Here is a 55871-nt window from a genome sequence, read left to right on the forward strand (position 1 = left end):
CCCGGATGCTCCGCGCCGCGGACGCCGGCGCGGGCACGGACGAGCGCACCCGGATGCTACGGACGGTCGGTGCCACCGGCGCCCCGGACGAACGCACCCGGATGCTGCGGAAGGCCGAGGGCGACGATCCGGCGCAGCGCACCCAGCTGCTGCGGACCGTCGGCGGGGAGGAGAAGCTGCCCGGCGACGGCGAGTTCGGCGCCTCCACCACGCACGGCACCAAGTGGCGCGGCTGGAAGCGGACGCTGCTGCCCGCGCTCCTGGTCTTCGTGATCGCGGTCGGCGGCATCACCGTCTACGAGGTGATCTCCGGGCACAACGTCTCCGGCGGCAAGGGCACCTCGATCAGCGACGTCTTCCGCTCCGGCGGCGGCTCCTCGCAGGACGAGGGGCCCGACCGGGCGCCGGGGGAGTCCGGTACGCCGAGCCCCGGCTCGTCCGACGACGGGGGAGCCGGCGAGGACGGCTCCGGCAGCCCGTCCGCCGACCCGGACACCGGCAACGGGCAGCAGGGCGGCGAGAGCGGTTCCGGCGAGAAGGGCGGCGCCACGCAGAGCCCCGACCCGGGCACCTCGCAGCAGCCCGGCGGGGAGCAGGGTGGCACCGGCACCCACAGCCCGGACACCGGGAACGGCGACGGGAGCGACGGCTCCGGGGACGACGGCAGCGGGCAGGACGGCCCGGGCGACGCACCCACGAGCGGAAGCGACCAGGGCGGCGCCGGCAGCGGCCGGATGCCGCAGCAACAGCAGCCGGACACCACTCCGGCCGGATAGCGTCCCGGCGCGATGGCGCGATGGCGCGATACGGCGCAGCCGGGCACAAGGGGCCGGTACACCTCGCGGTGTGCCGGCCCCTCGTCGTGCGCCGCGTAGGCGTCGCCCCCCCCCGAGCGTTGGTGCCGTGCGCTGCCGGGCGGCGTGCGCTGCCGGGCGGGGTGTGCGCCGTGGGTCAGTCGCCGAGGACGCGGCGGAGATAGTCGTTGCCGAACACCCGGTCGGGATCCAGCCGGTCCCGCAGCGCCGTGAACTCGCCGAAGCGGGGGTAGACCTCGGCCAGATGTCCGGCGTCCCTGCTGTGCAGCTTGCCCCAGTGGGGACGGCCCTCGTGCGCGGTCATGATCCGCTCGACGGCGCTGAAGTAGCCCTCGTGCGGCGTCCCCCGGTACATGTGGACGGCCACGTAGGCGCTCTCGCGTCCGCTCGCCGTGGACAGCGGGATGTCGTCCGCCGGGGCGGTACGCACCTCCACCGGGAAGCTCACCTTGAAGCGGGACCGCTCGACCATCGCCTTGAGCTCGCGCAGGGCCGGTACGAGAGCGGCGCGCGGAATCGCGTATTCCATCTCCAGGAAGCGGACGCGGCGCGGGCTGGTGAAGACCTTGAACGGGATGTCGGTGTACGTACGGGCCGACAGGGCGCGGCTGGAGACGCGGGCGACGCCGGGCACGGTGGCGGGTACGGCCCTGCCCAGGGAGCACACGGCCTGGAAGACGCCGTTGGAGAGCAGTTCGTCGTCTATCCAGCCGCGCATCCTCGGCAGCGGACGGGCCGGGCCCGCGCTGCGGTTGTTGCGCTTGGTGTTGCAGCCGTCGGTGTGCGGGAACCAGTAGAACTCGAAGTGCTCGTTCTCGGCCACCAGTTGATCGAACCCGCCGGTGACCCGGTCGAAGGTCATCGGCTCCTCGCGGGCGGTGAGCAGGAACTCCGGCTCCACGGCGAAGGTGATCTCCGTGAGCACGCCGAGGGCGCCCAGGCCCAGCCGGGCGGCGGCGAACACCTCGGGGTTCTCGTCGGGGGAGCAGCGCAGGACGGAGCCGTCGGCGAGCACCAGCTCCAGCCCGCGGATCTGGGCGGCGATCGCGGCCGAGTCCCGGCCGGTGCCGTGCGTTCCGGTGCTGACGGCGCCGGAGACGGTCTGCTCCGTGATGTCGCCCATGTTGGTCAGGGAGAGCCCTTGCGCCGCCAGGGCCGTGTTCAGCTCCTTGAGCGGGGTGCCCGCCGCGACCGTCACGGTGCCGGCGGCGCGGTCGACGGAGCGTATGCCGGTGAGCCGGTCGGGGCGTATCAGCACGCCGTCGGTGACGGCCGCGGCCGTGAACGAATGACCGGTTCCGGCCGCCTTGACCCGCAGCCCGTCCGCCGCCGCCCGGCGTACGACCTCGGCGAGCCCCTCCGTCGTGGACGGGGCGACGGTCCGCACGGGGGAGGCCGTCACATTCCCCGCCCAGTTACGCCAGGTTGCGTTCGCGTTCCTCGTCGACCGGCTGCCCGTGGATTGCACGCTCATCTGCGACCGTCCCCTCTCGCCGTGGCGCCGGCCGGGAAGTCAGCCGGCGGTAGCCGAGGAACGCCACCAGGGCCGCGAGCGCGCCCGCGACCGCGGGCACGCCGTAGGCACGGCCGGCGCCGAAGGTGTCGACCGCCCAGCCGGCGGCCGAGGACCCCAGCGCCACCCCGACCGAGAGGCCCGTGCTGGTCCACGTCATGCCCTCGGTCAGCTTGGCGCGCGGGACCAGCTGTGCGACGAGGGCCATGGTGGTCGCCATCGTCGGGGCAATGGTCATGCCCGCGAGGAAGAGCGCCACGGCCAGGGACGGCAGGTTCCCCACCAGTTGGAGAGGGATCATACTCACGGCCATCGCACAGATGCCCAGAATCCAGCGGCGGGCAGGCGGCGAGGACGGCCGCAGCACGCCGTAGACGGCTCCGGCCAGCACCGAGCCCAGCGCGTAGACGGCCAGCGTCAGGCTCGCGGCGCCCTTGTGCCCCTGCTGTTCGGCGAAGCCGACCGTCACCACGTCGATGGCGCCGAAGATGGCGCCGGTGAACGCGAAGACGGCCACCAGCACCTGGAGCCCGGGGGTGCGCAGGGCGCTGCCGCCGGTGTGCTTCTCCCGCGGGTGCGCCGGCGGCTCCGTCGACCGCTGGGCGCCCAGCCACAGCACACCCACGGCCAGGAAGGTCGCGGCCAGCGCCGGGCCGGCCTCCGGGAACAGCGTCGTCGACAGGCCGATGGCCAGGATCGGGCCGACGACGAAGCAGGACTCGTCGACCACCGAGTCGAAGGCGAACGACGCGTGCAGCAGCCGCGGTTCGTCGCGGTGGAGGTGCGCCCAGCGTGCCCGCACCATCGAGCCGACGCTGGGCATGCACCCGGCGCCCACGGCGAACAGGAACAGCAGCGGCTCGGGAGCACCGGCGTGCACGGCGGCGATCAGGCCGAGCACGCTCGCCACACAGATGAGCATCGCCGGGCGGATCACCCGGCGCTGGCCGTGCCGGTCCACCAGCCGGGAGATCTGCGGGCTGAAGGCGGCGGAGGCGAGGGCCACGGTCGCCGAGAGCGCCCCGGCGACCCCGTAGTCCCCGCTGAGCTGGGACACCATCGTGACGATGCCGATGCCGGTCATCGACAGGGGCATCCGGCCGAAGAAGCCGGCGGCGGAGAAGGACCTGCTCCCGGGCGCGGTGAAGATCGCGCGGTACGGACTGGGCACGGGCGGACTCTTGCTGTTCGAGGGGTCGGCGGGGCGAGGGGTTCGCTGCCGCGGCGGTGGACGCCGCGGTGCGGGGCGCCGCACGCGCGCCCGTGCGCGCACCGGCGGGCGGGAGTCCACCGGGCGCACTGGGACAAACGTACGACCTCGACAGTTTACGGGCGGGAGGGTGCCCGTCGGCGCCGGTGGCCTGATGGCAGGATCGGAGCCATGTCCGATGAGCTCCCCACCACCCCGTCCGGCCCCGGCCCGGACTGTGATCACGCGCCCTACGACGCGCTGCTGCTGCTGTCCTTCGGCGGCCCCGAAGGCCCGGACGATGTCGTTCCGTTCCTGGAGAACGTCACCCGGGGGCGCGGTATCCCGCGCGAACGCCTGGAGGAGGTGGGGCAGCACTACTACCTCTTCGGCGGCGTCAGTCCGATCAACGCGCAGAACCGCGAACTGCTCCAGGCCCTGCGCAAGGACTTCGCGGAACACGGCCTCGACCTGCCCGTCTACTGGGGCAACCGCAACTGGGCCCCCTATCTGACGGACACCCTGCGCGAGATGACCCGGGACGGCCGCCGGCGGATCCTCGTCCTCGCCACCAGCGCCTACGCCTCCTACTCCGGCTGCCGCCAGTACCGCGAGAACCTCGCCGAGTCCCTGGCCACGCTGCGGGCGGAGGGCCTGCACCCGCCGCGGGTCGACAAGCTGCGGCACTACTTCAACCACCCGGGCTTCGTCGAGCCCGTCGTGGACGGCGTCCTCGCCTCGCTGGACGCGCTCCCCGCCGAGGTCCGCGAGCGCGCACACCTCGCCTTCACCACCCACTCGATCCCCGACGCGGCGGCCGACACCTCCGGGCCGGTGGAGGAGCACGGCGACGGCGGCGCCTATGTCGCCCAGCACCTCGACGTGGCCTCCGTCATCGTCGAGGCCGTCCGGGAGCGCACCGGCATCCGCCACCCCTGGAAGCTCGTCTACCAGTCGCGCAGCGGCCCGCCCTCGGTGCCCTGGCTGGAGCCGGACATCTGCGACCACCTGGAGGAGCTGCACGGCCAGGGCGTGCCCGGAGCCGTGATGGTCCCGGTCGGCTTCGTCTCCGACCACATGGAGGTCCTCTACGACCTGGACACCGAGGCCAAGGACAAGGCGGCCGAGCTGGGGCTGCCCGTGACGCGCTCCGCGACCGTCGGCGCCGACCCGCGGTTCGCCGCCGCCGTCCGCGAACTCGTCCTGGAGCGCGCCGAGGCCGAACGCGGCGGTCGGCCCGCGCGCTGCGCCCTGGGCGCGCTCGGTCCGAGCCACGACGTCTGCCCGGTCGGCTGCTGCCCGGCCCGCACCCCCAAGCCGGCCGCGGCCGGAGCCGACGCACCGAACCTGTGACGAGGAGCGACACGAACGTGAGCGACACGCACGACGCACCCGGCGCCGACCCGGCGCTGAAGGCCGAACTGCTCGCCCTCGCCCAGGAGGCCGCCGGGCGCGCCGGTGCCCTGCTGCGCGACGGCCGGCCGGCGGACCTGGGCGTCGCCGCGACCAAGACGAGCCCGATCGACGTGGTCACCGAGATGGATCTGGCCTCGGAGAAGCTGATCACCGACTACCTCACCGAGCACCGGCCGGACGACGGCTTCCTCGGCGAGGAGGGCGCCACCAGCGCGGGCACCTCGGGCGTGCGCTGGGTCATCGACCCGCTGGACGGCACGGTCAACTACCTCTACGGGCGCCCCGACTGGTCGGTCTCGCTGGCCGCCGAGTACCACGGCGAACGCGTCGTCGGCGTCGTCGCGGCGCCGGTGCGCGCGGAGACCTGCCACGCGGTGCTCGGCGAGGGCGCCTGGCGGGACGGGCAGCGGCTGAGCTGCCGCCCCTCGCCGCCGCTCGACCAGGCGCTGATCGGCACCGGCTTCGGCTACATCGCCGAGCGGAGGGTCGCGCAGGCGGCCGTCGCCCGCGAACTGGTGCCGCGGGTGCGGGACATCCGCCGCGGCGGCTCGGCCGCGATCGATCTGTGCGACGTGGCCGCCGGCCGGCTCGACGGCTTCTACGAGCGGGGCCTCAACCCCTGGGACCTGGCGGCCGGCGACCTGATCGCCCGGGAGGCCGGCGCGCGCACCGGCGGACGGCCCGGTCTGCCGGCCGACACGGAGCTGACGGTGGCCGCCTCACCGGGCGTCTTCGACGCCCTCCAGCCGCTCCTGGAGTCCCTGGGCGCCTGGCACGACTGAGGCGCCGGCCGGTGGATCCCCGGCCGGTGGCCACGCGACGGCCCCGGGAGCGCCGCTCCCGGGGCCGCTGCTGTGCCGGACGGTCACGCGGCGGAGGTTTCCACCTCCACACCGTGCTCGGCGGCCAGACGCCGGAGGTCTTCCAGTTCGGCCTGTTCGACGTCCACGAGGAAGTCGTCGCCCGACTCGCGCGCGCGGTGCAGGTCGGACTCCGTGGTCCGTATGCGCTGCAGGATGCCGGCGGTGAACGCGTCCATGGTGTGCCCCCTCGTCGTGGGTCGGCGGCACGGGGGTGTGCCGAGGGTGGATGGTGCGATCCCGGATCACGGCGTGGTCCCCGGTGAGGGCGTCGGCGGCTCGTCGTGGCACACCGCGCACGGGGCGTGATCGTGGATGGTGTCCTCGTCCTCCCCAACGACTCCCTCTGAGAAACCTCAACTCCCTTGAAAAATATGCCGCTGACGGTAGCGTGCGGGACTCCCCAGCGCCCCTTACAGCCGGTTTACCAGCTCACGGGGCAGGATGGAGGGGTGGCGGCGGACCGGCTGTCGCACGGGACACACACGGGCTGTCACGGCACGCGCACACGCTCGGGCCACCGGAGCCCCGTCGTAACCGCCGTGACCGTCGTTGCCGTCGTTCCCGTGCGTTCCCGTTCGCCACCGCCGGTGTCCGCCGTCCCCGCCGCCCCTGCCGTCGACCGATGCCGCGGCCGACCGACCGACCGACCGCTCGGTCACGCCGCACCACAGGAAGGAACAGCGCTGTGCGCGTACTCGTCGTCGAGGACGAGCAGTTGCTCGCCGATGCGGTGGCCACCGGCCTGCGCCGGGAGGCCATGGCCGTCGATGTGGTCTACGACGGCGCCGCCGCCCAGGAGCGTATCGACGTCAACGACTACGACGTCGTCGTGCTCGACCGCGACCTGCCCCTCGTCCACGGGGACGACGTGTGCCGCAGGATCGTCGAGCTGGGGCTGCCGACGCGGGTGCTGATGCTCACCGCCTCGGGAGACGTCAGCGACCGTGTGGAGGGCCTGGAACTCGGCGCCGACGACTACCTGCCCAAGCCCTTCGCCTTCTCCGAGCTGACGGCGCGCGTGCGCGCGCTCGGCCGGCGCACGACAGCGGCGCTGCCGCCCGTGCTGGAGCGGGCCGGCATCCGGCTGGACCCCAACCGCCGCGAGGTCTTCCGGGACGGCCACGAGGTGCAGCTCGCGCCCAAGGAGTTCGCCGTCCTGGAGGTGCTGATGCGGGCCGAGGGCACCGTCGTCTCCGCCGAACAGCTGCTGGAGAAGGCGTGGGACGAGAACACCGACCCCTTCACCAATGTGGTGCGTGTCACGGTGATGACGCTGCGCCGCAAGCTCGGTGAGCCGCCGGTGATCGTGACCGTGCCCGGAGCCGGGTACCGGATCTGAACCGATGGCCTCCTCCACCACACCGACCGGCGCGGGCGCCGCCCCGCAGCCGCCGCCCAAGCCCACCTGGGATCCGCGCGAGCCGCAGCGCCCGGCGTCCCCCTGGTTGCGCCCGACCATCCGGATAAGGCTCACGCTGCTGTACGGCGGCATGTTCCTCATCGCCGGGATGGTGCTGCTGACGATCATCTATCTGCTGGCGGCGCAGGCTCTGCACGACGGCAGTCAGCTGCCCTTCCGCATCCAGACCATCAAGGCGCAGCTGACCTCGGACCAGTGCCCGGGGCTGACCGGGAAGCTGCCCAGCGACGTCTTCATGGACCGTCTGTCGGCCTGCACGGACGAGCAGCGCAGGCTGGCGCTGGACGCCCTGCTGCGGCGCTCCCTGCTGGCGCTGCTGGGCCTCGCGGTGGCCGCCTTCGCGTTCGGCTACGTCATGGCCGGACGGGTGCTCTCGCCGCTCGGCCGGATCACCCGCACCGCGCGCCAGGTGGCCGGTTCGGATCTGCACAAGCGGATCGAGCTGGAGGGCCCGGACGACGAACTCAAGGAGCTGGCCGACACCTTCGACGAGATGCTCGACCGGCTGGACCGCGCCTTCGCCGCGCAGCAGAGATTCGTCGCCAACGCCTCGCACGAGCTGCGCACTCCGCTGGCGATCAACCGGACGTTGCTGGAGGTCCAGCTGTCCGATCCGGAGGCGTCCCCGGAGCTTCAACAGCTGGGCAAGACGCTGCTGGCGACCAACGAGCGCAGCGAACAGCTCGTGGAGGGCCTGCTGCTGCTGGCCCGGAGCGAGAACGAACTGGTGGACCGCAAGCCCGTGGATCTCGCCGAGGTCGCCTCCCAGGCGCTGGAACAGGCCAGAACGGAAGCGGAGAACAAGGGCATCGAGTTGCGCGGGGTGCGCCAGCCCACGTATGTACAGGGCAACGGAGTTCTGCTGGAGCGGGTCGCGCTGAATCTCGTGCAGAATGCCGTGCGCTACAACCTGCGTGAGGGGGGATGGGTCTCGGTCAGTACCCACGCCGGGCCGGGAGAAGCCCTTCTGGTGGTCGAGAACACCGGGCCGGCCGTTCCCGCCTACGAGGTGGACAACCTCTTCGAGCCGTTCCGGCGTCTGCGTTCGGAGAGGACGGGAAGCGACAAGGGAGTCGGTCTCGGATTGTCCATCGTGCGGTCCGTCGCGCGTGCGCACGGCGGCACGGTGACGGCTGTGCCGCGCGAGGACGGCGGCATGACGATGCGGGTTTCGCTTCCGCTGTGACAGGTGTTCCGAGGTGGTCCGGTGGGGACCCGGGCGGAACCACGGAAAATACCGGGAGGCCGTAACAGAAAGTGGCCCAACTGCCGCGCAGAGTGCGCAATTGGTGTTCGCTCTGTGCGGAATTCCGAGCTTCGTGAAGCTTCGGTGGAGACCTGTGATCGATCACACAGGCGAAATTTTCAGAGTGTACCGAGCGTGGTCAGGGAACGGGAAGAAATCCCGGAAAGTCCATGTTTCCGCAGGTGGAGATCGTGGGCAGTACCCGGGATGGCGTGTGCGAAGCGCTACCGGGGACGGTTTATGGTCCTCCACGGCATCCGCCGTGATCACCTCTTCAGGGGTGCGGTTGGGTGTCGATTGAGTAACAGACCTTGATGTGAGGCAAAATCTCCGCCTCGGGTCGGGCACAAGCCCGGCCTCTCACGCGTTACGTGCGCTGGAGACACCACAGACACCCAGAGGGGGAGAGCGACATGGCAACGGATTACGACACTCCACGCAAGACCGACGACGAGGTCAACGAAGACAGCATCGAGGAACTGAAGGCCCGGCGGAACGACAAGTCCGCGTCCAACGTCGACGTGGACGAGTTCGAGCAGGCCGAAGGGCTGGAGCTTCCCGGCGCGGACCTCTCCAACGAGGAGCTGTCCGTCCGCGTGCTGCCGCGCCAGGCCGACGAGTTCACGTGCATGAGCTGCTTCCTGGTGCACCACCGCTCGCAGCTCGCCGCGGAGAAGAACGGCCAGCCCATCTGCCGCGACTGCGCGGCCTGACCCCGGGCGGGCGTGCTCCGTGGCGGACGCCGACGCACGTGACGACGAGCGAGGCCCTCACGACCGGTCGGCCTCGCTCGCGCCGTACGAGAACGCCGACGCACCCGAGGCGGACGGCCGAGACAGCACGCGGGCGCGGGGCGTCCGCGTGCCCCGTGTACGGGCGTTCCTCCGCGTCGTGGCCGACCGCGTCATCGACACCGCGCCGCGCGTGCCGGTGCGGGATCTGGAAACCCTGCGCACGCAGTTCCCCGGGCTCGACACCGAGCAGCTCGCCGACAAGCTGGTCGCCGGGGCCGTGAAGGGCTCCGCCACCGTCGGTGCCGGGGTGGGGGCGGCGGCCATGCTGCCGGTGCCGCCCGCGATGCCCGCCGAACTGGCCGCCGAGATCGTCGGCGTGGCCGGGGTGGAGCTGAAACTGATCGCCGAACTGCACGAGGTCTACGGCCGCAGACCGCCGGGCAACGCCCGTGAGCGCACGGCCGCTTACCTCTCCGCGTGGTCCGGCGAGCGCGGTATCTCCCCCGCCGATCTGGTCCGGCCGGGAGCGTTGAACACCGTGATGGGCGGACAGCTGCGGCGTCAGCTGCGCCAGCGGATCATGAAGCGCACCGCGCGCAATCTTCCCAACCTCGCCCCGTTCCTCATCGGCGCTGCCGCCGGGGCCTGGATGAACCGCCGGGAGACCGCCCGGCTCGCCGCACGCGTCCGCAAGGACCTGCGCGCCGCGGGGGAGTTGCCGCCGCCCCGCGCCTGACGCCGGGGCGTCCTCGGTGCCGGCGGCCGACGGCTCAGGACGGTGACGTCTCGCGGGCCGCGCGCAGCGCCGCCGTCAGCTCCTCGGGGTGACGGGTCGAGACGAAGACGTACGGGGTGGGGTCCTGCGGATCGGTCACCTCGATACGCACAGCGGTCGGAATGTAGCTGCGCAGCACCATGTGGGCGCGGGTGTCGGCCTTGTAGGTGCGCCAGGCCCTGGCCTCCTCCGCGTCCAGGGGCAGGGCCTCGCCCAGCGCGGAGACGGGGATGCGGGCGTCCCCGGCGACGAGCGAGCCGGCGACGACGCGGACCCGCACACCGCCGTACGCGCTCACACACACCGAGGCGAGCGCGGCCGCCGCGACGAGCCCGCAGAGCATCGGCAGCAGACCGAAGGGGAACAGCAGCACCGCGCCGCCCACGCCGATCAGCGCGGCGATCAGCCACCAGGAGCGGGGTGCGGTCAGACGTTCGTCGTAGGGCCGGGCAGGAGGAACCATGGGTCCAAGCTTGGCACGCCGCGCCAGGCTGCCCGGCACGGCGGTAAGGTCTGCTGCCGTGAGTGCTGCCACGTCCCCCGAGACGCCCCCCGAGACCTCGTTGGTGCCGCCGGACGACGCCGTCGCGCCGGTGCGCCACCCGGAGGCGCCCGCGCCCGGAACGCCGCTCGGCGCCCACTACGACCACTGCTTCGGCTGTGGCCAGGCGCTGCCGCACGGACTGCATCTCCAGGCGCACGCGGGCGAAGGCGTCAGCGTCACGGCGGAGTTCACGGTCAAGCCCCAGCACCAGGGTGCGCCGGGGCTGGCGCACGGCGGGGTGCTCACCAGCGCGCTGGACGAGACGCTGGGCTCCCTGAACTGGCTGATGCACTCCATCGCCGTCACCGGGCGGCTGGAGACCGACTTCCTGTTGCCCGTGCCCGTGGACACCGTGCTGCACCTGGACGCTCGGTGCACGGCCGTGCACGGACGGAAGATCTACTCCGACGCCGTCGGCCGTATCGGCGGGCCGAAGGGGCCGATAGCCGTCCGGGCGAAGGCGGTGTTCATAGAGGTGAAGGTGGAGCACTTCATCGACAACGGGCGCAAGGAAGAGATCGAGGCGGCGATGGAGGACCCGGACCAGGTGCGGCGTGCCCGTGCCTTCGAGGTCAATCCGTGACGGCGGCGGAGAGCGGGGAACCCGTGGGCGGGACGGACCGGGTGAGCGGTGAGGCGACGCTGGAGGTGCTGCTCCGGCGGCTGGATCCGGAGGTTCCGGTACCGGCTTATGCCCACCCCGGTGACGCGGGATGTGATCTGGTGACCACCGAGAGTGCCGAACTGGAGCCGGGGGAGCGGACGGTGCTGCCGACGGGGGTGTCCCTCGCGCTGCCGGAGGGGTATGCCGCCTTCGTGCACCCGCGCTCCGGCCTCGCCGCGCGCTGCGGAGTGGCCCTCGTGAACGCGCCGGGAACGGTGGACGCCGGGTACCGTGGGGAGATCAAGGTGATTGTGGCGAACCTCGATCCGCGCGAGCCGGTGCGGTTCGAGCGGTTCGACCGCATCGCCCAACTCGTCGTCCAGCGGGTGGAGAAGGTGCGTTTCCGCGAGGTGGAGGAGCTGCCCGGCTCGGTCCGGGACACCGGGGGGTTCGGCTCCACGGGCGGCCACGCCGGGCGGGGCGCGCGGCAGACAGCCGCACAGCAGAAGGATTACGTTGCGGTCGGTGCCGACCGAGCTTCCGACCTGAGAGGACAGTGACGTGTTCGGACGTCGTCGTAAGAAGAGCGGAAAGCCTGAGACGGACGCCTCGGACGAGTTCGAGACGGAACAGGACGGCCAGGACGAGCCGCAGGGCGAGGAGTCCGCGGAGACGACCGGCGAGTCCGAGCGTGTGAAGCTCCCTCCGGCCCCCCGCCCCGACGGCCCCTGGGACGTCTCGGAGGTCGGCGACCCCTCGTCGGGCCGGGTCGACCTGGGCGGCATGTTCGTGCCCGGCGTGGAGGGCATGGAGCTGCGCGTGGAGGTCGCGGGCGACGCGATCGTGGCCGCCACCCTGGTGCTCCAGGACAGCGCCGTGCAGTTGCAGGCGTTCGCCGCCCCCAAGCGGGAGGGCATCTGGGACGAGGTCCGCGAGGAGATCGCCTCCGGCATCACCCAGCAGGGCGGGGTCATCGACGAGGTCGAGGGCCCGCTGGGCTGGGAGCTGCGGGCGCAGGTCCCGGTGCAGCTGCCGGACGGCACGAACGGGGTGCAGGTCGTGCGCTTCGTCGGGGTCGACGGGCCGCGCTGGTTCCTGCGCGGGGTGATCTCCGGGCAGGGCGCGGTGCAGCCGGAGGCCGCCGGGCTGCTGGAGCAGGTCTTCCGGGACACCGTGGTGGTCCGGGGCGACGGCCCGATGGCCCCCCGCGATCCGATCACCCTCAAGCTGCCGGACGACGCACAGATGGTTCCGGACGGTGTCCAGCAGGAGACCGTCGAGGAGGGCTCCCGGTTCGCCGGCGGGCTGGACAAGCTCCAGCGCGGGCCGGAGATCTCCGAGGTGCGCTGAGCCGCCGGGCGGCGGTGCACGAGGCGGCGGTGGCCGGGCTCCCGACGGAGTCCGGCCACCGCCGCTGCGTATGTCCGGGCGCGGGGTGGTGCGCGCGGGTGTGACCTGCGCCGCCGGGGGCGTATGGGGCCCATCAAGAGCCCGCCGCGGCTCGTATGGGGGGCGTCAACGGAGCGCTCCGTGCGCCCCGAACAGGGGTTCTCTGGTGGTGTCCAGATTCCGCACACCACTAGGAGCGCGCGATGGCCGATCTGGCCTTCGTCCTCATCACCCTCGCCGTCTTCGGCGCGGTCGCACTCGTCGCCAAGGGCATGTCCCAGGACGGTGACGCCCGATGAGCGCCGGGACCGTCGAAACCGTCGTAGGGATCGTCGTCGCCGTCTGTCTGCTGGGCTATCTCATCCTCGCCCTGATCTTTCCGGAGAGGTTCTGAGCGCCCGCCATGAGTCAGACATTCGCTGACGTGCTCCAGATCGTCGCGCTCGTCGGGGCGTTGGCGCTGGTGCACCGTCCCCTGGGCGACTACATGGCCCGGGTCTACACCTCCGACAAACATCTGCGCATCGAGCGGTGGATCCACCGCTGCGTGGGCACCGACCCGTCCGCCGCGATGCGCTGGCCGGTGTATCTGCGTGCCGTGCTCGCCTTCTCCGCGGCCGGCGTGCTGTTCCTGTACGCGATGCAGCGTCTCCAGGACAAGCTGCCGATGTCGCTCGGCTTCGCGCCGATCGACCCCGACCAGGCGTTCAACACGGCCGCCTCGTTCGTCTCCAACACCAACTGGCAGTCGTACGCGGGTGAATCGGCGATGGGGCATCTGACGCAGATGGCCGGGCTCGCCGTGCAGAACTTCGTCTCGGCGGCCGTGGGCATGGCCGTCGCCGTGGCGCTGGTGCGCGGCTTCGCACGCAGCCGTACGGGGGAGTTGGGCAACTTCTGGACGGACCTGGTGCGCGGCGTGGTGCGGATCCTGCTGCCGCTGGCCGCCGTCGCCGCCGTGCTGCTGGTCGCCGCCGGTGCCGTGCAGAACTTCTCCGGCATGCACGAGGTGCACACCCTCTCCGGCTCCGTCCAGCACCTTCCGGGCGGGCCCGTCGCCTCGCAGGAGGCCATCAAGGAGCTGGGCACCAACGGAGGCGGCTTCTACAACGCCAACTGCTCGCACCCCTTCGAGAATCCGAACGGGTTCAGCAATCTGCTGGAGATCTTCCTGATTCTGCTCATCCCGCTGTCGCTGCCGCGCACCTTCGGGCGGATGGTCGGCAGCCTGCGGCAGGGCTACGCCATCGTCGCGGCGATGGGTGTGATCTGGCTGGCCGGGGTCGTGGCCGTCACCGTCAGCGAGTACGCACACCCGGGCACGGCCGCGCAGTTGGCGGGCGGCGCCATGGAAGGCAAGGAACAGCGGTTCGGTGAGGGCGGCTCCTCGCTCTTCGCGGTGACGACGACCATGACGTCGACCGGGGCCGTCAACTCCTTCCACGACTCGTTCACCGCGTTCGGCGGCGGTGTGACGCTGCTGGGCATGGTGCTCGGCGAGATCGCGCCCGGCGGGGTCGGCTCCGGGCTGTACGGCATGCTCGTGATGGCCGTGATCGCGGTCTTCGTCTGCGGGCTGATGGTGGGGCGCACGCCCGAGTACCTCGGCAAGAAGATCGGGCCGCGCGAGATCAAGCTGGCGGCCTGCTACATCCTGATCACGCCCGCGCTGGTGCTGGGCGGCACCGGGCTGGCCATGGCCCTGCCGGACGGCAAGGAGGCCATGACCAACATCGGGGCGCACGGCTTCACCGAGGTGCTGTACGCCTACGCCTCCGGCTCCAACAACAACGGCAGCGCCTTCGCCGGATTCGGCGCCGACACCCCCTTCTTCAACACGACGATCGGCCTGTGCATGCTGCTGGGCCGGTTCCTGCCCATGGTGTTCGTGCTGGCGCTGGCCGGCTCGCTCGCCCGGCAGGCTCCGGTCCCCGTCACGGCGGGCACGCTGCGCACCGAGAAGCCCCTGTTCACCGGGGTGTTGGTGGGCGTCATCGCCATCGTCACCGGTCTCACGTTCTTCCCGGCCCTGGCGCTCGGGCCGCTCGCGGAAGGCATGTCCTCATGAGCATCCAGACCACCACCCCGACCCCCGTACGCCGTGCGGAACCCGCGCACGCGCCCGAGCAGGAGCCGCCGTCCGGCGGGCCCTCCCGCGGCGGCGGGGCGTTCGGTCCGCGGCAGTTGGCGGCCTCGCTGCCGGACGCCGTGCGCAAGCTCGACCCGCGCAGCATGGTCAAGTCCCCGGTGATGTTCGTCGTCGAGGTCGGCTCGGTCCTGACGACCGTCCTCGCGGTGCTGCACCCGGCCGACTGGTTCGGCTGGGTCATCGCGGCCTGGCTGTGGCTGACGGTGCTGTTCGCCAACCTCGCCGAGGCCGTCGCCGAGGGCCGCGGCAAGGCACAGGCCGACACGCTGCGCCGGGCCAGGACCGACAGCGTGGCCCGGCGGCTGGGCGCCGACGGTGCCGAGGAGCCGGTGCCGGGCGCCGAACTCCGCGTCGGCGACCGGGTGGTGTGCGAGGCGGGCGACGTCATCCCGGGCGACGGCGACGTCGTCGAGGGCGTGGCCAGCGTGGACGAGTCCGCGATCACGGGCGAGTCGGCCCCGGTCATCCGGGAGTCGGGCGGCGACCGCAGCGCGGTCACCGGCGGTACGAAGGTGCTCTCCGACCGGATCGTCGTGCGGATCACCACCCGGCCCGGCGAGACCTTCATCGACCGCATGATCGGCCTGGTGGAGGGCGCCGCGCGGCAGAAGACGCCGAACGAGATCGCGCTCAACATCCTGCTCGCCGCGCTCACCATCGTCTTCCTGCTCGCCGTCGTCACCCTCCAGCCGTTCGCGGTGTACGCGGGGGCCGAGCAGTCGCTGACGGTGCTCGCCGCGCTGCTCGTCTGTCTGATCCCGACGACCATCGGCGCCCTGCTGTCGGCCATCGGCATCGCGGGCATGGACCGGCTGGTGCAGCGGAACGTGCTGGCCACCTCCGGGCGCGCGGTCGAGGCGGCGGGCGATGTCTCCACGCTGCTGCTGGACAAGACCGGCACCATCACCCTCGGCAACCGGCAGGCCGCCGGGTTCGTCCCGGTGCACGGGGCGACGGCGGCCGAGGTCGCGGAGGCGGCGCAGCTGGGCTCGCTGGCGGACGAGACGCCGGAGGGCCGCTCGGTGGTCGCCCTGGCCGAGGACGAGCACGGGCTGCGCAGCCGCCCGGCGGACGAGCTGGAGGGCGCCGTGTGGGTGCCGTTCACCGCCCGCTCCCGGATGTCGGGCGTGGACCTCGACGGGGGCGCCGGCCGCAAGGTGCGCAAGGGCGCCGCCTCCTCGGTCCTCGCCTGGGTCGAGGAGCGCGGCGGGCGCTCCCGCGCGGAGGACGGCGCGGGCGACGGCGCTGGCGACGAGGTGCGGCGCGTCACCGAGGAGATCTCCGAGGCGGGCGGCACCCCGCTGGTGGTCGCGGTGGAGGACGAGGCGGGGCCGCGGGTGCTCGGCGTCATCCACCTCAAGGACGTCGTCAAGCCGGGGATGCGGGAACGCTTCGAGGAACTGCGCCGGATGGGCATCAGGACCGTCATGATCACCGGGGACAACCCGCTGACGGCCCGGGCCATCGCCGAGGAGGCCGGTGTGGACGACTTCCTCGCCGAGGCCACCCCGGAGGACAAGATGGCGCTCATCCGCCGGGAGCAGGCGGGCGGCCGGCTGGTCGCGATGACCGGCGACGGCACCAACGACGCGCCCGCGCTCGCCCAGGCCGATGTCGGCGTGGCCATGAACACCGGGACCTCCGCCGCCAAGGAGGCGGGGAACATGGTGGACCTGGACTCCGACCCGACCAAGCTCATCGAGATCGTCGAGATCGGGAAGCAACTGCTCATCACCCGTGGGGCGTTGACCACCTTCTCGATCGCCAACGACGTGGCGAAGTACTTCGCGATCATCCCGGCGATGTTCGCGGTGGCCTACCCCGGGCTGGACGCGCTCAACATCATGCGGCTGTCCTCGCCGGAGTCGGCCATCCTCTCGGCCGTCGTCTTCAACGCGCTGATCATCGTCGCGCTGGTGCCGCTCGCCCTGCGCGGGGTGCGGTACCGGCCGATGAGCGCGGAGGGGATGCTGCGCCGCAATCTCGGGCTGTACGGGCTGGGCGGCCTCGTCGCGCCGTTCGCCGGCATCAAAGTCATCGACCTGCTCATCACGCTGATTCCGGGAGTGGGCTGAACCATGCCGACCACACCGACCACGCCGTCCATGGATCCCATGGAGCCCACGGATCCGGCGCAGTCCACGCGGCAGTCGTCCGGGGGAGCGCGCTCCCCCCGCTTCCGGGTCCGGGGTACCGGCCGGCTGCTGTGGGCGGCCCTGCGGGCGCTGCTCGTCCTCACGCTGGTGTGCGGGGTGCTCTATCCGCTCGCCGTCACCGGCGTCGCCCAGGGGCTCACCCATCAGGCCAACGGTTCGCCGGTGCGCGTCGAGGGCAAGGAGGCGGGCTCGGAACTGATCGGGCAGTCGTGGAACACCCGGCAGGGCAAGGGCGGTTCGCGGCCCGACCCGAAGTGGTTCCAGGGCCGGCCGTCCGCGTCCGACTACGACCCGCGTGCGACCGGCTCCAGCCAGCTCGGCGCCTCCGATCCCCGGCTGGTGAAGGCGGTGCGCACGGCCCGGGAGCGGGTCGCCGCGTTCAACCACGTGCCGGTGGAGCGGGTGCCGAAGGACGCGGTCACCGGCTCGTCCTCGGCGCTCGACCCGCACATCTCGCCCGCGTACGCGGCCCTCCAGGTCGACCGGGTGGCCGAGGCCAACGGGCTGTCGGCCGAGGCCGTGCGCGCGCTCGTGGACCGGTGCACCGAGGGCCGCACCGCCGGTTTCCTCGGGCAGCCGCATGTGAACGTGCTGCGGCTGAACCTCGCGGTCCGCGAGGCGGCACGGCACGGCTGACCGCTGCCTCCCCCGATCCCGGCCCCTCCCCGCACCTCCCCGGCGTACGGCCCCGCACGCCCGCGGGGAGGGGCCGGCCCCGGCTCGATCCGCCGGGCTCCGACCGCGCCGGACCGGCGGAGCAGTCGCGGGCCCGGTGGAGCCGCACCGGATCAGCCGCGTCCGCGCAGCTTCAGCAGTTCCGTGCCGGCCAGCAGGAAGCCGCCGACGCCGAAGTCGGCGGTCGTCTCCGCGGTGACGGGCTGGCTCGACTCGGGGCGGTCGCCGACGCCCTGGACGTAGCCGAGGAAGCCGTCCGCGTGCAGTGCCGTGTCCGCCAGCGCGTGCCAGCCGCGCGCGGCGGCCGGCAGGAAGCCCCGGGCCGGGACGAGGCCCGTGCGTACCGCGTGGGCGAGGCCGTAGGTGAAGAAGGCCGTCCCGCTGGTCTCGGGGCCGGGCAGATGCGCGGCGTCGGCGAGGTTGACGTTCCAGAACCCGTCGGCGCGCTGGACGCCGCGCACCCGGGCCAGCAGCCGGACGAGCGTGCGCCGGTACCCGACGGTGTGCGGCGCGCCGGCCGGGAGCGCGTCGAGCGTCTTGACGAGGCCGGCCGCCACCCAGCCGTTGCCGCGCGACCACAGCACGGGACGCCCGTCGGGGGAGACGATGCCGCCGGGCAGGAAGCGGTCGTCGCGGTACCACAGGCCGGTGGCGTCGTCGAGCAGTCCGGGCCCGCCCTCGGCATCCCTGGTGTGGGTGTAGAGGGCGTGGAGCTTGGCCGCGTAGCCGGGCTCGCCGCGCACCACGCTCAGCCGCGCGAACGGCGGCATGGCCATGTGGAGCGCGTCGTCCCACCACCAGTCGTCGTTCTTCTCCGGCCGGTCGGTGAAGGCCATCCGGTGCAGGGACTCCTCGATGGCGGCGATCTTCGTCTCGTCGCGGCGGCCCTCGGCCTCGTACAGATCCAGGTACGCCTGGCCCGCATTGTGATCGTCGGCGTGCCGGGTGGTGACGCCGTTGTGCAGTGCGTAGCCGTGCTTCTCGGCCCAGGCGCGGGCGTACTCCAGGTGCCGTCGGCGGCCGGTGGCGCGGTGCAGGGCCAGCAGCCCGCTGAAGAAGGTGGCGCGGGCCCACTGGTTGTCGCCGGGGTCGGTGTGCGCGGATATCCAGTGGTCGGCGGCGCGGGTGAGGGCCTCGGTGATCTCCTCGCGTGCGGGCAGCCGGGCGGCCGGCCCGGGCGCGGAGCCGGGTCTCTGGTCGGCCCGGGCGGGCCCGGCGGTCAGGAGGGCGGGTGCGGCGGCGGTGCCCAACGCGGCGGCGCGCAGCAGCAGTTGACGTCGGTGCATGGAAGCCTCCGGGAAAGCTCGTTCCGTATGTTGAACGCTGTTCTCACATGTGACGAGCTGTGCGAGGCGACATCATGCAGCGGAATTCCGTCCCCGGGAACCCCTCCCGTTGCCCCCCGGCCGACGGCCACCGCATACTGGCCCACGGCCGGACAGGGCCGAAGAAGAGGACGGGGCTGGAGAGTTGGCGCACACGCCGGACATGGTCGAGGTCCAAGACGTGCACCGGACCTACGGGAGCGGTCCGCGCGCGGTGCACGCGCTGCGCGGCGTCTCGCTCACGGTCCGGCGCGGCGAACTCGTCGCCGTACGCGGCAGATCGGGTTCCGGCAAGACGACGCTGCTGAACCTCGTCGGCGGGCTCGACACCCCCGGCTCCGGACGGATCACCGTCGACGGCACCGACCTCGCCACCCTCGGTGACCGCGAGAACCTCGCCCTGCGCCGCGACCGCATCGGCTTCGTCTTCCAGTCCTTCGCGCTGCTGCCCCAGCTGACCGCCGCCGAGAACGTCGGTGTGCCCCTGCGGCTGCGCCGGACCCCGGCCCCCGAGCGGGACCGCCGCGTCGCGCTGCTGCTCGCCCTCGTCGGCCTCGACGAGCACGCCCGGCAGCGGCCCGGCGAGCTGTCCGGCGGCCAGCAGCAGCGGGTCGCCATCGCCCGGGCGCTGGCCAACCGCCCGGCGCTGCTCCTCGCCGACGAGCCCACGGGGCAGCTCGACGCGGAGACCGGGCGCGAGGTGATGGAGCTGCTGCGGGCCGTCGTCCGCGGCGAGGGCGGCGCCGACGGCGAGGACGGCGAGGAGCCCGTCACGGCCCTGGTCGCCACCCACGACGAGACGCTGCTGGGCCTCGCCGACCGCGTCGTCGAGCTGGCCGACGGCGAGCTGAGAGAGCGGGAGGCCCCGGCGGAGCCCGTCGCGGCCGGCTGAGCGCCGGCCCCGGCGGCGTCCCCTCCGGCGGCCCGGCCCCCGGGCTCCGGGCTCCGGCCGCGATCCTTACGGAACCCTGACGGTTCGCTCCCCGGTCCGGGAGGGGAACACCTGTGGGAACGGCGACAATGGAACGCATGGCGTCAGGAGTCCAGCCGCGGCGCGGACAGCTGCGGATCTACCTCGGTGCCGCGCCCGGCGTCGGCAAGACCTACGCCGTGCTCTCCGAGGCCCAGCGCCGCCTGGAGCGCGGCACCGATGTCGTCGTCGGCTTCGTCGAGCACCACGACCGGCCCCGTACCCAGGCCATGCTGCACGGGCTGGAGCAGGTGCCCCGGCGCGAGCTCACCCACCGTGGCGCCCGGCTCACCGAACTCGACCCGGACGCGGTGCTGGCCCGCCGTCCGGCCGTCGCCGTGGTCGACGAGCTGGCGCACACCAACGTGCCCGGCTCCCGCAACGAGAAGCGCTGGCAGGACGTCGAGGAGTTCCTCGACGCGGGCATCGACGTGATCTCCACCGTCAACATCCAGCACCTGGAGTCGCTCGGGGACGTCGTCGAGTCGATCACCGGGGTGCGGCAGCGCGAGACCGTCCCGGACGAGGTGGTGCGGCGTGCCGACCAGATCGAGCTGGTCGACATGTCGCCCCAGGCGCTGCGCCGCCGGATGGCGCACGGCAACATCTACGCCCCCGACCGGATAGACGCCGCCCTCTCCAGCTACTTCCGCCCCGGCAACCTCACGGCGCTGCGCGAGCTGGCCCTCCTGTGGACCGCCGACCGCGTCGACGAGTACCTCCAGAAGTACCGCAGCGAGCACCGCATACGCTCCACCTGGCAGGCCCGCGAGCGCATCGTTGTCGGCCTCACCGGCGGCCCCGAGGGGCGCACCCTCATACGCCGGGCCGCCCGGATCGCGGCCAAGGGCTCGGGCAGCGAGATCCTCGCCGTGCACATAGCCCAGGCCGACGGGCTCGCCGCCGCCTCCCCCAAGGAACTGGCCGTCCAGCGCACCCTCGTCGAGGACCTGGGCGGCACCTACCACCATGTGATCGGCGACGAGATCCCCGACGCGCTGCTCGACTTCGCCCGCGGCGTCAACGCCACCCAGATCGTGCTCGGCTCCTCGCGCCGCAAGGCGTGGCAGTACATGTTCGGGCCCGGCGTCGGCGCGACCGTGGCCCGGGACTCGGGACCCGATCTGGACGTGCACATCGTCACCCACGACGAGGTCGCCAAGGGGCGCGGGCTGCCCGGCTCCCGCGCCGCGCGGCTGGGCCGCTCCCGGGTGATCGCCGGCTGGGTCACCGCCTTCGCGGCCCCGGCGCTGCTCGCCTACGCGATGATCACCTTCGATCCGCACATCGGCTTCGCCAACGACGTCCTGCTCTTCCTGGTGCTGACCGTGGCCGCCGGGCTGGTGGGCGGACTGCTGCCGGCGCTGGCCTCGGCGACGGTCTGCTCGGTCCTGCTGAACTTCTTCTTCACCGAGCCCATCCACACCTGGACGATCAGCAGCGGGCGCAACGTCGTCTCGCTGGTGGTCTTCTTCGGCGTCGCGGTGGCCGTCGCCTCCGTCGTGGACCTCGCCGCCCGCCGCACCCAGCAGGCCGCCCGGCTGCGGGCCGAATCGGAGATCCTCGCCGTGCTCGCCGGCAGCGTGCTGCGCGGCGGAGGCGGCGCCGCCGCCGGGTCCGCGGGCCCGTCCAGCCTGGAGGCCATGCTGGAGCAGGTTCGGGAGACCTTCGGCATGGACTCCGTCGCGCTGCTGGAACGCTCCGACGAGCGCGGCCCGTGGACCTGCGCCGGCAGCGTCGGCCCGGACGACGACAGCGCCCGCCCGGCCACCCCGGAGGACGGGGACGTGGACATGCCGGTCGGCGACAACATGATGCTCGTGCTCTCCGGCCGCGTCCTGCCCGCCGAGGACCGCCGCGTCCTGGCCGCCTTCGCCGCCCAGGCGGTCGGGGTGCTCGACCGGCAGCGGCTGCTCGGCGAGGCCGAACGCGCCCGCGAACTCGCCGAGGGCAACCGCATCCGCACCGCCCTGCTCGCCGCCGTCTCGCACGACCTGCGCACCCCGCTGGCCGCCATCAAGGCGTCCGTCACCTCGCTGCGCAGCGCCGACGTCGAGTGGTCGCCGCAGGACGAGGCCGAGCTGCTCGGGGCCATCGAGGAAGGCGCCGACAAGCTGGACAACCTGGTCGGGAACCTGCTGGACATGTCCCGGCTCCAGACCGGCACCGTCGCGCCGCTCATCCGGGACATCAGCCTGGAGGAGGTCGTGCCCAAGGCGCTCTCCGGCGTGGCCGAGGGCAGCGTGCGGCTGGCCGTCGCCGAGGCGCTGCCGCTGGTCGCCGTCGACCCGGGGCTGCTGGAGCGCACGGTCGCCAACCTCGTGGAGAACGCCGTCAAGTACAGCCCCGCCGACAAGAAGGTGCTGATCAAGGCGAGCGCGCTCGCCGACCGCGTCGAGGTCCGCGTCACCGACCGCGGACCCGGCGTCCCCGACAGCGCCAAGGACCGCATCTTCGAACCGTTCCAGCGCTACGGCGACGCCCCGGCGGGCGCCGGAGTGGGCCTGGGGCTCGCCGTCGCCCGTGGCTTCGCCGAGGCCATGGGAGGCAGCCTGGAGGCCGAGGACACCCCCGGCGGCGGTATGACGATGGTGCTGACCCTGTGCGCGGCGCACGGGCGCCGGCCCGCGGGCGCGTGTGTGCCCCCGCAGGCTTCGGCCGCGCCCCTCGCACGGCAGCGTTCGGGGGCGTGAACGGCGCCCTCGCGCGCGGGCGGCACCGGGCGGACCCGCCCGGCGGGCGCCCCACAACGGAATCAGGAAGGCGAAAGGAAGCAGCATGCACCGGGTGCTTGTGGTCGACGACGAGCCGCAGATCGTCCGTGCCCTCGTGATCAACCTCAAGGCGCGGAAGTACGAGGTCGACGCCGCCCACGACGGCGCCACGGCCCTGCGGCTCGCCGCCGACCGCCACCCCGACGTCGTGGTCCTCGACCTGGGCCTGCCCGACATGGACGGCGTCGACGTCATCCGCGGCATCCGCGGCTGGACCCGGGTACCGATCCTGGTGCTCTCCGCCCGGCAGACCTCGGACGAGAAGGTCGAGGCGCTCGACGCCGGCGCCGACGACTACGTGACCAAGCCGTTCGGCATGGACGAACTGCTGGCCCGGCTGCGCGCCGCCGTCCGCCGCGCCGAGCCGCCCGTGGGGATGCCCGAGGACGCCGGGGTGATCGAGACCGAGGGCTTCAGCGTCGACCTGGCCGCCAAGAAGGTCCACCGCAGCGGCAAGGACGTCCGCCTCACGCCCACCGAGTGGCATCTGCTGGAGGTGCTCGTCCGCAACCCCGGCCGCCTGGTCAGCCAGAAGCAGCTGCTCAAGGAGGTCTGGGGCCCGTCCTACGGCACCGAGACCAACTATCTGCGGGTCTACATGGCCCAGCTCCGCCGCAAGCTGGAGGCCGACCCGTCCCATCCCCGGCACTTCGTCACCGAGGCGGGAATGGGCTACCGCTTCGAGAAGTGACCCTGGCGCCGCGCCCGGTCCGGCGCGGCTCACAGGCGGGCTCCGCGGCGCCGGTACCGCCTCGGTACCGACCCGGAACCGCCGGTCACGGCCGCCGGACGGGCGTGTCGTCCGGCCCCCTTCCGGCGGTACCCTGGCCGTTATGACTGGCGCCACCCGAGAGCAGCGGAGCCCCGGCCAGGGCCGCTTCCGCCGCTTCCTGGAACGGCTGTCCTCCTCGGAGGAGGACCTGCGCTCCGCGGAACTGCGCGAGGAGGCGGAGGGCACGGGGTGCACACGCATCTCCGACTGCGCGGACCGCGACCTCGTCCGCGTGACCGGTACGCTGCGGACGGTCACGCTACGGCCGCGCGCCGGAGTTCCCACCCTGGAAGCCGAGCTGTTCGACGGCTCGGCGGCCTTGGACGTCGTCTGGCTGGGCCGCCGCTCCATCGCGGGCATCGAGCCGGGCCGCAAGCTGATCGTCTGGGGGCGGATCACCGCGAGCCACGGCCGTCCCGTGATGTTCAACCCCAAGTACGAGCTGCGACCCCTCGGACAGGAGTAGTGGGTGACCCCTCTCGACAAGCAGACGGGAACGGACGGGGCGGCGCCGGAGCCGGATGAGAGCGGCTCCCAGGCCGTGACGGAGGCCGCGCTCTTCGAGGCGTTCGGCGGCGTCCGCGGCCTCGTGGAGACGACCGTCCCCGGCCTCGTGTTCATCGCGATGTACACGGTGAACAAGGACATCCACGCGGCCGCGATCACCGCGCTGGTGCTCGCCGGCGTCATGGTCGTCTTCCGGCTCGTGCGCAGAGACACCATCAAGCACGCCTTCAGCGGGATCTTCGGCGTGGGCTTCGGTGTGCTGTTCGCGATGATGACCGGCAACGCCAAGGACTTCTATCTGCCCGGCATGCTCTACACGCTCGGGCTGGCCCTCGCCTACCTCGTCACCTCGCTGGCCGGGGTGCCGCTGCTCGGCCTCGTGCTCGGCCCGGTGTTCAAGGAGAACCTCTCCTGGCGCACCCGCAACCCCGGCCGCAAGAAGGCGTACACCAGAGCCAGTTACGCCTGGGGCTTCATCCTCCTCGGCAAGTGCGCCGTGCTCTTCCCGCTCTACTTCTGGGGCGACACCGCGCAGTTCGGCTGGGTCACCGTCGCACTGAAGATCCCGCCGTTCCTGCTGGCCGTGTATCTGACCTGGATCTTCCTCGCGAAGGCCCCGGCCCCGATCAACGTCATCGCCGAGATGGAGGCCGAGGAGGCCGCCGCCGAGGCCGAGAAGGAAGCGGCGAAGGCCGCCCGGCCCGACGGCGCCCCCGCGGGCCGCCACCGCCGCTGACGCCCCCGTACACGCTTCGGCCCGGCCCCGCACCCGAGTGCGGAGCCGGGCCGTCGTCGTGCGGCGAGCCGGCTCAGGAGCGCGCCGACAGCAGCTGCTCCAGCTGTTCCTCGCGGGCCGGCGCCGCCACGAACAGCAGCTCGTCCCCGGCCTCCAGCGCATCGTCCTGGTCCGGCGTCAGCACCCGGTTGCCGCGGATGATGGTGACCAGCGAGGTGTCCTCCGGCCAGCCCACGTCGCCCACCCGGGTACCGGCCAGCGGGGACTGCGGCGGCAGCGTCAGCTCCACCAGGTTCGCGTCGCCCTGTGAGAAACGCATCAGCCGCACCAGATCGCCGACGCTGACCGCCTCCTCCACGAGCGCCGACATCAGCCGCGGCGTGGAGACGGCGACATCCACCCCCCACGACTCGTTGAACAGCCATTCGTTCTTGGGGTTGTTGACCCGTGCCACCACGCGCGGCACCCCGTACTCGGTCTTGCCCAGCAGCGAGACGACGAGGTTCACCTTGTCGTCGCCGGTCGCCGCGATGACCACATGGCAGCGTTCCAGCGCCGCCTCGTCGAGCGAGGTGATCTCGCAGGCGTCGGCCAGCAGCCACTCCGCCTGCGGCACCCGCTCCACGGAGATCGCCGTCGGTGCCTTGTCGATCAGCAGCACCTCGTGACCGTTCTCCAGCAGCTCGCCCGCGATCGAACGGCCGACCGCCCCCGCTCCCGCGATCGCGACCCTCATGCCTTGTTTCCTTCGTGAGCTTCGTCGTGTGCTTCGGCTTCGTCGTGAGCTTCGCCGTGCCCGGCGCGGGCAGCGGCCCGGATGGTCGTCGCCGGACGCGGTCCGCCGGCCGCCCGCCGGCCCGTCACGCGGTGTCCTTCGGGCCGACCATGAAGACCTCCTCGACGCGCGCCACGTCCCCGCACCGCATCATCACGTGCACGAGGTCGCCGTCCTGGAGGACCGTCTGGGACGTGGGCAGCATGGCCTCGCCCAGCCGGGTGAGGAAGGCGATGCGCACACCGGCGTCCTCCTGGAGGCGGCTGACGCGCTGGCCGACCCACTTCGGCGAGACGGCGACCTCCGCGAGCTGCACGGCGCCGCTCGGATCCCGCCACAGGGTCTCCGAGCCCGACGGGAGCAGCCGGCGCAGCATCTGATCGGCGGTCCAGCGGACCGTCGCCACCGTGGGGATGCCCAGCCGCTGGTAGACCTCGGCCCGCCGCGGGTCGTAGATACGGGCCGCCACGTGCTCGATGCCGAACATCTCCCGGGCGACCCGGGCGGCAATGATGTTCGAGTTGTCACCGCTGCTGACCGCGGCGAAGGCACCGGCCTCCTCGATACCGGCCTCCCGCAGGGTGTCCCTGTCGAAGCCGATCCCCGTGACGCGGCGGCCCCCGAATCCGGAGCCGAGACGCCGGAAGGCGGTGGGGTCACGGTCGACGACCGCCACCGTATGCCCCTGTCGCTCCAGGGTCTGCGCGAGCTCCGCTCCCACTCGCCCGCAGCCCATGATCACAATGTGCACGCCCGTCCCTTCGTCCAACCAGCGGGCCGTCTCAGCATCCCATGAAGGACCGCATACGATCCTCTGCGTGTCCAGGATGACCGACGTACCGAAACGACTCCTCCTCGGGAGGGCCCTTCGCAGCGACAGACTGAGCCACACCCTGCTGCCCAAGCGGGTCGCGCTCCCCGTCTTCGCCTCGGACCCGCTCTCCTCCGTCGCCTACGCGCCGGGCGAGGTGCTGCTCGTCCTGTCGGTCGCCGGGACCTCCGCCTACCACTTCAGCCCGTGGATCGCCGGCGCCGTCGTCGTGCTGATGTTCACCGTCGTCGCCTCCTACCGGCAGAACGTGCACGCCTACCCCAGCGGCGGCGGCGACTACGAGGTGGCCACCACCAACCTCGGCCGCCGCGCGGGGCTGACGGTGGCCAGTGCGCTCCTCGTCGACTACGTCCTGACCGTGGCGGTGTCCATCTCGTCCGGGGTGGAGAACCTCGGCTCGGCCATCCCCTTCGTCGTCGAGCACAAGACGCTGTGCGCTGTCGCCGTCATCGTCCTGCTGACGCTGATGAACCTGCGGGGCGTACGCGAGTCGGGAAAGCTGTTCGCCATCCCGACCTACTGCTTCGTCGTCGGCGTCCTCGGCCTGATCGTCTGGGGGGTGGTGCGCGGCGCCCTGCTCGGCCAGGAGATGAAGGCGCCCACCGCCGACTTCCACATCCACTCCACCCAGACCGGGCTCGGCGGCATGGCGCTCGCCTTCCTGCTGCTGCGCGCGTTCTCCTCCGGCTGCGCGGCCCTCACCGGCGTCGAGGCGATCAGCAACGGCGTGCCCGCCTTCCGCAAGCCCAAGTCGCGCAACGCGGCGACCACCCTGGCCCTGATGGGCGGCATCGCCGTGACGATGTTCTGCGGCGTGATCGCGCTCGCCCTGGTCACCGACGTCAAAATGGCCGAGAACCCGGCCACGGACCTGCTGATCAACGGGCACGCCGCGGGCTCCGACTACCACCAGAACCCGGTCATCTCCCAGGTGGCCGCAGCGGTCTTCGGCGACGGCACGCTGCCGTTCCTCTTCCTCGCCGCGGCCACCGCGCTCGTCCTCTTCCTCGCCGCCAACACCGCCTACAACGGCTTCCCGCTGCTCGGCTCGATCCTCGCGCAGGACCGCTACCTGCCCCGGCAGCTGCACACCCGCGGCGACCGGCTGGCGTTCTCCAACGGCATCGTGCTGCTGGCCGGCGCCGCCGCGATACTCGTCGTGATCTACGACGCCGACTCGACGCGGCTGATCCAGCTGTACATCGTCGGCGTCTTCGTCTCCTTCACGCTGTCCCAGACGGGCATGGTCCGGCACTGGAACCGGCTGCTGACCACCGAGACGGACCCGGCCCGCCGGCGGCACATGCACCGCTCGCGGGCCATCAACGCGTTCGGGGCCTTCCTCACCGGCGTCGTGCTGGTCGTCGTCCTCATCACCAAGTTCAGCCACGGAGCCTGGGTCTCCCTGCTGGGCATGGCGCTCTTCTACGCCCTGATGACCTCGATCCGCCGGCACTACGACGGCGTCTCCGACGAGCTGTCCGCCGAGGACCCGGACGAGGCGGCCCGGGCCAGGCCCTCCGCCGTGCACTCCATCGTCCTCGTCTCCAAGATCCACAAGCCGACGCTGCGGGCGCTGCGTTACGCCCGGCTGATGCGCTCGGACACCATGGAGGCCGTCACCGTCAACGTCGACCACGCCGAGACGGAACAGCTGCGCAGGGACTGGGACGAACGCGGCATCGACATCCCGCTGACCATCCTCGACTCGCCCTACCGGGAGATCTCCCGCCCCGTCATCGACTACGTGAAGCGGCTGCGCAAGGAACAGCCGCGCGAGGTGGTGAGCGTCTTCATCCCCGAGTACGTCGTCGGGCGCTGGTACGAGCACCTGCTGCACAACCAGAGCGCGCTGCGCCTCAAGGGCCGGCTGCTGTTCACCCCCGGCGTGATGGTGACCTCCGTCCCCTACCAGCTGGAGTCCTCCGAGCTGGCCCGCCGCAGGGCCCGGCGGCGCGAGCAGTGGAACGCGCCCGGCGCCGTGCGCCGCGGCCCCGCCACCCCGCACCGCAAGGCCACCAAGGCGTCCAAGGAGAGCCGCGGCTCCGAGAAGGGGAACGGCGGACGGCCGGGGATGCCCGGACCGCGCGGCAAGTAGACTGCACCGCTGCGGCCCGTCCCCGGCGGTGGCCTCCGAGCCGGCTCCGGCGACGGAGGCGCCCGGCCAGGACACCCCACCGCACCCGCCGGCGCCCCGGCGCCCGCCCCCGCTCGCACGCCCGCACCCGTACGTCTGGAGCTACCCCGCCATGTCCGAAGCCGCTTCCGGCGCACCCTCCGAGGGCCCGGCCACCTCCACCACGGACTCCCTCGTGGGGGAGGAGTACGAGGTCGAGGTCGGGCCCGTCGCACACGGCGGGCACTGCGTCGCCCGCACGGAGGCCGGGCGGGTGCTGTTCGTGCGGCACACACTGCCCGGCGAACGCGTCGTCGCGCGGGTCACCGAGGGGCGCTCCGACTCCCGCTTCCTGCGGGCCGACGCCGTACGGATCCTGGACGCCGCCAAGGACCGCGTCGCGGCCCCCTGCCCGTTCTCCGGCCCCGGCCGCTGCGGCGGCTGCGACTGGCAGCACGTCAAGCCCGGGGCCCAGCGCCGGCTGAAGGCCGAGGTCCTCACCGAACAGCTGCACAGGCTCGCCGGTCTGACCCCCGAGGACATCCACTGGGACGGCACCGTCGAACCCGCGCCGGGCGACAAGGTCGCCCCGGGCGAGGTGCCCGCCTGGCGCACCCGCATGGGATACGCCGTCGACGAGGAGGGCCGCGTCGGACTGCGCCGGCACCGCTCCCACGAGATCGAGCCCATCGACCACTGCCCCATCGCGGCCCCCGGCATCGCCGAACTCGGCATCGAGACCCGGCAGTGGCCCGGCATCGCCACCGTCGACGCCGTCGCCGCCACCGGCTCGGCCGACCGCCAGGTCGTCCTCACCCCGCGGCCCGGCGCCCGCCTGCCGATCGTCGAACTCGACCGGCCCGTCTCGGTGCTCAGGGTCGGCGAGAAGGACGGCGCCGTACACCGTGTGCACGGCCGCGACTTCGTCCGCGAACGTGCCGACGACCGCACCTGGCGGGTCGGCGAGGGCGGCTTCTGGCAGGTGCACCCGCAGGCGGCGGAACTCCTCGTCGACGCCGTCATGCGCGGTCTGACCCCCCGCAAGGGCGAGACCGCGATCGATCTGTACTGCGGCGTCGGCCTGTTCGCCGGTGCGCTGGCCCAACGCGTGGGCGAGAAGGGCGCGGTGCTCGGCATCGAATCCGGCAAGCGGGCCGCCGCCGACGCGCGGCGCAACCTCGCGGACCTGCCCCGGGTCCGCATCGAACAGGGCAAGGTCGAACAGGTTCTGCCCCGCACCGGCATCACCGAGGCCGATCTCGTCGTCCTCGACCCCCCGCGGGCCGGCGCCGGCAAGCGCCTCGTCGAACGCGTCGCTGCCCTCGGGCCCCGCCGCATCGCCTACGTGGCCTGCGACCCCGCCGCCCTCGCCCGCGACCTCTCCTACTTCGCCACCCACAACTACCGCCCCCGCTTCGTCCGCGCCTTCGACCTGTTCCCGATGACCCATCACATGGAGTGCGTGGCGATTCTGGAGCCGGTGGGGGAGGGGGACTGACCTGGGGTTCGTCGATGTGGGAAGCGCTTGCGGAAGTTGCCGAGGACGGCCTCCACTGCCTTCACCACCTTCGACATGGTCAGCGCCCCTGTGTCGTCGACCCCGGCTGAAGGGGCGGCCGAGCGGCATCCGGCGGGCACGGCGGGCCCCGCCGTGTGGCGTGTATCGGGGGACGCCGTGCCTGCCTCTGCGACGCGGCACCCGCGTGGCCGGTCCGCGGTCGGTGGGGTGTGAGGCGGCGGTCGGTCCGAGGGCGCGGGCGGGCACAGTGATCAGCGGTCATGCCCGTCAGCCGTCGGGCCGAGCGGTCACGCCGGTACGGTGGCGAGGAACTCGCGGACGTGGCACAGCCATGTCGCGCGATCGGCCTCGCTCAAGATGTGGGCGGCGCCGGGCAGTTCGATCAGCGTGGCGTCCGGGATGCCCGCCGCCAGGCGGTGGGAGCTCTGCGGCAGCACCAGCCGGTCCCCGGTGGGCGCGATCACCAGCGTGGGTGCCGACAGCTTGCCCAGGTCTGCCCGGACATCCACACGGGAGACCAGGTCGAAGTGGTCCGGCATGCCCGGTGGTATCCCTGCAAGGGTGCGGGCCACTCCGGCTTCGAGGTCGGCGGGCTCCACGTCTGCCAGGTCCGTCGGCGACATGCACGAAAGGTGGGCGAGCCGCGCCACGTCATCCCATCGGCCCGCTGCCGCCGCGGACTTGATGAGCCGCGCCGCCAGAGCGAGGACGGGGTCCGCCACCGGGAAGCCGGCGGTGAGGACGAGCGCACGGACCCGCTCGGGATGCCGGGAGGCGATCCGGACGGCGACGGCGCAGCCGAGCGATTCACCGAGCACGGCGAACGATTCCCGTCCCGCCCCGATGGCTGCGGCGACCAGCTGATCGGCGAGGTCGTCCAGGTTCAGAGGCTCGGTCGCGACGGGGGAGCCGCCGGCTCCCGGGTAGTGGGGCCCGACGAGAGTGTGGTGCTCGGCGAGGTCGCCGAGGACGTGGCCGAAGTTGCTTGCGATGCTGCCCCCGGCACCGTGAGCGAGGAGCAGGCCGGGACCGCTGCCTCGCACCGTGACGTCCAGGGGAGGGCTGGGAAGTGAGTGATCGGGAGGCGTCATGCCGGGACGCTAAACTCCGACACCGGTGTCGGAGTCAAGTGGCACGTCGCGCTCGGGGAGGGGCGAGCGGTATGCGCATGGGGGAGATGGTCCGGCGTACGGGGGTTCACGAACGGCTGCTGCGCTACTACGAGCAGCAGGGGTTGCTCGCGCCCGAGCGGTTGCCCAGCGGGTACCGCGTCTACAGCGAGTCGGACATCGAGACGGTGCGCCGCATCCGCTGTCTGCTGGCCGCGGGGCTTTCGACCTCTCTGATCGCCGGGGTACTGCCCTGCGTCCGCGCTGACGACGGCCGTCTGGTACCCACCTGCCCGGATCTGGTCAGCCGGCTTCGGCAGGAGAGCGAGCGGATCACCCGCACCATCGAGCAGTTGCAGACATCCCGCGCGATGCTCGACACGGTCATCGCCGCCGCGCCCCACGAGAACGGGTGACGGCGAGGCCGCTGTGGCTGATCGCTGCCGCGCCGAGCCGACCGCGAAGTCGCAGTCGCGCGAGGCCCGGCCGTGAACTCCCCCCTGGAGTCCGTGAATACGGGTGGGATTCGCGTGAACTATTCATGGCCATGCCGCATCTCATCTGGTGCAGTGGATCACAGTGTCGGCCGGTGGTGTCTCGCAGGAGGGGCAACCCCGTTGCGGGACAAGGCCCTTGAGGCTGTCGGCCGCGCTGGTCATGTGTCCGTTCCGGCAGCAGGAGGAAGCAGCGTATGAGCCATGGAAGACGCCCGGCCGAGCGGGGTGGGGCGCGTCGGCGCTCCTCCTCGGCCGTCCGGTTCACGACCGCCGGGGCCGCCTTGGTGGTGGCGGCCGTCGGCGGGCTGGCCACCGGGGTGTTCGGCCTCCCGCAGAAGGCGGACGCCGCAGCGGAGCAGGGGAAGCCGCCCGCGAAGAAGGCCGACGTGGCGGAGGACATCAACGGGGACGGCTACGCGGACCTGGTCAGCGGCGCCCCCGGAGGGACCGTCAGCGGCAAGGCGAAGGCCGGATATGTGGCGGTCACCTACGGTTCGGCCGAGGGACTCGACACCGCGAACAAGCAACTGGTGAGCCGTTCGACGAGCGGCGTGCCGGGCGGCGCCACGGCCAAGCAGGGGTTCGGGGACTCCTTCAGCAGGGGCGACCTGGACGGGGACGGCTATGCCGACCTGGTCGTCGGCTCGGCGGACGCCTCGGCGGGCAGCGTCATCCTGTGGGGCTCGGCCAAGGGGCTCACCGGCGGCACGGCCGTACCCGAGTACGGCACGACGCCGCAGATCGGCGACTTCGACGGTGACGGGCAGGCCGACCTCGCCCTGCTGGGCGACCCCGGGTCCAGCGGCGACGATCCGGTCGGGCAGCCCGCGGCCCTGTGGAAGGGACCGCTGACCCGGTCCGGGACCCCCGCCAAGAAGCTCGACTTCCTGGACAAGTCCGAGTGGGACGACGAGAACAACAGCGCCACCTCGATCAGCGGTCCGTCGACGGCCCGTGGCGTGGCCGACGTCAACGGTGACGGCCGTCAGGACCTCGTCTTCTGGCGCTACGAGGGCGACGGCGTGTACAGCAGCGACGCCCTCCTCGGCAGCCCCTCCGGCTTCACGGTGTCCGCCGGTCCGGACGGCGCCGGCGGGGACATGGACGCGGGCGACGTGGACGGCGACGGCTACGACGACCTCGTGGTGGGCGGCGGCAGCGACCTGTTCGACGAGGTCACGGTCGTCTTCGGGACGAAGGACGGCCTGTCGCCCGACCGTCGGCAGACGTTCGACCAGAGCCTGGAGGGCTTCCCCGGCGAGGCGCCCTCGGACGGCGAGATGCTCGGCTCCTGCGTCTCGGTCGAGGACGTGACCGGCGACGGCCGCGCCGAGGTCGCGCTCGGCATCCGCTGGAAGAACAGCGGGGACAAGAACGACGCGGGCGCGGTCGCCCTGCTGCACGGCTCCGAGAAGGGGGTCACGGGCGAGGGCAGCCAGGTGGTGGACCAGGACACCGCGGGTGTGCCCGGAGTCGCGGAGGAACACGACGAGTTCGGCGCCGCCTGCGCCCTTCTCGACGTCGACGGTGACGGACACCGCGACCTCAACGTGTCCTCGACGGAGGAGAACGACTCCGCCGGCGCCGTGTGGTCGCTCCGTGGCACCACCAAGGGCGTCACGACGGACAAGGCCACCTCCTTCGGTCCCGGCGATCTCGACGCGCCCGTGACCGGCGCACAGTTCGGCAGCTCACTGCGCTGAACCGGCCGCTCCGGGGCGCGTTGCCCGGAGCGTGCCCGTCCCCTCCCGTGCGGCTGCCCGAACACGAGCGTGTCGGGCGGCCGTCCGGGAGGGGCCTCCTCCGGGGCGCTGTCGGGCGCCGCTGTCCGGGGCGTTGCTCACCGGGCGGCCCGTCGGGTGGTGCCGCACGGCCGCGCGACGGGTACAGGTGAGCAACGGCCGTTCCGGGAGCTGCCGCCGGAGCCGGGGGCCGGTGCCGGCCGGACCCTCACTTGACTCCGCGGAGCGGGCCGAAGTGCGAAGGGGCATCGAGCCATGCGTGGTCCTCGTGCCACTGGCACCGGGTGGCGTACACCCGGGCGAGCCCGCCGTTCAGCCGGAATTCCTTGTAGGGGAAGCCTGGTTCCGCCACGGCCCCCTCCGGCAGTCCGCCTTCCGGAACGTCCTCCTCGATGGTCAGGCCCGCCAAGCGGGCGGGCACGGACATGTGGCACACGTTGGAGAAGAGGACATCGATCCGCGTGTCCTCGTCGTTGCGAGGAGCGCTGCGCAGCAACAGCTGCGAGTAGCTGAATGTGTAGTGCCACAGTCGAAAATCCCGTTCCCAGCAGGCGATGCGCATCGCGTGCTCCTTTCCGGTGGTGCCCGCTGCCGGAGCCGGCTTCGTTCCGTGCGACATCCTTCCTGAACTCGTCGAGCACCATCCGAATCCTTCTCCGGCCCCGGCCCGAGCCGTGTGGAGCGGCACCGCGATGCCCGTCGCCGCGTCAACCGGCGCGCAATGTACGGCAGTTCATGCCTTCGAGTCGGTCAGGGGATGGTCGTCCTCGTCGGGGCGGGCTTCGTCGGTCGGGTGCGGGGTGGGGGAGCGGTGCCACAGCGGCGGCAGTCTGCGGGTGGCGAGGTGGACCAGGGCCGCGACGGCGAAGCCGACGTAGTAGGAGAGCTCTCCCCACTCGGGGTGGTCCGCGGCGACGAAGCCGGTGTAGAGGTGCGAGTTCCAGAAGGGGACCGCCGCGAGCGCCCCCGCCGCCCAGGCGACGAAGCCCCATTCGAGGACGCGGTTCCGGTCGTACAGTTCCGGGATCCGTGAGCGGTCCTTGCGGGGGCCGACGTGGTAGTCGATGAGCAGGACGGCGACGTAGGGGGCGATGAAGTAGGCGGTGAGGTTCAAGAACACCTCGAAGGAGGTGTAGATGCCGTCCGCCGCCCAGATGCTGACGCCGAGTGCGGCGAGGCAGATGAAGGTGACGCAGGTGCTGCGGCGGAAGGGGAGGCCGAGGGTCTGGAGGGAGATGGCGCCGCCGTAGACGTTGAGGAAGTTCTGCGAGAAGGACGACAGCAGGATGGCGAGCATCGCGGGCACGGCCCAGGGGCCGGTGAGGTCCTTGAGCGCGGCGATGGGGTCGGTGGAGTCGGAGGCGCCGGCGAGGACGGCGCCGGTGATGCCGAGCCAGGTGAGGGTGAGGAAGTTGCCGAGCGCGGTGAGCAGGCCGGCGCGGCGGCTGATGCCGGGCGTGGAGGGCAGGTAGCGGGAGTAGTCGGAGGCGAAGGGGAGCCAGGCGATGAGGAAGGCCAGGAAGTGCCCGGCGAGGGTGATCCATCCGCCGACGGGGCCGTGGTATCCGGAGGCCGAGGGGTCGGCGGCGAGGAAGGAGCTTCCCCGTCGTAGGGCGACGACCGTGACCAGCACGAAGAGGGCGAGCAGTACGAAGGTGAGGATCCGCTCCAGGTAGTGGATCATGTTGTAGCCGAAGACGGCGACGGTCAGTTGCAGCCCGGCCAGCAGCACGGCGCAGACCCAGAAGGGTATGCCGATCAGTACGCCGAGGGCCTTGCCGCCCAGGATGATGGTGACGGCGGCCCAGCCGACGCCGGCGAAGACGTTGATGTAGGCCACCGGCACCAGGTTGCCGACGAACCCCAGCGGGCCCCGCGCCTGCATCTGCTGGGGCACGCCGAGGTGGACGCCCATCCGGGAGAGCACGCCCATGGCCGTCGCGCCCACGAGCGCGCCGACGACGATGGCGGAGACGGCGGCTCCCATGGACAGCCCGAGGGAGGCCGCGCTGAAGCCGAGCAGCATGATGGGGAAGTTCAGGCCGGCGGCGAACCAGATGAAGAACTGGGAACTGGGCTTTCCGTGCCGCTCGGCGTCGGGGATGTGGTCGATGCCGTACGGCTCGACCTGGGCGATGTTGTCCCGGTAGCCGTGGTCGTGCGGCTGTACCGGCCCGGGGGGACGCCCCGTTGCGTTGCTCATGTGCAGCTCCCTGGAGAAGGCGCGTACTTGGATGGTGTTGCATGCCAGTACGTGGTGGAGTGCGACTGGATGGTCGTGCGGAGAAGAGCGGGGAGTGGCTGGAAAGTTGGGGGTCGACGGCCACCTGTGCGGGGCTGGTGATCAGTCGCCTTGACGGGGATGGAGGCGTTCTCTAGCTTGTTGTGCCATGCCTGATACATCAGCGGCCAGGTCGGCGATCCGTCAGCAGTCCCTGTCGGGCACCAGCGCCCGGAGCCGGGTGATCAGCGAACTGCGCGGGCGGATCATCTCGGGGGAGCTGGCCCCGGGGACCAGCCTCTCGGAGATCGTGCTCTCGGAAGCCTTCGGAGTGAGCCGGACCCCGGTGCGCGAGGCGCTCAAGCAGCTTCAGACCGAGGGGCTGGTCGACATCCGGCCGAGGGTGGGCACGTTCGTGTCCGCGCCCTCCCGCAGGGAGATCACCGAGCTGTTCCAGATGAAGGAACTGCTGGAAGGCGCCGCCGCCCGGCTCCTGGCACAGCGCGGACGGGTGGTGGAACTCGAACAGCTGGAGGAGAACCTGCTCCGTGCCGATGAGGCCGTGCGGAAGGGCGGCCAGGACCGGTACGCCGAGCTGGTCCACGAGTTCCACGACCTGATCATGCGAGGGGCCGACAACGCGAAGCTCGCGGACCACTACCAGACGCTGATGAATCAGCTCGCCTACCACCGGCTCGTGCACACGTCGCTGTCCCAGCCGGGGCGCGCGACCCGTTCGGAGTCGGAGCACCACCATGTGCTGGAACTGATCCGCGCCAAGGACGGTGACGGGGCGGAGCGTGTGATGCGCGAGCATGTGAGGGCCAGTTACCGGGCGTTGATGGACAGCCTGGATCGGCAGGCGTCCACGGACGCTCCGGCGGGCGGGGCGTGAGGAGGGCCGGCCGCCGGCCGCGGACGGCCCGTCGGCCCCGTGCCGTCACGAGCGCAGGACGAACGGGTCGTCGGCCGGGCCCTCGTCGGTGTTGATCCACACGCTCTTCAGCCGTGTGTACTCGTCCATGGCCTCGGTGCCGTGCTCGATGCCCATGCCGCTGGACTTGAAGCCGGAGCGCGGCGACATGGGGGACATCGAGCGGTAGGTGTTGACCCACACCGTCCCGGCGTCCAGGCGCGCGGAGACCCGGTGGGCACGTGCCAGGTCGCGCGTCCACACCCCGGCGGCGAGCCCGTACTCGGTGCCGTTGGCCAGGGCGACCAGTTCGTCCTCGGTGTCGAAGGGCATGACGGCCACCACGGGGCCGAAGATCTCTTCCTGGCACAGCCGCATGGTGTTGGCCGCGTCGACGAAGACCGTCGGCCGGTAGTAGAAACCGTCGGCCAGCCCGGACCCCGCGTCGGGCCGTTGCTCGCCGGTGACGATCCGTGCCCCCTCGGACCGCCCGAGCCGGACGTACTCCTCGACCCGGTCGCGCTGGCTCTCGATCGCCAGCGGGCCCAGCTGCGTTCCGGGGTCCAGAGGGTCTCCGAGCCGGAGGGACCGGGCCTTGTCCGCGACCCGCTCGACCACCTCGTCGTAGACGGCACGGTGGGCGAAGACGCGGCTGCCCGCCACGCAGGTCTGGCCCGCGGCGGCGAAGACACCGGCCACGACGCCGGTGGCGGCGTCGGCCACGTTCGCGTCGTCGAAAACGATGTTGGGGGATTTGCCGCCCAGTTCCAGGGTGGTGCGCACGAACCGGGAGGCGCAGCTCGCCGCGATGCGCGAGCCGGTCGCCGTGCTGCCGGTGAAGGACACCTTGGCGACCCGCGGATCCTCGGTGAGCGGCCCGCCGATCTCGTCGCCGTAGCCGGTGACGACGTTGACGACGCCGGGCGGGAAGCCGGCCTTCTCGAAGAGCGGTACCAGGCCCAGGAGGGAGGCGCTGGTGTGCTCGGACGGCTTGACGACGACGGTGTTGCCCGCCGCGAGCGCGGGAGCGATCTTGGTGGCCGTCAGCAGCAGCGGCGAGTTCCACGGGGTGATGGCGACCACGACCCCCAGGGGTTCGCGCACCGTGTAGTTGAGGATCTCGCGCCGTGCCGCGGGGACGGTCTGCCCGTGCGGCTTGTCGGCCAGCCCCGCGTAGAAGTGGAAGTACTCGGGCAGGCTGGCGAGTTGGGCGCGCATCTCGGTCAGCAGTTTGCCGTTGTCGAGGGTCTCGGTGCGGGCCAGCTCCTCGGCGTGCTCGCCGATCAGCTCGGCCACGCGGCGCAGGAGGGCCCCGCGGCGCGGCTGGGGCAGGTCGCGCCAGGCGGGATCGGAGAACGCTGCCGCGGCGGCTTCGACGGCGCGGCGTGCGTCCTCGGCGTCGCCCCGCGCGGTCTCGTACCAGACCGCGCCGGTCGCGGGGTTGACGCTGGGCAGATACGTCCCCGCGGCGGGCGGCACCCAGGAACCGGCGATGTAGTGGTCATGACGCGGCAGCGGTGCCGTCACGTTCCACCTCCGTGATGTGTCGGATGATCTCGTTCGTCAGGGCTTCGGGAGCTTCCAGCGGCAGCAGATGACGGGCGCCCTCGATCAGGGCGTACCGGGCCCCGGGCACGGCGTCCGCCAGCCGCCGGGTCATCAGCGGTGTGGAGCCGGGGTCCTCGCTGCCGGTGACGGCCAGGGTGGGCGCGGCGACGGCCCCCAGCCGCGGCCACAGCTCGGCGTCGGCGCGGGCGAACACCTCGTAGCACGCGAGGTAGGAGGCGCGGTCCTGGCCGAGGAGCGTCGCGCGCACGCTGTCGGCCAGCTGCGGTTCCTCCGCACGCCACCGCGGGGCGAACCAGCGCTCGACGGCGGCGTCGGCGGCGGCGGTGAAGTCCTCCCGGGCGGTGTGCAGCCGGCGGAGCACCGACTCCCGCTCCCGCGCCGAGCGCCGGGCCACGGAGCTGACCAGCGTCAGCGAGGCCACCGCCGACGGCTCCCGCAGGGCGACCGCGGCGGCGACCAGCGCCCCGAGCGAGAAGCCGACCAGGTGCGCGGGGCGTTCGCTCACCTTCAGGACGTCGTCGGCCAGCTCGGTGAGGCCGAGCCCCGGGGCCGCCGCCGGTGAGGCGCCGTGGCCGCGCAGATCGACCGCGCGGACCCGGTGCCGGGCGGCGAGCGCGGGCCGGCACCGGTCCCACATCCGCCGGTCGAGCCCGACGCCGTGCAGGAGCACCACGGGTGTGCCGTGGCCCGAGTCCTCGTGGGCGAGGGCGCCCGGGGGCTGTCCGGCCGGTCCGCCGTTCACTGCTCGGTCGCCAGCGGGGCGAGACGTGCCTGCGGCCGGCCCTGGCCCGCCGCCGCCAGCGCGATCACGATCTCGCCCGCGCGGGGCGCGTCGGGGATGCGTACCTCCACGCTCTGGTGGTGGGAGCGGACGGTCGCGTCGGTGATGTGCTTGAGCGGGATGTCGAACACGGTCCCCGCCGGGGCCACCTTCTCCAGCGCCGGCAGCAGTGTCGTCGCAGAGGCCGCTTCCCGGAAGTGGTCACCGAACTTCAGGGTGTGGATGAGACCCGAGCCGTGTTCGACCTCGCCGTCGAGACCGACGACGGCCGCCTTGCCGTACGCCTCGACCGGCCGGCCGAGCGCCTTGACGACCAACGGGGCCAGCAGCGCGCCCAGTCGGGGCGCGGTCTCGTCGATGCCGGCCGACAGGTCCCGTACGAAGCCCTGCCCGGCCCACGGATTGTCGATGACCGCCGCCACCACGGCGGTGCGGGCGGCCGGGGAGACGGTCTCGCCGCCCTCGGTGTGGATCTCGTCGACCAGGGTGACGGTCTTGCGCAGCTTCATCGGGTTCCTTCCAGGGTCTCCAGGGTGACGGCGGGGTCGGTGCTGCGGTCGCCGATCCGGGCGTTGGGGCGCGGCCCGGTGGCGGCCGCCGCGGTGATCACCAGCTCGTCCGGGCGGGGCCCGTCGGGCACGCGGATCTGCGTGGCGGAGTAGTGGGAGCGGGTCGCCGCCTCCGTCTTGTGCCACACGGGCACGGTCGCGGTCGTGCCCGCGACGGCGCGCTCCTCGCTGAACGCGATGATCGACGTGCCGTGCAGCAGCTCGCGCAGGACGTTCCCGAAGTACGGCGTGTGGATCAGCGCGTCCCCGTGCTCGGCCTCGCCGTCCAGCCCCACCAGCGCCGCCTTGCCGAAGGAGGCGATGGCGTCGGCGCCGCCCAGCACGGCCGTCAGCCGGTCGGCGATCTCCCGGGCCAGCACCGGCGCCAGCTTCTCGGCCTCGGGCCGCAGGTCGGCCACGACGCCCCGGCCGGCCCAGGGGTTGCGTACGGCGACGGCCACCGCGCCACGGCGGACCGGTGTGTGCACGGCCGCCCCCAGCTCCAGGGAGAGTTCTTCGCAGGAGGTGACCACCCGCCGGATGGGGCTCACGGGCGGTCCCCCTCGCCGGAGAAGCGCGGGAGGACGTGTTCGGAGAAGAGCTCCAGGCTGCGCATCGCATGCTTGTGCGGCAGCCCGGGGTGTGTCGTCCAGAGCATGAGATGCTCCAGGCCCACCTCGTCCCGCAGTTGCTCGATCTTGCCGGCCACGTGCTCGGGCGTGCCCACCAGCAGATTGCGGTCGTCGAGGAAGTCGAAGCTCAGCTCGTGCTGCGGGCCCAGCTCCTCACCGGCCTCCATCAGGTTCGACAGCCCGCGCCAGTGGGTCACCCACCGGTAGGTCTGCATCAGGGCGTGTTCGAACTCGGCGCGGGCCTGCTCCATCGTGTCGGCCACGTACACGTCGCGGACCAGCGCGAGCCCTTCCCCGGGCGCGTACGGGCGGCCGGCGGCCTCCGACGCGGTGCGCCGGTACAGCGCGAACCGGTCCTTGAGCGCGGAGACCGGCGGCAGCCAGAAGATGCCCTGGATGCCCTGCCGCGCCGACGACTCGATGGACCGGGGCGAGTCGACGACCTGCCACAGCGGCGGGTGCGGGCGCTGGTACGGCTGGGGCACGACCTTGAGCTTCTCGATCTCGCCGTCGCGGACGAACTCCGGTGACGCCGGGGAGAGGGGGTGGTCCCACCGGACGCCGGGCGCGGGGAAGTCGAAGAAGCGGCCGTGGTGCTCGAAGAACTCCCCGGACCACGCCTTGCGCATGACCTCCAACGTCTCTTCGAACAGCGCCCGGTTCTGCTCCTGGTCGCGCGGGTCGGCCGCGGGGTTGAGGTTCACCGCCTCCCGCCCGTACAGGCCGCGTCCGACGCCGATCTCCACCCGGCCGCCGGAGAGCTGGTCCAGCAGGGCCAGATCCTCGGCCAGCCGCAGCGGATGCCAGAAGGTCACGATGCTGGCCGCCTGGCCGATCCGCAGACGCTCGGTGCGGGCGGCGATGTCGGCGCCCATCAGCACCGGATTGGGCGTCAGTTCCTGGCCCTCGTGGCCGAAGTGGTGCTCGGTGTACCAGGCCGACCAGAAGCCCGCCTGCTCCGCGGCGACGGCGTACTCCCGTGCCTCCCGCATCAGACGGTGGTAGTCGCCCAACTGCCCCGGAGCGCCGAGCGCGTGAAAGATCGAAAAACGCATAACTGCCTCTCGTCATGCAGGGAAATCCGTCTCTTGCATGCAAGGGAAACGTAGGCAGGCCGCTCTGAGACCGTCAAGAGATCGTGCACGCACAGTTGAGATGTCGAGAAAAGTGCCTGTTCACAGGGGAGTTGGTGGAGCCGTGAAGGGAAGTGGGCGCCTCGCTGCTGCATCGACCATTGACATGCAAGAAGGCGGTTCGTAACTTCCTGGCACACCACAGAACTCTGTGCTTCGACAGGAGGACACCGCATGAGTTCCGATCTCAGGCGCCGGCTCGGCACGGCGTGGGAGGCCGCCTGGAACCGCGGGGACACCGACGCGCTGGACCGGCTTCTCGCCCCCGGCTACACACGCCACGGCCGCACCGAGCAGACCCGCGACGACCTCAAGGCCGGGATCCGGGCCTGCCGGGAGGGGATGCCCGATCTGCGGACCGTGATCGACGACTACGTGGCCGACGGCGACCGGCTGGCCGTCCGCTGGCACAGCAGCGGTACGCACACCGGATTCCTGCTGGGCACCCCGGCCACGGGGCGCCGGCTCACGGTCTCCGGCGCGACCTTCTCCCGCGTCGAGGACGGCACCATCGCCGAGGAGTGGGTCACCTGGGACCCCCGGCAGATGCTGCACGCACTCGGCGTCATCCCCCTGGACAGCGGGTTCGAGCACCTCGGCGGAAAGGCGGTCACGGCATGAGCATCCCCACCACGGCACAGGCCCCGGCGGACGCCGCCCCCGCGCCCGAGCCGGTGCCCGAGGACGAGATCAAGGGGGTACACCGCAAGTTCGTCACCGGGGTCACGATCGTCACCGCCATGGACGGCGACCGGCCCCGCGGACTCGCGGTCAACGCCTTCTGCAGTCTGTCGATCACCCCGCCCCTGGTGATGGTGTGCGTCCAGCGGACCTCGTCCACCTACGAACCGCTCTTCCGCGCCACCCACATGGGCATCAGCATCCTCGCCGCCGACCAGCTGCCGGTGGCCTCCGTCTTCGCCCGGAAGAGCGACGACAAGTTCGCCGGGCTGAGGTGGAGCCGGGCCGCGCACGGGTCGCCGCTCATCGACCACAGCGCCGCCACGCTGGAAGCCGGCATCGAGGAACGTATCCAGACCGCCACCCACACGGTGTTCATCGGCCGGGTCCTGGAGGCCACTTCCTCCGCACGGCCGCCCCTCATCTACAGCGCCGGCGGCTTCTTCGACGGAGGGCGGCTCGACCAGGCGGCCCCCTGAGCCGGCCCGGAGCGCCTGCTCCCCGCGGGCCCTGCCGGTGATCCGGCGCGCCCGCGACCCGCCGCCGTATCCCGCCGGCCGTCTGCTCGGCTCCCGGGCGTGCCCGCTCCTGCCGGGTTCCGCCCCCAAAAGGGTGGCGTGGTGGGTGGATGGAGGAATCGGGTGGGGGCGGGGCGAAGGGGAGGGGCCGGGTGGGAACGGGTGGGGTCCGGTCGGGGTGTGGTGTGTCCGTCGGTGTCTCCGGCGGGTGTGCGGGCTCCGTGCCGCGGGCCGGGGGAGTTCCACCGACGCAGGGAGACGGACCATGAGCCATGTCGAGCAGGATCGTGCGCAGGCCCAGGAGCTGCCGGAGGGCGACGCGGTGCGGGTGCTGCTGTTGCAGCACGCCCGGATCCGGGAGCTGTTCGACGCGGTGCGCAACGGGCCGGCCGCCCGGAGGCAGGAGGTCTTCCAGGAGTTGCGGGCGCTGCTGGCGGTGCACGAGGCGGCGGAGGAGATGATCGTGCGTCCGGTCGCGGAGCGGGTCGCGGGGGAGCAGGAGGCCGCGGCGCGGAACGCGGAGGAGAAGCAAGCCGTCGAGGTCCTGGTGGAGTTGGACGAGCTGGAGGTCGGCAGCGCGCGGTTCGGCGAGCTGATCGCCGGCTTGCAGCGGTCGGTGGACGAGCACGCGGAGAAGGAGGAGCGGGAGGAGTTTCCCGCGCTGCTGCGCGAGTGCGGTGCTCAGGAGCGGGCCCGGCTGGGCCGGCGGCTGCTCGCGGTGGAGGAGGCGGCGCCGACGCATCCGCACCCCACGGCGGCCGGGTCGACGATGGCGCAGTGGGCGCTGGGGCCGTTCGCCTCCGTCGTCGACCGCGCGCGGGACGCGGTCTCGTCCACGGCGGGCGCGGGCGACTGAGGCGGGCCGGGGCACGTCGGCGGCTCCGGCCCTGACCGTTTCCCCGTCGGGCAAACCCGGTGGAGAGCCATGTCACACCTCGGCCCCGTAACGGTTTGGACTCGGCACAGCAGGAAAGCCGGATCCTCAACGTGCTTAGGACGCAGGCACACCACGGGAGTGGACTTCGGTCCCCGCCACCGGTGTGCCGGGCCCCCTCCCGTGGTCCGCCCACGACAGCTCGACCGGGAGGAGCGCATGACGATGAGCGCTGTGGACGCGCGCCGCCGCCGCGAGGACACCCCCGACACCGCCGCCGACTTCGCCCGTCTGGCCACGCTGCCGGCCGGGCCGGAGCGCGAGGAGCTGTCCGAGAAGCTGGTGACCGCCTGGCTGCCGATGGCCCACCGGCTGGCGGGCAGGTTCCGCAACCGGGGCGAGAACCTGGAGGATCTCCAACAGGTGGCGGCCCTCGGCCTGGTCAAGGCCGTCGACCGCTACGACCCGGCGCACGGCGAACGCTTCGAGCCGTTCGCCATCCCGACCATCGTCGGGGAACTCAAGCGGCACTTCCGCGACCACACCTGGGACGTGCGGGTTCCGCGCCGGGTGCAGGAGCTGCGCAACAAGGTCCGGCTCGGCATCCGGGAGTTGTCGCTGACCAACGGGGACCGCTCGCCGACCGTGGCCGAGCTGGCCGCGCACACCCGGCTCAGCGAGGAGGACGTCCTCGCCGGGATGGAGGCGCTGGACAGCTTCCGCGCCCTGTCGCTGGACGCGCAGATGGGCACGCGCGACGGCGAGGAGGGCCCCGCGCTGGCCGACCGGCTCGGGGAGAGGGAGCCCGGCTACGACACCGTCGTCGCCCGCGAGGCGGTCAAGCCGCATCTCGCCGGGCTGCCCGAACGCGAGCGCCGCATCCTGCACATGCGGTTCTTCCGGGACATGACGCAGTCGAGCATCGCCGAGCAGCTGGGCATCTCGCAGATGCACGTCTCCCGGCTGCTGAGCCGCACCTGCGACCGGGTGCGGCGCCGTGTCGAGGACTCCCCGGCCGACCGTGAGCTGGTGCACGCCTGAGACACCCCGCTCTCTTCCCCTCCCCGTTCCACCCCCTTCTGCTCCGTTCCGCCCCGTTCCGTCCCCGTCGCGCAAGGAGACCCCATGCTGCTGGCCCATCCCGCCGTGCTGACCGACCTCGTCCACCAGTACGAAGCCCTGGAGGCCCTGCACGCCGAGGACGGTGGTCCCGAGGCACGTCAGCGCCTCGACGACCTCGCCTACACCCTCTGCATCACCACGGGCACCCGGGACGTCGACGCCGCTCTCCTCGCCGCCCGGCACCGGCTGCCGGGCGCCAGGACCGACGACGACTCGGTGCTGCCGCACGGCTGAGCGGCAGCACGAAGGCGGCTCCCCGCCCCCGGAACAGGGGGACGGGGAGCCGCCGTGTGCTCCGCGGGTGCGCGCCGGCGGGGTCAGGGCCCCGCGCGGTGCGCCGGCCGGATCAGAGCTTGGTGATCGTGAGCGTCCACGAACCGTCCTCGTGCGGGCCGACGCACGTGAACTCCTTGATCGGCCACGAGTGGCCGTCCTTCATGCACTCCTCGGAGCTGGGCTCCTTGTACTGGTCGCCGATCATGAAGCCCGGGGGGCGGGGGATGGCCTGGGCGGCCCCGGCAGTGAGGCCGGACAGGGCGAGGATGCCGGCACCGATGACTGCCGCGCGCGTGAACCTGCGAATGGTCTTGCTCCTTCGTGCTGGTAGTGCCTGGCGCGGGCACGCCCGGGGGGCGGGCGGTTCCGCGCCCGTCGGGGCCTCGGCCGGCCCTCCGGGGCGCCGTGACCGGATGTGGCACAGGTCCGGACGAGGGCGGGAAAGGGGGGTCGGCACCGCTCCGGGGCCCGGGGGCCGGCCGGGGTTGCGGCCGGTGAGAACGCGGTGCACGCCGGGGAGTTCCCCGGCATGGTCAGCCCATCACAGAGGCAAGCCATGGCCCAAGGTTTCATGATCACTTGTTACACGCTCATGACACGCGCGTGCTTCCCTCTGCGGCGGTCCCGTGTCACCGCCCGGTCCGTCAGCGCCCGGTCCGCCGTCAGCGCACGGCCCCGGCCGCGTCCGGGCGCCCGGCCTCCCCGTCGGGATCCGCCGCCCTGCCCGGATCCGCCACCCCGCGGGGCGCCGTCTCTCCGTCGATCCGGATCCCCCCGTCGGGGCCGCCCGGCTCCGTGTCCCGGCCCCGCCGGCCGGTCTCGCCGTCCGGCCAGTCGTGCTGCGAGCGCAGCAGGGCCGCGAAGGCGCGCTCGGCCGGGGACAGCAGACGGTCCCTGCGGCGGACGAGGCTGATGGGACGGGCGCGGGGGCGGGGGCTCACCGGGAGCACGGCGAGCGTGCCGGCCCGGACGTCGCCGTCCACCGCGTGCTCGGAGATCAGGGCGAGGCCCAGACCGGCGGCCACACACTGCTTGACGGCCTCCGGGCCCCACACATCGCCCCTCGGCCCGCCGTCCAGGCCCCACTCGGCCAGCACCCGCTCCTGCAACTCCCGGGTCTGGGAGCCGGGTTCGCGCATCACGAAGCGCTGTTCGGCCAGCGCCTCCGGCGGCACCGGGCCGGGGCGGGCGGCCAGCGGATGGCCGGGCCGGGCGATGACGACGAGCCGTTCGCTGAGCACCCGTTCCGCGCACAGCTGGGAGGCGTGCGGGACGCCGGCGACGACCGCGACGCCGATCTCCCCGCTCAGCAGCCGCTCCTGCACCGCCTCGTTGTTGCCGACGTAGATGTCGTACTCGATGCCCGGGTGGGCGGCGCGGAAGCGGGCCAGCAGCGCGGGCAGCAGATAGGTGCCGACCGTCGTCGAACCGCCCACCAGCAGCCGCCCGGTGACCAGTCCGCTCACCTGCCGGACCGCGGCCACGGCCTCCTCGGCGAGCAGGAAGACCCGCTTGCCGTAGGCGGCCAGCACCTCGCCCTCGGCGGTGGGGGTGGCGCGCACCCCGGAGCGGTCGATCAGCGGTACGTGCAGGGACTGTTCGAGGCGGCGGACCTGGTTGGAGACGGACGGCTGGCTCATGTACAGCTCCCGGGCCGCGGCGGAGAACCCGCCGTGCTCGACGACCTGCATGAAGATCCACAGTCGGTGGAGGTTGAGTTCCACGGCGCTCCCCACGACGACCGGTACCACCGGTGGGCGCGGCGAGCGTACCCCGGAAAGCCGCTGGCCGGGAGGGGGTCGGGCGGGGCACGCGTGGCTATGGGCTCTATAGCGGTTCCGGTGGTTCTGGCGGCCTCGCGGCCGGTGCTACCCATGACGGCAGTGCGGCCGAGAGGTCGCAGCGTCCGACCGACACAGGAGTGGAACCGCCCATGAGCGCAGCTGCCTTCGAGGGGCCCGAGCGGCTCGACATCAACGGCCGCACCTACGCCTGGCCGCGCCGGCCGGTCGTCGTGGTGTGCGTCGACGGAAGCGAGGCCGCCTATCACGAACGGGCCATCGCCGACGGCCGGATGCCGTTCCTGGAGCGGATGCTGGAGCGCGGCGCCGATCTGCGGGCCGACTGCACCATGCCGTCGTTCACCAACCCCAACAACCTGTCCATCGCGACCGGCGCACCGCCCTCCGTGCACGGCATCTGCGGCAACTACTTCTACGACCCGGACACCGACACCGAGGTCATGATGAACGCGCCCGAACTGCTGCGCGCCGAGACGCTCTTCGAGCGGTTCTCGCAGGAGGGCGCCCTGGTCGCCGTCGTCACCGCGAAGGACAAGCTGCGCCGGTTGCTGGGGCGCGGCATGCGCGGCGGCATGTGCTTCTCGGCGGAGAAGGCAGAAGAGGCGACGGCGGAGGAGCACGGCATCGGCAAGGTGCTGGAGCGCACCGGCATGGCCCAGCCCTCCGTCTACAGCGCCGAACTCAGCGAACTGGTGATGGCGGCCGGGGTGGCCGTACTGGAGTCCGACCGCCCGCAGTTGATGTACCTGTCGCTCACCGACTACATCCAGCACAAGCACGCACCCGGCTCCCCGGTCGCGAACGACTTCTACGCGATGCTGGACGGCTACTTCGAGCGGATCGACGCGCTGGGCGCCGTTCTCGTGGTCACCGCCGACCACGGCATGAACGCCAAGGCGGACGGCGAGGGCACCGCGCGGGTCGTCTTCCTCCAGGAGTTCCTCGACGGGCGGCTCGGCGGCGGCGCGGCCCGCGTGGTGCTGCCGATCACCGACCCGTACACCGTGCACCACGGCGCCCTCGGCAGTTACGCGACCGTCCATCTGCCGCCGGACGCGGGGCTCGCGGGGCTGGCCGACGAGATGCGCCGGCTGCCGGGCGTCTGCGAGGTCCTCACCCGCGAGGAGGCGTGCGCCCGCTTCGAGCTGCCCGGCGACCGGATCGGTGAACTCGTCGTCATCGCCGAGCGGAACACGGTGCTGGGCACCACACCCGAGCGGCACGACATCTCCGGCTTCACCGAGCCGCTGCGCTCGCACGGCGGGCTGACCGAGCAGCGGGTGCCGTTCCTGGTCAACGCGCCGGTGGACGGGCTGCCCGAGGGGCACAGGCTGCGCAACTTCGACAGCTTCTGGGTCGGCACACAGCTCGCCGCCCGCTGACCCGCCGGACCCCACCTCTCCCGCCGCCCGCGCCTTTCCCGACTCCCGCCCCGACTCCACCCCGTCACCTGGCAGCCACCCCCTCATCCCCTTCCGCCGAGGACAGGACCCGCCATGGCCGACCTCGCACCACCGGACAGAGAGCACGGGACAGCCGGTCACCCCGCAGCGGACCGGCCGCTGAGCACACGGGAGGCGGTACGCCGGACCCGGCCGTGGCGCCGGGCCACCCGGTGGCGACGCCAGATCTTCGCCATCACCTGGCTCGCCTACGCGGGCTTCTACTTCGCCCGGCAGGCGTTCTCCGTCGCCAAACTCGGCATCCTGGACGACCCGTTGGTCAACGGCGCACTCACCGAACGGGTGCTGGGCGTGGTCGACGCGGTCTACCTCGTGGCGTACGCGGTGGGCCAGTTCACCTGGGGCATGTGGGCCGACAGGTTCGGGCCGCGGGTGGTCGTGGCGGGCGGCATGGTGGGGGCGGTGCTGGCCTCGGTGACGATGGGGCTGAGCGGCACGCTGCTGGCGTTCGGCGCCGCGATGGTGCTCCAGGGGCTGGCCCAGTCCGCGGGCTGGGCGCCCCTGTGCAAGAACATGAGCAACTTCTTCGCCGTCTCCGAGCGGGGGCGCGTGCTGGGGGTGTGGAGCACCAACTACGCGTTCGGCGGGCTGGTCGCGCCGCCGTTCCTGGGCTGGTGGGCCTACTCGGTCTTCGACTCCTGGCGCGCGGCGTTCTTCTCCGGCGCCGCCACGGTCGTGGTGGTGCTCGGCCTGTTCCTGGTCTTCCAGCGCAACCGGCCGCAGGATGTGGGCCTGCCACCGCCGGGCGGCTCGCCCGTGGCGGAGCCCGACGGTGAACCCGCAGGTGAGCCAGGGGGACAGCCGGGCGCACAGGAGGGGGCCGCCGCGCCCGAGCCGGCACGGCAAGGCGTCCTCACGCTCTACCGCGAGACGGTGCGCGACCGGATGGTGCTCACCCTGGGTGCCGCCTACTTCCTGCTCAAGCCCGCCCGTTACGCGATCCTGCTGTGGGGGCCCGTCCTCGTCTCCCGGCGGCTGCCCGAGGTCGACAAGATCGGCGCGACGCTGATCCCCGTCGCCTTCGGTGTCGCCGGGGTCGTCGCCCCGATCCTCAGCGGCTGGGTCTCCGACACGCTCTTCCGCTCCCGCCGGGTGCCGCCCTGCGTGCTCGCGCTGGGCCTGCTGACGGTGGTGATGGCGCTGTTCATGCCGCTGACGGCGGCCGGCAGCCCCGGCGTGATGATCGCCGTGCTGACGGTCATCGGGCTGGCGGTGTACGCGGCCGACGCGCTGATCTCCTGTGTGGCCGCCGTCGACTTCGGCTCCGAGAGCGGCGCCGGCACGGCGGCCGGGCTGGTCAACGGCTGCGGCTCGGTCGGCGCCGTGCTCGGCGGACTGCTGCCCGGATTCCTGTCGGGCGACGCGCTCTTCTACGGCTTCGCGGGTGCGGCACTGCTCGCGGGCCTGCTCCTGCTTCCGCACTGGAACCGGCGCCCACGCGCCGCCGGAGAGGGGAACACACATGACAGCCAAGCGAGTTGACACCGCGGTCGTCGGCGGGGGGATCGTCGGTCTCGCCCATGCGCTGGCCGCGGCCCGGCGCGGGGACCGGGTCGTCCTCTTCGAGCGCGACACGTTCGCGGCCGGTGCCTCCATCCGGAACTTCGGCATGGTGTGGGCCGTCGGCCAGCAGCGCGGCGCCGTCTACGAGCGGGCCCTGCGCAGCCGGGAGGTGTGGCTGGAGATCGCCGCGAAGACCGGGCTGTGGGCGGTGGAGGCCGGGTCGTTCCATCTGGCGCACCACGAGGACGAGGCCGCCGTGCTGGAGGAGTTCCTGGAGGCCGCGCCCGCCGCCCGGGACCGGGGCGCGCGCATGGTCACCGCGCGGGAGGCGGTGGCCCGCGGGCCGGCCGTGCGGGCCGAGGGGCTGCGGGCCGCGCTGTGGAGCCCCACCGAGGTCAATGTCGACCCGCGCGGCGCGATCCCCGCGGTGGCCGCGCACCTGGCCGAGGAGTACGGCGTCGAGGTGCGGTTCGGTACGACGGTGCGCGGTGTCGACCTGCCGGAGGTGAGCACCACGGACGGCGTCTGGCGGGCCGACCGGGTGTTCGTGTGCAGCGGCAACGACTTCGCCACCCTCTACCCCGAGGTCTTCGCCGGCAGCGGGCTGGTGCGCTGCAAGCTCCAGATGATGCGCACCGGGGCGCAGCCCGGCGGCTGGCAGCTGGGCCCGATGCTGTGCGGCGGGCTGACGCTGCTGCACTACGCGGCCTTCGACGGCCTGGACGCGCGGCAGCGGCTGGCCGAACGGCTCGACGCCGAGCTGCCGTTCGAGCGGGAGCACGGCATCCACGTCCTGCTGTCGCAGACCGCCGACGGGCGGCTGACCGTGGGGGACAGCCACGCCTACGCGATGACGCACGACCCGTTCCAGGACGAGTCGGTCAACGAGGCGGTGCTGCGCTGTCTCGCGCGGTTCGCCGAGGTGCCGTCGGCCGCGGTGACCGAACGCTGGGAGGGCTACTACCCGTCGCTGCGGGACGGCAGGACCGAGCTGGTGGTCACGCCCGAACCCGGGGTGACCGTGGTCAACGGGGTCGGCGGGGCCGGTATGACCCTCTCGTTCGGCCTCGCGGAGGAGGTCGTCGGCTGAACCGCGCGCACGGCGGACGGCCCCCGGGAGCCCGGGGGCCGTCCGCCGTGCGCGCCGGTGCCGGTCCGCGGTCAGTAACTGATGCAGGCCGAGCGCCACTCGGTGTAGAAGTCCCACACCTGCGGCGAACACTCCGGCGGGCCGTACTGGGACGCCTTGCTGCCGACGTGCGGAAGGTGCGCATAGGCGCCCACGCCCGGCCTGTTGACGTGCAGCATGCCCGCCTCGAAGCGCTCGATCGCCTCGAAGGCGCGGGCCTGCGACGCCGTGAACACCGTCCCGGACATGCCGTACCTCACCGAGTTGGCGATCCGCATCGCGTCGTCGAAGCCGTCGGCGTCCACCACCGACAGGACCGGTCCGAAGATCTCCTCCTGGGCGGTCTCGCTGTCCCAGGGCACGTCGCGCAGCACCGTCGGCTGGAGATAGTGCCCGGCGGGCAGCCCCGGGCGCTCCTCCCGCGCACCGCCGCACAGCACCCGCGCACCGGACCGGCGCGCGGCGGCCACCGCGTCCAGCGCCGCCTCGACCCGGCCGCCGCTCACCAGGGGGCACACCTCGGAGGCCGGGTCGTCGCCGGGGCCCACCCGCAGCTTCGCGACCCGGGGGACGAGCCGGTCGAGGAACTCCTCGCGTACCGAGACGTCCACGACGGCGCGGCTGGTGGCGCTGCACCGCTGGCCCGCCTGCCCGAACGCGCCCGCCATGACGGCGTCCACGGCCTTGTCCAGATCGGCGTCGTCGAGCACGACGACGGCGTTCTTGCCGCCGAGTTCGAGCTGCGTCCGCAGCAGCCGCCGCGCCCCGCCGGCGTGGATGGCCGTGCCGACCCCCAGCGAGCCGGTGAAGCTGATGCCCTTCACCTCCGGGTGGGCGACCAGCGCCGCACCCGCCGCCGCGTCGCCCTGCACCAGGTTGAGCACCCCGGCCGGCAGCCCGGCCTGCTCGAACACCTCGGTGAGCAGCGCCGCCGTCAGCGGGGTGAGCGGTGAGGGCTTGAACACGGCCGTGCAGCCGGACAGCAGCGCCGGCGCCACCTTCCACATGGGAATGGCCAGCGGGAAGTTCCAGGGGGAGATCAGCCCGACGACGCCGATCGGGCGGCGGAAGGTGTAGGCGAACGTGCGGTCCTCCTCGGCGGGTGCGGTCACGCCGCCCAGCAGCCGGGCCTGGCCCGCGGTGAAGTCGAGCACGGCACGCGCCCGCCGCACCTCGCCGCGCGCCTCGCCCAGCAGCTTGCCCTGCTCGCGGGTGATGGCGGCGGCGAACTCCTCCGCCCGCTCGGCCAACAGCGCGCCGGCGGCGGTCAGATGCTCCGCCCGGCGCAGCGGACCCGCGGCCCGCCAGTCCGGCAGCGCGCGGGCCGCGGCCTCGACCGCGTTGTCGGTGTCGACACCGCCGGACTCGGCGAACTCGCCGAGCACGTCACGGGGGTCGGCCGGGTTCTCGTCGGTACGGGTCTGCCCCGACTCGGACGGCCGCCACCGGCCGTCGATGAAGTTGAGCGTGTGGTGCTCCGCGACGGGCCACCGTCCGCGGTCCGTCTCCTGCGCGCGGGCCGTGCTGCCGGCCGTGCTGTTGGCTGTGCTGTCGGCGTTGGTGGCGTTGGTGGCGTTGGTGGCGTTGGTGGCGTTGGTGGCGCTGTCGGCGTTGTTGGCCATGCCTCGCCCTTCCGCCGCTGACGGCGCTCGTGTGCGCCGGGCGGCATCCGCTGGTCTCACGGGACGCGGTCAGGCTCGCTCAGCGCGGGCGCGGTAGCCATCCGTCAATCGCGAATGCCCGGCATAGCCCGGCCCTATGAGGCCGCCGCCTCCCGCCCGGTGCGTCCGCAGCCCGGTGTGCCGGGGGCCTGCGCGGCCGGTGTGCCGGGCAACGGGCGTGCCCCGGCGGGCGGTTCAGGGCACCCGGTACTCCTGCTCGGGGCGGCCGGCCGCGCCGTAGCGCAGACGCATCCGCAGCAGACCGTGGGCGACCATGTCGGCCAGATACCGCTGGGCCGTGGCGCGGGAGACACCGACCGCGGCGGCGACCTCGCCCGCCGACAGGGGCCCGGCCGCGTCCCGGACGGTGCCGAGCACCAGCTCCCGGGTCACCGCGTGCGCCGCGGTGGTGGGGGAGCGGCGGCCGGCCGGGCCGCCGCCGCTGAGAGCGGCGAGCGCGTCGTCCAGCGCGTCCTGGCCGACGGTCTCCGCGTCCGTCGCCTGCCGGTAGCGCACATAGCCGCGCAGCCGGGCGGCGAGGGTCTCGCGTGCGAAGGGTTTGATCAGATACGCGAGCGCGCCCGCGGCCAGCGCCGTGCGCACCGTACGCCCCTCGTCCGCCGCGCTCAGTACGAAGGTGTCGCAGGGCAGCGCGCGCAGCAGCTCCAGCCCCGGGCGGTCCGGCAGATACAGATCGACGAGCGCGAGATCGACGCGCGTGCCGTCCCGGCGCACGGCGCGCAGCGCCTCCTCGGCGGAGCCGGCCGTCCCCGCGACCGCACAGCCCGGCGTCTCCGCCACGATGTCCGCGTGCAGCCCGGCGACCCGGAAGTCGTCGTCGACGACGAGGACGGACAGCGGCCGCTGCGGGTCGGCGGGCGTACGACTGGTGCTCATACGGGGTGCTCCGGGGGGTCGTCGGTCGGGCTCTCGCGGGGTGGGGCGTCGCCGGTTCGGCCCTCGCGGGCCGGGTCCTCGCCGGTGGGGCCCTCGCCGGGCGGTTCGTGCGCCGGGTCCTCGCCGGTGGGGCCCTCGCCGGGCGGTTCGTCCGTCGGGTCCTCGTCGGACGGGGTCTCGTCGGGCGCCTCGTCCCTCGGGGGCTCGTCGGCGCAGGCCAGTACGCCCGGGAGGCGGGCCACGAAGACGGCGCCGCCGGTCACCCGGTCGTCCGGGGCGCCGTCCGCAGTGTTGTCCGGGGCGCTGTCCGCGGCGGCGGCCGTCGTGCCGGGAGGGGCCTCCTCGGACGGGCCGGCCGGCGCGGGCGGGGCTCCCGGTGCGGTGAGCCGGAGGTCGCCGCCGCGGGCGCGGGCGATCTGGCGGGCGAGGGGGAGCCCGACACCGCGTCCGCCGAGGGCGTCGGCGTCCGGTTCCTTGGTGGAGGCGCCCTCGTCGAACAGGTCGTGCCGGCGCGTGGCGGCCACGCCGTCGCCGCTGTCGGCGACGGTGGCGAGCAACGCGTCGTCCACGCCGATGAGTTCGACCTCCACCCGGCGCGGGGTGCGCCGTCCCGCCTGTGCGGCGTCGACGGCGTTGTCCACGAGGTTGCCGAGCACCGTCGTCACATCGACGGGCGCGGTGACCGCCCGGGGCACCCAGGTGCCGCCGCCCACCACCAGCGTCACCCCGCGCTCCCGCGCCGCCGCGGCCTTCGCGGAGAGGAAGGCGCGCAGCGAGGCGTCCCGCACCGCGCGCGGGTCGGGGTCCGGCAGGGTCTCGCCGAGCGGGCCGGAGACCAGCAGGGAGTCCAGATAGCCGGCGGCCTGCTCCGGCCGGTCGGAGTGCACCAGCCCGGAGAGCACGTGCAGCCGGTTGGCGAACTCGTGCCGCTGGGCCCGCAGCGCGGCGCTCATGGTCCGGACGGCGTCGAGCTGCCGGGTCAGCGACTCCACGGCCGTACGGTCCCGGACGGTCAGCAGCGTCCCGAGCCGACGCCCCTCCCGGCGTACGGTCCGCGCCGAGACGACCAGCACCCGCTCGCCGACGACCGCCATCGCCGCACGCCCGGCGTCCGGCTCCCGCAGCACCGAGCGCACCCGCGGGGTGAGGCCCAGCTCCCGGACGGGGGTGCCGGGCACCGCCTCGATGCCGAGGAGGGTGCGCACCTCGTCGTTGGCGACCGTCACCCGGTCCCTGGTGTCCAGCGCGAGCACGCCCTCGCCGATGCCGTGCAGCACGGCCTCCTGCTCCTGCACCAGCGTGGCCAGCTCCTCCGGCTCCAGGCCGAGGGTGAGCCGTTTCCAGCGGCGGGCCAGCAGCACGGAGGCGGCGAGGCCGACCAGCAGCGCCGCGACGAGCCAGCCGAGGCCGCTCAGCAGCACCCGGGTCTGCTCGGCGTGCACGGAAGCGGCCGAGACGCCGACGTTCGCCTCCCCGACGACCCGGCGCGAGCCGGGCGCGCGCACCGGCACCTTGGCCACGACCTCCTCGCCGAGGTGCGCACGGTGCCGGGCCAGTTCCTCGTGCCCGGAGAGCGCGGCCGACGGGTCGGTGCTCACCCTGCGGCCCAGCTCGGCCGCGTCCGGGTGGGACAGCCGGATGCCGCGGTCGTCGGTGAGGACGACGAACAGCGCGTCGGTGCGCCGCCGGACCGTCTCGGCGCGGGAGTTCAGCGCGCCGTTCACGAGGGTGGCGCGGGAGGCGTGCGCGGCGCCGCCGCCGGGCCGGTCCGCGGCGTCCGACCAGCGGGCCACCGCCGCGCGGATGTCCGCCTCCCCGGCGAGCGTGCGGGCGACGGCGAGGGCGCGCTGCTGGTACTCGCGGGTGAGCCGCTGCTCGCTGTCGTGGGCGAACGCGCCGAAGGCGGTGCACACCACCAGGGTGACCACGGCGCACTGGAGCAGCAGCGTGCGGGTGCGCAGTCGCAGCCACGGCCAGGGGCGGGTCCGCCGGTGGGGCGCCGCGGGCGGGCGCCGGCCGTCGGCGGGAGGGGGCGGAGCGGACTTCACCGCTCCCACGGTAGCCCCGGCCGGAGCGCTGAGCACAATGCACACAACTCGCGGAACAGCGCTTTCGCGGGTTGTGCACGGATGCTTCTGCGGCGCGGTGCCCGGCGGATAGCTTCCCGCCGGAAACACACGCGACGCGACCGGAGGCCCGCGGGACGCGTGCGCCGCCCGTCCCGGACCGGCGCACCCGCCGCACCCCCGCCCGGCCCGGCGGCCCTGCCCCGCGGTGCCCGACCGTACGGCACGGCCCCGCGGTACGGCTTCCGCGGTACGGCCCCGCGGTACGGCACGCCCGGCCGACGGCACGGTTCGGCCCGGTGCGGGCCGGGAGCGTCGCGGCACGAGTCCCGACCGCAGGAGTTCCGCATGCTCATACCGCGCGCAGCGTGGCGCGACGGCACCGCCCGCACCGCCCCGCCGACCGACCGCACCGCCCGTCCCGGAACCGACTCGCGTTCCGCGGGCCGTGCCGTCGCGTCCCCGGGGCGGCGGCCGTGACGGGGCACGCGTGGCTGCTGCTGCTCACCCTCGCCGTGGCGATCGGCGTCCTGGTGCTGCTGATCAACTCCCGGCTGCGGTTCCATCCGTTCGTGGCGCTGATGGCGGTCTCGGTGGGCGTGGCGCTGGTGGCCGGGCTGTCCACCGAGGAGATCGCGGAGTCGCTGGAGAAGGGCGCCGGAGGCATCCTCGGTGACGTCGGCATCACGCTGGCGTTCGGCGCGATGCTGGGCCGGCTGCTGGCCAACTCCGGTGCCACCGAACGGATCGCGCGGGTGATCGTGGACCGCGCCGGCACCCGCTCCCTGCCGTGGTACATGGCCGGGGCGGCCTTCGTCATCGGCATCCCGATGTTCTTCGAGATCGGGCTGATCGTGCTGCTGCCGCTGATCTTCAGCGTCGCGCGGCGGCTCCAGGAGAGCGGCCAGGTCAAGGGCTCG

The 55871-nt window shown here is 72.9% G+C and carries 53 protein-coding genes (2 of these 53 cut by a window edge); 33 read left to right on the forward strand and 20 right to left on the reverse strand.

The window, feature by feature from the left end:
* Window positions 1–776, forward strand: partial view of a hypothetical protein gene (locus SCA03_RS12535; protein WP_230988617.1) — the 3' portion only. Its footprint begins 490 nt before the window's first position; the window shows 776 of its 1266 coding nt (coding positions 491–1266); the start codon falls outside the window, past its left edge; it ends in the stop codon at window positions 774–776.
* Between the two features lie 175 nt (window positions 777–951).
* Here the strand turns inward: SCA03_RS12535 and SCA03_RS12540 are convergent, their stop codons facing one another.
* Both SCA03_RS12540 and SCA03_RS12545 read right to left on the reverse strand, forming a co-directional pair.
* Window positions 952–2289 (reverse strand): D-arabinono-1,4-lactone oxidase, encoded by a 1338-nt coding sequence (locus SCA03_RS12540; RefSeq protein ID WP_030877032.1) that lies wholly within the window; start codon window positions 2287–2289, stop codon window positions 952–954.
* Complete coding sequence (locus SCA03_RS12545) at window positions 2231–3499, reverse strand: MFS transporter (RefSeq protein ID WP_086817044.1); 1269 nt, start codon at window positions 3497–3499, stop codon at window positions 2231–2233. Before SCA03_RS12545 ends, SCA03_RS12540 begins: the two co-directional genes overlap by 59 nt.
* Window positions 3500–3709: 210 nt before the next feature.
* Here SCA03_RS12545 and SCA03_RS12550 point away from each other — a divergent pair, with 210 nt between their 5' ends.
* Window positions 3710–4870, forward strand: coding sequence for a ferrochelatase (locus SCA03_RS12550; protein ID WP_051846547.1), 1161 nt, complete (start codon window positions 3710–3712; stop codon window positions 4868–4870).
* A gap of 17 nt (window positions 4871–4887) precedes the next feature.
* Window positions 4888–5715: an inositol monophosphatase family protein gene (locus SCA03_RS12555; RefSeq protein WP_030877024.1), complete on the forward strand. Its 828-nt coding sequence runs from the start codon at window positions 4888–4890 to the stop codon at window positions 5713–5715.
* 83 nt (window positions 5716–5798) lie between these two features.
* Here the strand turns inward: SCA03_RS12555 and SCA03_RS35070 are convergent, their stop codons facing one another.
* Window positions 5799–5972 carry a hypothetical protein gene (locus SCA03_RS35070; RefSeq protein ID WP_169729668.1) on the reverse strand — a complete coding sequence of 58 codons (174 nt, stop codon included), beginning with the start codon at window positions 5970–5972 and terminating at the stop codon, window positions 5799–5801.
* 509 nt (window positions 5973–6481) lie between these two features.
* Between SCA03_RS35070 and SCA03_RS12560 the strand changes: the two genes are divergently transcribed.
* The 4 genes from SCA03_RS12560 (at window position 6482) to SCA03_RS12575 (ending at window position 9932) form a co-directional block, all read left to right on the forward strand.
* Window positions 6482–7135: a response regulator transcription factor gene (locus SCA03_RS12560; RefSeq protein WP_030877021.1), complete on the forward strand. Its 654-nt coding sequence runs from the start codon at window positions 6482–6484 to the stop codon at window positions 7133–7135.
* A gap of 4 nt (window positions 7136–7139) precedes the next feature.
* Window positions 7140–8402, forward strand: a complete 1263-nt coding sequence (locus SCA03_RS12565; RefSeq protein ID WP_030877019.1) for a sensor histidine kinase — start codon at window positions 7140–7142, stop codon at window positions 8400–8402.
* A 473-nt stretch (window positions 8403–8875) separates the two neighbouring features.
* On the forward strand, window positions 8876–9175 hold the full coding sequence (locus SCA03_RS12570) for a DUF4193 domain-containing protein (RefSeq protein ID WP_019359801.1): 300 nt from the start codon (window positions 8876–8878) through the stop codon (window positions 9173–9175).
* A 19-nt stretch (window positions 9176–9194) separates the two neighbouring features.
* Window positions 9195–9932, forward strand: a complete 738-nt coding sequence (locus SCA03_RS12575) for a hypothetical protein (RefSeq protein WP_037865676.1) — start codon at window positions 9195–9197, stop codon at window positions 9930–9932.
* A 34-nt stretch (window positions 9933–9966) separates the two neighbouring features.
* Here SCA03_RS12575 and SCA03_RS12580 read toward each other — a convergent pair whose 3' ends face one another.
* Window positions 9967–10434, reverse strand: a complete 468-nt coding sequence (locus tag SCA03_RS12580) for a DUF3093 domain-containing protein (RefSeq protein ID WP_030877012.1) — start codon at window positions 10432–10434, stop codon at window positions 9967–9969.
* A 130-nt stretch (window positions 10435–10564) separates the two neighbouring features.
* Between SCA03_RS12580 and SCA03_RS12585 the strand changes: the two genes are divergently transcribed.
* The 7 genes from SCA03_RS12585 to kdpC all read left to right on the forward strand — a co-directional run bounded on the left by SCA03_RS12585 (window position 10565) and on the right by kdpC (window position 17449).
* Window positions 10565–11098, forward strand: a complete 534-nt coding sequence (locus SCA03_RS12585; protein ID WP_371863927.1) for a PaaI family thioesterase — start codon at window positions 10565–10567, stop codon at window positions 11096–11098.
* 41 nt (window positions 11099–11139) lie between these two features.
* Entirely contained in the window at window positions 11140–11679 is a 540-nt protein-coding gene (gene dut, locus SCA03_RS12590; protein ID WP_030891670.1) for a dUTP diphosphatase, read from the forward strand.
* Between the two features lies 1 nt (window position 11680).
* On the forward strand, window positions 11681–12469 hold the full coding sequence (locus tag SCA03_RS12595; protein ID WP_030877005.1) for a DUF3710 domain-containing protein: 789 nt from the start codon (window positions 11681–11683) through the stop codon (window positions 12467–12469).
* Window positions 12470–12803: 334 nt separating this feature from the next.
* Complete coding sequence (gene kdpF, locus SCA03_RS12600; protein WP_030877000.1) at window positions 12804–12902, forward strand: K(+)-transporting ATPase subunit F; 99 nt, start codon at window positions 12804–12806, stop codon at window positions 12900–12902.
* 9 nt (window positions 12903–12911) lie between these two features.
* A complete protein-coding gene (kdpA, locus tag SCA03_RS12605) occupies window positions 12912–14576 on the forward strand; it encodes a potassium-transporting ATPase subunit KdpA (RefSeq protein ID WP_086817042.1) in 1665 nt (554 codons plus the stop codon).
* A complete protein-coding gene (kdpB, locus tag SCA03_RS12610) occupies window positions 14573–16732 on the forward strand; it encodes a potassium-transporting ATPase subunit KdpB (protein WP_086817040.1) in 2160 nt (719 codons plus the stop codon). The genes kdpA and kdpB overlap by 4 nt, the downstream gene beginning before the upstream one ends.
* A 3-nt stretch (window positions 16733–16735) precedes the next feature.
* On the forward strand, window positions 16736–17449 hold the full coding sequence (kdpC, locus tag SCA03_RS12615; protein ID WP_230988618.1) for a potassium-transporting ATPase subunit KdpC: 714 nt from the start codon (window positions 16736–16738) through the stop codon (window positions 17447–17449).
* A gap of 152 nt (window positions 17450–17601) precedes the next feature.
* On the opposite strand, the gene SCA03_RS12620 is transcribed toward kdpC, so the two are convergent.
* Window positions 17602–18774 (reverse strand): glycoside hydrolase family 88 protein, encoded by a 1173-nt coding sequence (locus SCA03_RS12620; protein ID WP_086817276.1) that lies wholly within the window; start codon window positions 18772–18774, stop codon window positions 17602–17604.
* A gap of 202 nt (window positions 18775–18976) precedes the next feature.
* On the opposite strand from SCA03_RS12620, the gene SCA03_RS12625 reads away from it, so the two are divergent.
* The 5 genes from SCA03_RS12625 (at window position 18977) to SCA03_RS12645 (ending at window position 24572) form a co-directional block, all read left to right on the forward strand.
* Window positions 18977–19705 carry an ABC transporter ATP-binding protein gene (locus SCA03_RS12625; protein ID WP_030876984.1) on the forward strand — a complete coding sequence of 243 codons (729 nt, stop codon included), beginning with the start codon at window positions 18977–18979 and terminating at the stop codon, window positions 19703–19705.
* 137 nt (window positions 19706–19842) lie between these two features.
* The gene (locus SCA03_RS12630) at window positions 19843–22476 is read left to right on the forward strand and encodes an ATP-binding protein (RefSeq protein WP_030876982.1); all 2634 of its coding nucleotides are present in this window, start codon (window positions 19843–19845) and stop codon (window positions 22474–22476) included.
* Between the two features lie 85 nt (window positions 22477–22561).
* The gene (locus tag SCA03_RS12635) at window positions 22562–23248 is read left to right on the forward strand and encodes a response regulator (RefSeq protein ID WP_086817274.1); all 687 of its coding nucleotides are present in this window, start codon (window positions 22562–22564) and stop codon (window positions 23246–23248) included.
* A 142-nt stretch (window positions 23249–23390) separates the two neighbouring features.
* Window positions 23391–23795: an OB-fold nucleic acid binding domain-containing protein gene (locus tag SCA03_RS12640; RefSeq protein ID WP_030876976.1), complete on the forward strand. Its 405-nt coding sequence runs from the start codon at window positions 23391–23393 to the stop codon at window positions 23793–23795.
* Between the two features lie 3 nt (window positions 23796–23798).
* The gene (locus SCA03_RS12645) at window positions 23799–24572 is read left to right on the forward strand and encodes a DUF3159 domain-containing protein (protein ID WP_030876972.1); all 774 of its coding nucleotides are present in this window, start codon (window positions 23799–23801) and stop codon (window positions 24570–24572) included.
* A gap of 73 nt (window positions 24573–24645) precedes the next feature.
* Here the strand turns inward: SCA03_RS12645 and SCA03_RS12650 are convergent, their stop codons facing one another.
* Together SCA03_RS12650 and SCA03_RS12655 are read right to left on the reverse strand one after the other, a co-directional pair.
* Window positions 24646–25308: a potassium channel family protein gene (locus tag SCA03_RS12650; protein WP_030876970.1), complete on the reverse strand. Its 663-nt coding sequence runs from the start codon at window positions 25306–25308 to the stop codon at window positions 24646–24648.
* Between the two features lie 124 nt (window positions 25309–25432).
* Window positions 25433–26098 (reverse strand): potassium channel family protein, encoded by a 666-nt coding sequence (locus SCA03_RS12655; RefSeq protein WP_086817272.1) that lies wholly within the window; start codon window positions 26096–26098, stop codon window positions 25433–25435.
* Between the two features lie 67 nt (window positions 26099–26165).
* Between SCA03_RS12655 and SCA03_RS12660 the strand changes: the two genes are divergently transcribed.
* Both SCA03_RS12660 and SCA03_RS12665 read left to right on the forward strand, forming a co-directional pair.
* Window positions 26166–28277 (forward strand): APC family permease, encoded by a 2112-nt coding sequence (locus SCA03_RS12660; RefSeq protein ID WP_030876964.1) that lies wholly within the window; start codon window positions 26166–26168, stop codon window positions 28275–28277.
* Window positions 28278–28428: 151 nt separating this feature from the next.
* A complete protein-coding gene (locus tag SCA03_RS12665) occupies window positions 28429–29793 on the forward strand; it encodes a class I SAM-dependent RNA methyltransferase (RefSeq protein ID WP_086815575.1) in 1365 nt (454 codons plus the stop codon).
* A gap of 308 nt (window positions 29794–30101) precedes the next feature.
* On the opposite strand, the gene SCA03_RS12670 is transcribed toward SCA03_RS12665, so the two are convergent.
* Window positions 30102–30905: an alpha/beta fold hydrolase gene (locus tag SCA03_RS12670; protein ID WP_030891697.1), complete on the reverse strand. Its 804-nt coding sequence runs from the start codon at window positions 30903–30905 to the stop codon at window positions 30102–30104.
* A gap of 71 nt (window positions 30906–30976) precedes the next feature.
* Here SCA03_RS12670 and SCA03_RS12675 point away from each other — a divergent pair, with 71 nt between their 5' ends.
* Both SCA03_RS12675 and SCA03_RS12680 read left to right on the forward strand, forming a co-directional pair.
* Entirely contained in the window at window positions 30977–31339 is a 363-nt protein-coding gene (locus SCA03_RS12675) for a MerR family transcriptional regulator (RefSeq protein ID WP_030891700.1), read from the forward strand.
* A 275-nt stretch (window positions 31340–31614) separates the two neighbouring features.
* Complete coding sequence (locus tag SCA03_RS12680) at window positions 31615–33123, forward strand: FG-GAP repeat domain-containing protein (RefSeq protein WP_030876952.1); 1509 nt, start codon at window positions 31615–31617, stop codon at window positions 33121–33123.
* 247 nt (window positions 33124–33370) lie between these two features.
* On the opposite strand, the gene SCA03_RS12685 is transcribed toward SCA03_RS12680, so the two are convergent.
* Together SCA03_RS12685 and SCA03_RS12690 are read right to left on the reverse strand one after the other, a co-directional pair.
* On the reverse strand, window positions 33371–33724 hold the full coding sequence (locus tag SCA03_RS12685; RefSeq protein ID WP_141275373.1) for a hypothetical protein: 354 nt from the start codon (window positions 33722–33724) through the stop codon (window positions 33371–33373).
* Window positions 33725–33895: 171 nt separating this feature from the next.
* A complete protein-coding gene (locus SCA03_RS12690; protein WP_086815570.1) occupies window positions 33896–35365 on the reverse strand; it encodes a purine-cytosine permease family protein in 1470 nt (489 codons plus the stop codon).
* Window positions 35366–35552: 187 nt separating this feature from the next.
* On the opposite strand from SCA03_RS12690, the gene SCA03_RS12695 reads away from it, so the two are divergent.
* Window positions 35553–36278, forward strand: a complete 726-nt coding sequence (locus tag SCA03_RS12695; RefSeq protein WP_086815571.1) for a GntR family transcriptional regulator — start codon at window positions 35553–35555, stop codon at window positions 36276–36278.
* 45 nt (window positions 36279–36323) lie between these two features.
* On the opposite strand, the gene SCA03_RS12700 is transcribed toward SCA03_RS12695, so the two are convergent.
* Genes SCA03_RS12700 through SCA03_RS12720 form a run of 5 tightly spaced genes read right to left on the reverse strand, consistent with a single transcriptional unit; the run spans window position 36324 to window position 40881 of the window.
* Entirely contained in the window at window positions 36324–37823 is a 1500-nt protein-coding gene (locus SCA03_RS12700; protein WP_086815572.1) for an aldehyde dehydrogenase, read from the reverse strand.
* Window positions 37798–38607 (reverse strand): alpha/beta fold hydrolase, encoded by an 810-nt coding sequence (locus tag SCA03_RS12705; RefSeq protein ID WP_230988619.1) that lies wholly within the window; start codon window positions 38605–38607, stop codon window positions 37798–37800. The genes SCA03_RS12700 and SCA03_RS12705 overlap by 26 nt, the downstream gene beginning before the upstream one ends.
* Window positions 38604–39155 carry an amino acid synthesis family protein gene (locus SCA03_RS12710; protein ID WP_030876934.1) on the reverse strand — a complete coding sequence of 184 codons (552 nt, stop codon included), beginning with the start codon at window positions 39153–39155 and terminating at the stop codon, window positions 38604–38606. Before SCA03_RS12710 ends, SCA03_RS12705 begins: the two co-directional genes overlap by 4 nt.
* The gene (locus SCA03_RS12715; RefSeq protein WP_030876931.1) at window positions 39152–39745 is read right to left on the reverse strand and encodes an amino acid synthesis family protein; all 594 of its coding nucleotides are present in this window, start codon (window positions 39743–39745) and stop codon (window positions 39152–39154) included. The genes SCA03_RS12710 and SCA03_RS12715 overlap by 4 nt, the downstream gene beginning before the upstream one ends.
* Window positions 39742–40881, reverse strand: coding sequence for an LLM class flavin-dependent oxidoreductase (locus SCA03_RS12720; protein ID WP_030891715.1), 1140 nt, complete (start codon window positions 40879–40881; stop codon window positions 39742–39744). Before SCA03_RS12720 ends, SCA03_RS12715 begins: the two co-directional genes overlap by 4 nt.
* A 252-nt stretch (window positions 40882–41133) precedes the next feature.
* Here SCA03_RS12720 and SCA03_RS12725 point away from each other — a divergent pair, with 252 nt between their 5' ends.
* From SCA03_RS12725 to SCA03_RS12745, 5 genes are all read left to right on the forward strand, one after another.
* Window positions 41134–41580, forward strand: a complete 447-nt coding sequence (locus SCA03_RS12725) for an ester cyclase (RefSeq protein ID WP_086815573.1) — start codon at window positions 41134–41136, stop codon at window positions 41578–41580.
* On the forward strand, window positions 41577–42119 hold the full coding sequence (locus SCA03_RS12730; RefSeq protein WP_086815574.1) for a flavin reductase family protein: 543 nt from the start codon (window positions 41577–41579) through the stop codon (window positions 42117–42119). Before SCA03_RS12725 ends, SCA03_RS12730 begins: the two co-directional genes overlap by 4 nt.
* A 304-nt stretch (window positions 42120–42423) precedes the next feature.
* Entirely contained in the window at window positions 42424–43014 is a 591-nt protein-coding gene (locus SCA03_RS12735; protein WP_030891719.1) for a hemerythrin domain-containing protein, read from the forward strand.
* A gap of 237 nt (window positions 43015–43251) precedes the next feature.
* Entirely contained in the window at window positions 43252–44073 is an 822-nt protein-coding gene (locus tag SCA03_RS12740; RefSeq protein ID WP_371863924.1) for a SigB/SigF/SigG family RNA polymerase sigma factor, read from the forward strand.
* Between the two features lie 84 nt (window positions 44074–44157).
* Window positions 44158–44388 (forward strand): DUF5133 domain-containing protein, encoded by a 231-nt coding sequence (locus SCA03_RS12745; RefSeq protein WP_030891722.1) that lies wholly within the window; start codon window positions 44158–44160, stop codon window positions 44386–44388.
* Between the two features lie 112 nt (window positions 44389–44500).
* Here the strand turns inward: SCA03_RS12745 and SCA03_RS36785 are convergent, their stop codons facing one another.
* Both SCA03_RS36785 and SCA03_RS12755 read right to left on the reverse strand, forming a co-directional pair.
* Complete coding sequence (locus tag SCA03_RS36785) at window positions 44501–44635, reverse strand: hypothetical protein (protein ID WP_267883259.1); 135 nt, start codon at window positions 44633–44635, stop codon at window positions 44501–44503.
* A gap of 457 nt (window positions 44636–45092) precedes the next feature.
* A complete protein-coding gene (locus SCA03_RS12755; protein ID WP_086817227.1) occupies window positions 45093–46154 on the reverse strand; it encodes a LysR family transcriptional regulator in 1062 nt (353 codons plus the stop codon).
* Between the two features lie 209 nt (window positions 46155–46363).
* Between SCA03_RS12755 and phnA the strand changes: the two genes are divergently transcribed.
* The 3 genes from phnA (at window position 46364) to SCA03_RS12770 (ending at window position 50288) form a co-directional block, all read left to right on the forward strand.
* Complete coding sequence (phnA, locus tag SCA03_RS12760) at window positions 46364–47614, forward strand: phosphonoacetate hydrolase (RefSeq protein WP_030892664.1); 1251 nt, start codon at window positions 46364–46366, stop codon at window positions 47612–47614.
* A gap of 114 nt (window positions 47615–47728) precedes the next feature.
* Window positions 47729–49177, forward strand: coding sequence for an MFS transporter (locus SCA03_RS12765; RefSeq protein WP_086817218.1), 1449 nt, complete (start codon window positions 47729–47731; stop codon window positions 49175–49177).
* A complete protein-coding gene (locus SCA03_RS12770; protein ID WP_030885840.1) occupies window positions 49158–50288 on the forward strand; it encodes a TIGR03364 family FAD-dependent oxidoreductase in 1131 nt (376 codons plus the stop codon). The genes SCA03_RS12765 and SCA03_RS12770 overlap by 20 nt, the downstream gene beginning before the upstream one ends.
* Before the next feature lie 71 nt (window positions 50289–50359).
* Here the strand turns inward: SCA03_RS12770 and SCA03_RS12775 are convergent, their stop codons facing one another.
* The 3 genes from SCA03_RS12775 to SCA03_RS12785 all read right to left on the reverse strand — a co-directional run bounded on the left by SCA03_RS12775 (window position 50360) and on the right by SCA03_RS12785 (window position 54933).
* Window positions 50360–51949 (reverse strand): aldehyde dehydrogenase family protein, encoded by a 1590-nt coding sequence (locus SCA03_RS12775; protein WP_086817220.1) that lies wholly within the window; start codon window positions 51947–51949, stop codon window positions 50360–50362.
* A gap of 234 nt (window positions 51950–52183) precedes the next feature.
* A complete protein-coding gene (locus tag SCA03_RS12780; protein ID WP_086817222.1) occupies window positions 52184–52885 on the reverse strand; it encodes a response regulator in 702 nt (233 codons plus the stop codon).
* The gene (locus SCA03_RS12785; protein ID WP_230988620.1) at window positions 52882–54933 is read right to left on the reverse strand and encodes a sensor histidine kinase; all 2052 of its coding nucleotides are present in this window, start codon (window positions 54931–54933) and stop codon (window positions 52882–52884) included. The genes SCA03_RS12780 and SCA03_RS12785 overlap by 4 nt, the downstream gene beginning before the upstream one ends.
* Window positions 54934–55427: 494 nt before the next feature.
* Between SCA03_RS12785 and SCA03_RS12790 the strand changes: the two genes are divergently transcribed.
* Window positions 55428–55871, forward strand: the beginning of a protein-coding gene (locus tag SCA03_RS12790) for a GntP family permease (protein WP_141275374.1). 1068 nt of this gene lie beyond the right edge of the window; the window shows 444 of its 1512 coding nt (coding positions 1–444); it begins with the start codon at window positions 55428–55430; the stop codon falls past the right edge of the window.

Origin of the sequence: Streptomyces cacaoi, assembly GCF_006539165.1 — a bacterium.
Taxonomy (GTDB): Bacteria; Actinomycetota; Actinomycetes; order Streptomycetales; family Streptomycetaceae; genus Streptomyces; species Streptomyces cacaoi.

What these genes read in the sequence shown, in the direction of transcription:
- SCA03_RS12540 (WP_030877032.1), bottom strand. Translation starts at nt 2,289, where the DNA reads ATGAGCGTGCAATCCACGGGCAGCCGGTCGACGAGGAACGCGAACGCA.
- SCA03_RS12550 (WP_051846547.1), top strand. Translation starts at nt 3,710, where the DNA reads ATGTCCGATGAGCTCCCCACCACCCCGTCCGGCCCCGGCCCGGACTGT.
- SCA03_RS35070 (WP_169729668.1), bottom strand. Translation starts at nt 5,972, where the DNA reads ATGGACGCGTTCACCGCCGGCATCCTGCAGCGCATACGGACCACGGAG.
- SCA03_RS12565 (WP_030877019.1), top strand. Translation starts at nt 7,140, where the DNA reads ATGGCCTCCTCCACCACACCGACCGGCGCGGGCGCCGCCCCGCAGCCG.
- SCA03_RS12570 (WP_019359801.1), top strand. Translation starts at nt 8,876, where the DNA reads ATGGCAACGGATTACGACACTCCACGCAAGACCGACGACGAGGTCAAC.
- SCA03_RS12580 (WP_030877012.1), bottom strand. Translation starts at nt 10,434, where the DNA reads ATGGTTCCTCCTGCCCGGCCCTACGACGAACGTCTGACCGCACCCCGC.
- kdpF (WP_030877000.1), top strand. Translation starts at nt 12,804, where the DNA reads ATGAGCGCCGGGACCGTCGAAACCGTCGTAGGGATCGTCGTCGCCGTC.
- kdpA (WP_086817042.1), top strand. Translation starts at nt 12,912, where the DNA reads ATGAGTCAGACATTCGCTGACGTGCTCCAGATCGTCGCGCTCGTCGGG.
- kdpB (WP_086817040.1), top strand. Translation starts at nt 14,573, where the DNA reads ATGAGCATCCAGACCACCACCCCGACCCCCGTACGCCGTGCGGAACCC.
- kdpC (WP_230988618.1), top strand. Translation starts at nt 16,736, where the DNA reads ATGCCGACCACACCGACCACGCCGTCCATGGATCCCATGGAGCCCACG.
- SCA03_RS12620 (WP_086817276.1), bottom strand. Translation starts at nt 18,774, where the DNA reads ATGCACCGACGTCAACTGCTGCTGCGCGCCGCCGCGTTGGGCACCGCC.
- SCA03_RS12625 (WP_030876984.1), top strand. Translation starts at nt 18,977, where the DNA reads ATGGTCGAGGTCCAAGACGTGCACCGGACCTACGGGAGCGGTCCGCGC.
- SCA03_RS12630 (WP_030876982.1), top strand. Translation starts at nt 19,843, where the DNA reads ATGGCGTCAGGAGTCCAGCCGCGGCGCGGACAGCTGCGGATCTACCTC.
- SCA03_RS12635 (WP_086817274.1), top strand. Translation starts at nt 22,562, where the DNA reads ATGCACCGGGTGCTTGTGGTCGACGACGAGCCGCAGATCGTCCGTGCC.
- SCA03_RS12640 (WP_030876976.1), top strand. Translation starts at nt 23,391, where the DNA reads ATGACTGGCGCCACCCGAGAGCAGCGGAGCCCCGGCCAGGGCCGCTTC.
- SCA03_RS12650 (WP_030876970.1), bottom strand. Translation starts at nt 25,308, where the DNA reads ATGAGGGTCGCGATCGCGGGAGCGGGGGCGGTCGGCCGTTCGATCGCG.
- SCA03_RS12665 (WP_086815575.1), top strand. Translation starts at nt 28,429, where the DNA reads ATGTCCGAAGCCGCTTCCGGCGCACCCTCCGAGGGCCCGGCCACCTCC.
- SCA03_RS12670 (WP_030891697.1), bottom strand. Translation starts at nt 30,905, where the DNA reads ATGACGCCTCCCGATCACTCACTTCCCAGCCCTCCCCTGGACGTCACG.
- SCA03_RS12675 (WP_030891700.1), top strand. Translation starts at nt 30,977, where the DNA reads ATGCGCATGGGGGAGATGGTCCGGCGTACGGGGGTTCACGAACGGCTG.
- SCA03_RS12680 (WP_030876952.1), top strand. Translation starts at nt 31,615, where the DNA reads ATGAGCCATGGAAGACGCCCGGCCGAGCGGGGTGGGGCGCGTCGGCGC.
- SCA03_RS12685 (WP_141275373.1), bottom strand. Translation starts at nt 33,724, where the DNA reads ATGCGCATCGCCTGCTGGGAACGGGATTTTCGACTGTGGCACTACACA.
- SCA03_RS12690 (WP_086815570.1), bottom strand. Translation starts at nt 35,365, where the DNA reads ATGAGCAACGCAACGGGGCGTCCCCCCGGGCCGGTACAGCCGCACGAC.
- SCA03_RS12695 (WP_086815571.1), top strand. Translation starts at nt 35,553, where the DNA reads ATGCCTGATACATCAGCGGCCAGGTCGGCGATCCGTCAGCAGTCCCTG.
- SCA03_RS12710 (WP_030876934.1), bottom strand. Translation starts at nt 39,155, where the DNA reads ATGAAGCTGCGCAAGACCGTCACCCTGGTCGACGAGATCCACACCGAG.
- SCA03_RS12720 (WP_030891715.1), bottom strand. Translation starts at nt 40,881, where the DNA reads ATGCGTTTTTCGATCTTTCACGCGCTCGGCGCTCCGGGGCAGTTGGGC.
- SCA03_RS12725 (WP_086815573.1), top strand. Translation starts at nt 41,134, where the DNA reads ATGAGTTCCGATCTCAGGCGCCGGCTCGGCACGGCGTGGGAGGCCGCC.
- SCA03_RS12730 (WP_086815574.1), top strand. Translation starts at nt 41,577, where the DNA reads ATGAGCATCCCCACCACGGCACAGGCCCCGGCGGACGCCGCCCCCGCG.
- SCA03_RS12735 (WP_030891719.1), top strand. Translation starts at nt 42,424, where the DNA reads ATGAGCCATGTCGAGCAGGATCGTGCGCAGGCCCAGGAGCTGCCGGAG.
- SCA03_RS12740 (WP_371863924.1), top strand. Translation starts at nt 43,252, where the DNA reads ATGACGATGAGCGCTGTGGACGCGCGCCGCCGCCGCGAGGACACCCCC.
- SCA03_RS12745 (WP_030891722.1), top strand. Translation starts at nt 44,158, where the DNA reads ATGCTGCTGGCCCATCCCGCCGTGCTGACCGACCTCGTCCACCAGTAC.
- SCA03_RS36785 (WP_267883259.1), bottom strand. Translation starts at nt 44,635, where the DNA reads ATGATCGGCGACCAGTACAAGGAGCCCAGCTCCGAGGAGTGCATGAAG.
- phnA (WP_030892664.1), top strand. Translation starts at nt 46,364, where the DNA reads ATGAGCGCAGCTGCCTTCGAGGGGCCCGAGCGGCTCGACATCAACGGC.
- SCA03_RS12765 (WP_086817218.1), top strand. Translation starts at nt 47,729, where the DNA reads ATGGCCGACCTCGCACCACCGGACAGAGAGCACGGGACAGCCGGTCAC.
- SCA03_RS12770 (WP_030885840.1), top strand. Translation starts at nt 49,158, where the DNA reads ATGACAGCCAAGCGAGTTGACACCGCGGTCGTCGGCGGGGGGATCGTC.
- SCA03_RS12775 (WP_086817220.1), bottom strand. Translation starts at nt 51,949, where the DNA reads ATGGCCAACAACGCCGACAGCGCCACCAACGCCACCAACGCCACCAAC.
- SCA03_RS12780 (WP_086817222.1), bottom strand. Translation starts at nt 52,885, where the DNA reads ATGAGCACCAGTCGTACGCCCGCCGACCCGCAGCGGCCGCTGTCCGTC.